Below are 53,721 nucleotides of genomic sequence, written 5' to 3'. Positions count from 1 at the left end.
GGGGTGACGATGCCGGTCGGGAGCGGGTTGACCGGGATGCGCGGTCGGAGCATGGCGGGGTCTCCCTACTTGGTGATCGGGTCGATGAGCGGGGCGAGAGAGCTGTTGGCGAGGAGGTAGCCGCCGATGAGGATCACTGCGACGAGCCACAATGGCGGGCGGATGAGCTTGTAGCCGAGGACGCCGACGACGATCAGGGCGAGCCAGAGCGGTACGTCCATGACGTGGGTCTCCTTTGTGGTCAGCGCGGGTTGCAGCGGTGGGTTCGGGCGGCGAGTTCGGCAGCGGCGCGGGTGAGGTAGTCGGCGGAGAAGTCGCAGCCGGGGGCGGTGCACACGGCGGTGTGCCGGGTGCGGCCTCGGCCGTCGTGATGGGTGCCGACTCGCACCGGGCCGATGCGGATGACGTTGTGGAAGCGGTTCGGGCGCATGGGTCTGTCTCCCTTGCTGTCACGTGAGTTGGACGGCGATGGCGTCCGCCAGCGCGGGCGGGACGCCGAGGCGGCTCCGGAGAGTCGCGGAATCGATCGGGGCCCCCGTCTGTGCGTGGTGGGCGTTTGCGATCTTCTGGGCGTGGTCGAGCAGGGCGGGCGGGACCGGCACAGCGGGCGGGAGCGGAGCGGGTTCCGGCGGTACGGACTGAGGAGCGGGCTCGGCCGGCGGCAGCTCGGGAGCCGGTTCCGGTGCGCGCTCCACGGTCACGTCCTGGACGGGCTCGGCCTGGACGGGCTCGGCCTGGAGCTGCTCCGCGGGTTCCGGTACCGGGGCCGGGGCGGGCGCGTGGGCCAGCAGGGTGCCGCCGAGGAAGGCGAGTGCGGGCCAGCCGGCGACGAGGATGCGTAGCCAGGGCGGGACGTTGTTCAGGTCGAGCAGTCCGGCGGTGGCGATGTTGGCGCCGAGCGATGCGACGAGGGCGATGGCGAACCAGAGCCATGCGTCGCGGTTCTCCGCGTCGGTGCGCATCCGGCGCCATGCGGCGACCAGCAGCAGGTCGACGCTGACCGGGTAGGCCCACGCTTTCCATCCGTCCTGTCCTGCCGCCGCTGCCAGGTCGTGGAGGTGGGCGAAGGACAGGGCACCGGCGATGACGGCCTGGATGAGCACGGCGTCGAGGCGGAGGGTGCGGGACACGGGTCACCTCCTTTCTAGGAGGCCGGAGCCGGGTGTTCTCCGACGCCAGCGGGTTCAGGGGAACGGGTTAGGCGGTGCCGGTGCCGAGGCAGTCCGGGCACAGTCCGGTCTGCGTGGCGGCGATCTCGCGGCGTTTGCGGCCGACCCGTACGGTCGTGGTGGTCTCCCCGGATCCGGCGCAGGTGCCGCAGTTCTCGGCGGCCGGGGCGAGCTTGGGCGAGCGGGCCCGCTGGGTCGGGGGCTGCTTTGCGGTGGTCACGGCTGTTCCTCCGGTTTCGGGCATGGGTCGGGTAGGGACCTGGCGCGAGACGGTCGCGCCGACCGAGGGAGGGAAGTTGCTAGTCCGTTGCCGGGATGGGCTTCGCCAGCGGAAGGGACCCGGGGGCCGGAATCACGGTGGGGATCATCGGCCGGTACGGGGCGAGACCGGGAAGGACCGGGGTCAGGTGCGCGAACTGGGCGCAGATCTCGGCGGCCTCTTCGGCGCTCAGCTCGCGGGTGCGGATACGGGACCAGCCACCGGAGGAATCGCCGGCCACGGCGACACCGGGCTTGTCGGGCGGGATCGTCGTCACGGCCACGACCGCGTCCGGGGCGATGTCGCCCAAGCCCATGTCGGCGGTCTGCTTGTCGTTGACGCGGTGGACCACGCGGCCGGTGAGTTGAGCGCGGAGCGTGGTGGCGCCCTTGCCGAGTTCGGAGCCGAAACGCTGGCCGCAGATCTCCAGGTAGATGCCGGCGGCGCGGGCCATCTGCCCGAGGCGGATCAACTGCATGACCATCCGGTCCCGGCGTTCCTCGTCCCTTTTGACGGCCACGAGGAACAACTCCGCGACCTCGTCCACGAGCAACACGATCGGCACCGGCCGGACCTCGTCGGGCAGGGCCCACAGATCGGCGGCCCCGTAGTCGCTTAGCAGGTCGAAGCGGCTTTCCATCTCATCCACGAGTGCATCCAGCAGGCCGGATGCCTCCTCCGGCGTGACGGCGAGAGCCGACAGTCGCGGCGCGTACCGGCGTTGCTCGACTCCCCGCTTGCAGTCGATCCCGACCAGGGCGACCCGCAGTCGGGCGAGCCCGGCGATCAGGTTGCGCAGGTACATCGACTTGCCTGACTGGTTGGCGCCGAGCGTCAGCGCGTGCGGGACCTTGAGGTAGTCCCGTACGAACGCGGTACCGTCCTCCCGAAGCGCGACCGGGACCACCATGTGTCCGGACGGGCGCCGGCGCGGCATCTTCACCCGGCGAAGTACGTCGTAGCCGGTCATCCGCAGCTCTACGAACCCCGGCTTGGTCTCAACCACGTGGACGGAGTGGACGCCCCAGGCGTGGCGCAGCCGCTCGGAGGCCGCGATCACGTCGGAGGGCTCCAGTCCGGCCGGCAGACGCAGTGTGACCTGCATCCCGGTCGAGGAACCCCGCACTCGCCGGACCTTGGGTGGGACGGGCTGTACATCGCTGCGGCGGGCGACGTTGCGAACCAGGAATGCCCGCAGGCGGGACGGCTGCACGGTCAGCCCACACACGTCCATCGTGGAGCGGTACGTGACCGCGAACCGAACCTGCGCCACCGGCAGCCCCACCAGCGACCAGAAGACGCGCGGTGCGCGAGCCTTCGCATACCCGAGGCCACCGCCCGCACCAGCCAGGGGGAGGCCGACCTCCCATAAGGTCGTCAGGTCGGTCATCGTCAGGCCCCGACCGTGAGGGCGACGGCACGGAATGAGATGCCGTGGCGGCTCTGGCCATTGAACGTGTTCTCCCAGTCCCGGGCCTTGAGACCGATCACCGAGACCGGCATGCCCGGCATGAGCCCCTCGGGAAGGCCGGTTTCCGGCACGGTCACCTGGTAGAGGTTGCCCTCCCCCTCGTCTGAGATCAGCAGTCCCACCGTGGACAGCGCGGCACCGGTCTCGCGGTCCATGGCGCGCTCGCCGGTCTGCTTGCTGACGAGCTTCGGGGCGGGGGCCGTGGCCACGAACACCACGGCGGTCGACGTGTCCACCTTGAACGACGGCATGGTTTCTCCTTCAAGAGATGCCAGCAGGGAGCTAGATGACCAACTTGGCTATCCCGGTTGGTCACATCTCAAAGGTACGAGAGGTGGCTAGCCATGTCAACAACCTGACTGGCATGACTGTCCTGACCTAGGCCGCTCGCCTACCATCGACCCATGACCTTCGTCCCCGAGCCCCTAGACCCAGACGACGACCGAGCGCCTTATGAGCAGGTGGCCAGCAGTCTCAGCGCTGCTATCCGAACGAGGCGCCTGGCTCCTGGTGAGAAGCTCCCCTCTCACAAAGAACTGACGGAGCTGTACGGATTCGCGCGGGCGACGATCCAGCGCGCACTGCGGGACCTCGAAGACGAGGGGCTCGTCATCTCCCGCAAGGGCAGTGGCGTGTACGTCCGGAACCGGACCGAGAGGCCAGCGGGTCTCAGGCCGTATGTCGAGCAGGCCTTCGCCAAGGATCACGTGACCATCGATTTCGCCGGATTCTCCAGCGAGACCCTGCACGGCGCGCTTCAGGAACCGCTCGACAAAATCCGGGTCGGCCGGCTCACGCCGTCAAGCATCACCGTGCGGATACTCGTCCCAGACATGTCCGTACCGCAGGCCGCGCCCGTGCGCATTGAGGACGGGGCGGACGACAAGCGGCTCCGCGACCGCATGCACGACATCATGGTCAGCTACACCCGCAGCATCAGGGACGCCATCACCGAGCTGGAGCACCTTGGCCTTGTCGCCGAGACCCGGATCAACGTCCGCGTTCACAGCGGCACGCAGTTCTTCAAGCTCTACGTGATCAACGACGAGGACGCGTTCTTCGGGTACTACCCGATCCGTCCCAACAAGGTCGTCGCCCAGGGCGAGACGATCGAGATCTATGACCTGGTGGGCAAGGACGCCACGCTCTTCCACCACTCGATCAACGACGGCGAGTCTTCCAGCGGAGCACAGCAGGTCCAGCAGGCCCGAATGTGGTTCGACAGCGTGTGGGAGACCATCGGAAGGGACTTTGACCTTGACGCACGATGACCAGCTCGCGGGGGTTCTTGCGAACGCGCGCGTCGTCTTCTTCGACTTCGACGGTCCCATGTGCGACGTATTCGCCGGGTTGCCTGCACCCAAGGTCGCCGAGCAACTCACGGCCCTGCTCTCGTCTCAGGATGAAGCCGCGGGCGCCAAGGCCGCTGAGACCGACGATCCGATCGAGGTCTTGCGCATCGCCCACGAAACGGACGCCATCATCGGGCAGGAAATAGAGCGCGCGCTGACGGAAGCCGAGGTCGAGGCCGTTGCAGTGGCCGGCCCGCCGACTCCGGGAGCGGTAGAAGCCCTTCAGGCGGCGCGGTCTTCCGGACGGATCGTGGTGGTGGTGAGCAACAACTCTGCCGACTGCGTCGGGCGCTTCGTGGAGGCGCACGGCCTGGGTGAGTACGTCACAGGAATCGTCGGCCGACCCTCCGGGCAGCCCCACCTGATGAAGCCGAACCCGTACCCGCTCATCACGGCGGCCGAGCAAGCGCACATGGACGTCACGCACTGCACGCTGATCGGGGACTCGCTCACGGACATTCAGGCCGCTCAAGCAGCCGGTACGACGGTCATCGGCTACGCCAACAAGCCCCACAAGGCGGCCCTGTTCGCTGAAGCGGGAGCCGACACCGTTACGGATGACATGCAGGCCATCGCCGAGGCGCTCATCACGGCGTAGCCGGAGGAGCAGCGTGGACCTGTTACAGGTTTCTCTACCTCATCAAGCACCCGGCTGCGCTCCGCTCCGCCGGGCGGGCTTCCCGGCTCCGCTCCGCGCGACGCTCCTGCCTTCGGCCCGCTCCGCGCGCGCTGCGCCGACGCCCGCCCCTGCAAGGCGGGATAGGCCCAAGGGCATGAGGCAGTCCCCTACGGGCCCGCGGTGCCATCACTCACCGACATGCCTCCGGCGGGGGCCTCAGGCTCCGGGATGGCGGGGGCGCCATTGGCGGGTGCCGGCCCGTGGGGGTTGAGGCGGGAACTCCCATCCCATCCGCCATCGGCCCAGGACAAGCCGAGCAGACACGGCACCGGGCGTCCAGGTCGTTCGTCCAGTTGGGCGCTCCACCTGGACGCCCGGCACCGCGTCCGCTCCACGTGCGTGTGGGCCGACGGCAGACGGGATGGGAGCGCGGGTGAGTAGCGGGTTGCGCTCGCTGAGCGCCAGAAGGCACAAGATTCCTGCGCCCCGATGAACGTGGATGCCATAATCCACATGTGATGCCGCTAACAGCTGCCAGCCAGTCAGGTTCCCTGCCCGCGGCAGCGGTAGTTGCCGCCTGTGCCCTTGTTTTTACTGTCAGCTCCTTCTGGTGGCTTAACGCCAGGCAGGGAAAACTTCGCTCTTACCCGCCCCACACCTTTGCAGCTGCTGCCACTCTACAAAAGACCCTCATCAGGATCCCGCTCATCCTGTTCAATACAGGCCCCAAGCCGATCGTGATCTTGGATATGCGCCTTGAAGTTTCGGGAGCATCCGCGGCCGCCACCCTTTCGTGGCACAGTACGCGGGATCGCCTTAGACCAGAGAGTGAAGATGGGCTTCGGTTGCCCTCAGTATTCTCAGTAGACGGCAGGACCGCCGAGCAAGTATTTGTGGAATTTTCATCCCCCTTCCCGGGGTTTATTCCGGAGCCCCGCGAATATAGGGCTGAGCTTAAATGTAAATTTGGCCATCGTAGAAAATGGGTCACCGTACTTACATTCCCTCTCCATCTTGAGAACATTGCATCTCCGGGGAGCTATATCGCCTATAGCAATGAGCCCGACACGATCGAGGAAAGTAAACGCATCCCAGCGAAAGAAGAGCTGGCCAGACTGTCCTCAGAGGCAGAGTCTCGCCGACGCTAATCATAAGATATCCCCACAAGTCAGAGGGTGAGAAAATGCCGATTCCTGCACTGCCTCGATTTCTCTACCTGGATGAAAAGTCTCTAAATGAGTACCTCTCGGTCGTAGAGGAAGGCATTTCCGATGAATCTCGGCATCGAACCCAGGATGGCGCAGGGGTGCCCGCCGAGGGTCTGGGGTTCGCGGCGGGAGAGGCCGGTTCTAGTGAGCGGGAACGCGTGATCAGAGAGACTGCAAGTCAGCGCTTCATTCGACTTGTCTCGGCACTCGCTTCTGACGCCGGTCGATGGAACTACCGTGACATTGACAGCTTGCAAGCGGAATTTGAGCAGGTGGGAATTATGGACTTCCTTCACGGTCAATTCGAAGTCGAGGTCCCCCCTATGGTCCAGCTCATGAGTCAGCCGGAGCAACTGAGCGACATGCTGGATCTGCTGGAAGCCTTCCGTCCAATGGCTTCACTAATGGGTCAAGATGTGCACGGGATGCCCGGGCAAGAAGAGACCGCGGCGATGCGAGGATTCGCCAAGGCCATGAAGTCGGACATCGTTATCGTCGGAGATCAAGAAGAGGGCGGGCCGAAAGTCACGGGAAAGTTGACGAAGGAATACGTCAAAGATTCCATCGAGGGTGAAGTTTTCATTCTGGGGAAAGTTGCCAAGAAATGGAAAGAGGGGGAAAGTCATCCCCTGATGGCTCTTCCTGGCGCATCGCTGATGAGCCGTGAGCAGCGTAGGCAGGCCGCGCGAAAGCCTCAAAAGAGCGATGCGGAAACGGTGACGGGGCCAGCACTCACTCTGGACATTCTCGCAATCTACCGGTGAGACGTTGCCTGCTCGCATCGCTTGGCGACAAAGGGACGCCGGCAGACAGGGTGGGTCCAGTCAGTCTCAACGCTCCCAGTTGTTTCGGAGTGTACGGATCGGCATACAGCAGCGCAGTACAGCAACCCCGCGGCCGCACCCGCCTGCAACCGCCTTGCAGGAGGCGCGTCATGGCCGGTATGACCGTCGCTGAGCGGTCTGGCTAGAGCTACGGACCAGAAGGTCACCAACAGCAGGACCCTTGACCAGCGTTTCGGTCAAGGGTCCTGCCGCTGCTGTGACGGACGCACGCCCGGAGAGTGCCTACTCCTCCGCGTCGCCCCCGTCGCCTCCCCTACGGTGGGAGGGCATGACCGCGACGACCGCGGCGGCGACTCCCAAGGCCGTGCCGGCGGCCGGCGCGATCAAGGCGAGTCCGAACGCGACGGTCCCGGCCGCGGCGAGCGCCACCATCTTGCGGGTGGGGCGGCGGCGCCGCTCGCCTTCCGACTGGGTTCGTCGTACTTTCATGGGGACGCCTCCTGGAGTGATGGACGAGGTGTTTCAAGGCGGCCCCCGCTGCAACGGGTGGCCGCCTGCTCCATATGCAGGGGCCGTGGCCGCGTTCTCGATCTAGGCCGTCAAGTGCCCCGCGAGGCCTTAGACGGCAGCCAACAGACTGCTTCGTGCTTGCGGCTGGCCCCCGAACCGCCCTCCCCCCACACCTCCCGGCGAGCCATGTCCGATTTGGATGCGATTTTTACGGGTAGGATTCGCGCATCTGATTCCTGTACCGCGTGAGCAGAGTACACTACGACAAGGCTTAGTAGGGAAGCCATAGACGAAGGCAATAGATGAGGAGAGCTACACATGAAGGAGGTAAACGTCGCGGACCCAGCAAGCTCGATGGCATGGGAGCTCAAACCCGGCGACACGATCGAGCGCAAGCGACTGCACGCCGAGTACGGCGGACGCACGCAGGGGGGCATCGGCCCATCAGCGAAGACGCCGAACGTCATGGTCTTCACGGACCCGATCGCCGGCGAGAAGCACGGCTACTACGACGGCTGGATGCCGGACGGGCTGTTCCACTACAGCGGCGAGGGGCAGTACGGCGACCAGCGGATGCTGTCCGGCAACGCCAGCATCCTGAACCACCGAGCAGAAGGCCGCGCGCTGCGTGTCTTCCAAGGGGCCCGCGGGTTTGTCACCTACCTCGGCGAGTTCGAGGTCGACGGCTGGTATGAGGCCGATGCTCCGGAGACCGGCGACGGGCCCCTCCGCAAAGTGATCGTCTTCAAGCTGCGACCCGTGGACACCACCGCACAGGAGTCGGAAACGAAGCTCGGTCGGGTGCTACGCAGCCAGCCAGAGCCGGTCCTGCACGTAGATATTGAGCAGCAGGACACCGAGACGGCCTTCGTCAACCCGAGCCGCGAACCCTACGAAGCAGAGCGGCGGGAAGCGAAGCTCGTCCTCCAGTTCAGCGACTACCTCAGGTCGAAGGGGCAGCGGGTTCATCGGCACCGGATCCTGCCTGACGGAGAGACCCGCCCCTTGCTGACCGACCTCTACGCGCCGGAACTCGGCTTGCTCGTTGAGGCGAAGGGGAGCGTCACACGCGAGAACGTGCGCATGGCCATCGGACAGCTGGCTGACTACAGCCGCTTCGTACGGCCGGCCACGTGCGCGATCCTCCTACCCTCCGAGCCACGCAAGGACCTGATCGACCTCGCGACAAGCCAAGAGTGCGTGGTGCTCTGGCCCGCCGGTAAGTCGTTCGAAGGCAGCAGCCCAGACGTGCTGCCTAAGTAGAGCGCCTCCGGCTGCCTCGTCCGCGGAATGCTGCATCACTCAGTGATGAAGCATTATTAATGTTGGCGTCCCTCAGGAACCGGCCCAACGCGGCGGCCGGAGGTGCTCAACGTGCCAGACGCATGCCAGATGGGGCGGTAAGCCGCGGGCAACACCGGGCACGCGATAGCGCGAAGACGCTGTCGCCGAGGGCCGTTTGCACTGGTCACAGGGCTTACCGGGTCTTCGGGATCGGTGATTCCCAAGCTCAGAGCGCGGGTTCGATTCCCGTCATCCGCTCCATAACTGAGCCCCAGGTCACTGACTTGGGGCTTGTTTGTTGTCTGGATCTCTCAGCCCTTCACGCGATGGTGGCGATAACGAGAGGACGGTCGCTTCGTAGCGGACGGCACGGCCGTCAGACTCGGGTCGGCATCACCGACGGACACCTGCCGGATCAGCCACTTCTCCGTCTGCCCGGGACGCGGCGCCTGAGCCGGGCCCGAACCCCCTGACGATCAGCCACCCGGCCAGCCCCAGCTCCCAGGCGAACACCGGGAGCGCGGCAGCCGCCCCCGTCACGGAGAGCTGCGCGTAGGCCCCGAACATCACGGCGACGGCCGAGGCGCAGATCAGTGGTCCGCCGACCAGCCCGAGCACGGCGATGAAGCGCGGTACGAGCCGTGCGCGGTACCCCAGGTACGCGAGCAGGACGGTGTTCAGGCCGAGGGCGATGTTGGGCCCGAGGAGGAACGCCCAGTCGTGCAGGGCCACCAGCGCGGCATCGGCGCCGTCCGCCGCCCCCGCGTCCCGCCGCAGGGTGACGAGCGCCAGGACCGCGACGATCCCGAGGGCGATGACGGCCGCCTCCAGCAGCCGCCCGAAGGCGTACCCGAGCGCGAGCCCCTCACCGTGGCGCCGCAGGACGGGGAACAGCGCAGCCCCGGTACCGGCCACCGCCACCACCAGCACCACCTCGCAGAGCACCCCGAGCAGCGCCCGCGTGTCGGCGCCCTGCGCGAGCCGGCCGTCCGCGGCCCCCAGGAGGGGGCGGTACAGGATCGCCCCGGCTATCGCGGCGGCCTCGGTCAGCAGGAACAGCGACCCCGCGGCCACCGCGGTTCTCCGGTCAGGACTCATCTTCTCTGTACCCCTCACTCGGTGGTGGTGTACGCCGTACACCTCGCAAGGATCGTAGGTGTACGGCGTACACTCGTCAAGGAGAGGGCTGTCGATGAGGGAAGGGGCCGAACCGGAATGACCCGGCAGGAAGCCACGCGCACGCAACGGATCCCCCTGAACAGGGACCGCGTCCTGCGCGCCGCCGTCGCGCTCGCCGACACCACGGGCATCGACGCGCTCAGCATGCGCAGGCTCGCGCAGGAGCTGGACGTCGTACCGATGGCCCTCTACAAGCACGTGGCCAACAAGGAGGAGCTGCTCGACGGCATGGCCGACGCCGTCGTCAGCGAGATCGATCCGCCGGCCGCGGGCCGCGACTGGCAGCGTGTGGTCCGCGGGAGGATCCTTTCGGCCCGGCGGGTCCTGCTGCGCCACCCCTGGGCGGTCCGGGTCATCGAGTCGCGGACCGGCCCCACCCCGGCCGTGCTTGCGTACCTGGACTCGATAGCCGGGAGCTTCCGGGACGGCGGCCTCTCCGCCGACCTCACGCACCACGTCATGCACGCGATGGGCAGCCGCCTCCTGGGCTTCAGCCAGGAACTGTTCGACACCTCGGGCCCCTCCGGCCCGCCGGACCCCGGACTGGCGGCTCGCTACCCGAACATCGCGGAACTGGCCGCGACGGCCGCACACGACGGAGGCTCCACGGTCGGTGGCGGCTGCGACGACCAGTTCGAGTTCGAATTCGCCCTGGACCTCCTCCTGGACGGCTTCGAACACCTCCGCCGCCAGGGCTGGACGTCCGCGCGGAAGGCGTAGCGGGTGCGGGGCGGGTGCCCGGTGGCGTGGCCTTCACGATCCCCGCCGTCCACCCGGACGAATGGCTGTGAACAGCATTTTCACCACACGCCCTTAAAGAGCCTTTTGTCCCAGCAGGGTTGTTTGGTATCTCGGCCTGACTTCGGATTGGGTGATCACCCGTGTGAGGATCGTGCTGTATGCGCCTCGCGCGTGACGGCGCAAGGTCGAGTGGGGGTCCTGGAGTGTTCTCGGGGAGAACAGCGCGGCTGGTGGTCAGCAACGATGGCGAGGAGCTGCTGGAGCTGACCGTGGAGCCCTGGGCGGACATCCACCGGCTTCTGCCGAAGGGGACTTGCATTGTTGTCACCCACTCGTCCGCAGGAGACGGCACTTGGGGTGGGACGTCGTATGGTGACGAGCCGTTCGAGGTCGGACATCGGCCCGATTCGGTCACTGTGTGGGCCAACGGCGACTGTTTCCACCTCAGAGACAGGGAGGGCAACCCGATCTACGAGAACGCCTACGGGGGCGGGTGCCCTGCCCAGAACCCGGCCACCTGAAGGAGTTTTGACCTGGTGGATTTGCGGTTCACGGTGCTTCGCGAGTCGAACGCGGTGCTGCGTTGTCATGTGCTCGGGCGTCGCGCCAGTTCGGAGTCGACTCTCGTGCAAGCCTGCGGCTCATGAGGTCGATCATCGCGAGGCGGATCAGCGCTTCGGAGCGGTGTGGGTGGGTTTCGTAGTCGCGGGTGAGGCGGCGGTGGTTCATGAGCCAGCCGAAGGCCCGCTCGACGACACATCGCCGGGGGATGACCTCGAAGCCTTTCTGGCTCGGGTCGCGGCGGGTGACCTCGACGTCGATGCCGAAGCTGGCGCCGTGGTCGATGGCGAAGACGAGCCCGCGGCATCCCGGCGGGTATCTACACCACCCGCGCGATGCCCGCCGGTCTTGGCACGAAGCTGATGCCGAAGGTGCAACAAGCTGACACCGATCTTCGTGGGAAGCGGCATCCGCCGCTGACAAGGTTGTTCTCACCGGCAAACAGCCGGACGAACACCACCGCTCTTCGATCCCACGGAGATACCCATGAGCGTCAAGAAGATCGCCGCAGCACTGGTGCCGACCACGGCTCTCCTGGTCCTGCTGGTACCGGCCGAGGCTTCGGCGGCCACCCCCCGCCCGGCCGCACCGGAAAAGATCTGTTCGATGCCGCTTCCCCTGCCCCTGCCCGACCTCGGGGCGCAGACCGCGCACCGGCCGGCATTGCAGCTGATCGCGAAGCTGGCCTGCGTCAACGGCTGGCAGTGAGAGCGCGATGAGCGAACGGCAACCGCACGAGGTGGCATTGGTCAGGGCCGACCCGGGAGCCGCGCCGGAGGAGACCGCCGTCATCCGGCTCGTCGGCCTGCTGCCAGCGGACTGGACGAGCACGCAGCAGGTGAGAGCGGGCCGGATCAGGATGCTGGTTCGTACGACGGGCGCCCCGGGGGAAAACGCGGCAGATGCGGTCCGGACGTGGCTGGTGGGGGCGCTCGCAGACAACTCGCTGCGTGGCTGGTGCGCGGAGGGACCGTAGTCCGCCGGGAAGACCGCGACTAGATCCAGCCCCGCTCCCTCGCGAGCAACGCGGCATGAGGACGGCTGCTGGCATCCAGGATGCGCAGCACATCGGCGACGTGACGGCGGTAGGTACGGACAGAGATGTCAAGGTTCCGGGCCCCCGTCTCGTCCTTGCCCACCCGGCACATCTCCTCCAGTACCCGTCTTTCGATCTCCGAGAGCACATCCACCGACTCGGATCCGGCATCGATCAGCAAGGACAGATCGACGGATTCGTCCCAGATCTTCTCGAAGAGCGCCAGGATGTTGGACACCAGACCGGCCTGCTGGGTGACCAGCGCGCCGCGTGAGGTGTCCGCCGGGTCGACGGGAACCAGAGCGGTCTGCCGGTCGTAGACGAGAATCCGCTCCGAGAGATCCTCGGCGACCCTGATCGACGCACCCTGGGAGATGAGTTCACGCAGATAGGCGATGGTCGCCGGGTGGTCCAGGACCTCCTTGCGGACGACGTTGCAAATACGGAGGCCGCGGCGCAGACAGCGGGAGTCGAGCGGTCGGGAATGGATGATGTTGTCGGCCGTCAGCGCCGTATAGGGCTCCACCGAGAGGATCTCCTCGCGGGCGAAGAAGGCCAGGTCGTCGATGCGGTTGCGGATCTGGGCCAACACCTCCAGCCGCTCCACTCCGTGAGACATAGGGGACTTGCCGCCCTGCTCGGCCTTCAGGTCCGCTATCAGGTGGCGGGACTGGGTGACCTGCTGCAGCTGTTCATGCAGGTCCCGCAGCCGGAGATCGGTGAGCCGGCCCACGGCGACCTCCGGGTCGGTGGCGCCGAACGCCCACTGATCAGCGTGCAGCAGGCCGAGTTGGGACAGCCTGGCCTGGGCGGCCTCGACCTCTTCCCGGGGGGCGTGCAGGAGGACGTGGATGTCCTCACCCAGCGTTCCCGGGTTGCGCAGGAAGTGGCGGTAGACCCGCTCCTCCGTGACGGTGAGTCCGAGTATGAGCAGGCTGGTGCCGTTCAAGTTGCCCCCGCAGGCCTTCCGATGCATAACCGCACGCCATGAGTCAGACGGCGTGCAGTCTTACGTACTGGAACGAAGGGTAATGCCCAGGTAAAGAACCAGGTCCGGCGTAACCGCTGAAAGTGATATGAATCATGAACCTTCAACGGGGGAAGTTGTTTTGAAGACATTGGCTGAAAATGACCTGATGGATTTCTCCGCGCTCACCGGCCGCGAGGTGGAGGTGCTCCTGCTGCTGGCGTCAGGGGAGCAGAACCGCCGCCTTGCCCGGCACCTCGGCATCGCGGAACGCACGATACGGGCGCACACCGCCAGCATCGTGCGCAAGCTTCACCTCAAGTCGAGGTTCGAGGCCGCGATCGTCTCCCACCTCTACGCGGACGACATCAAGGGCCTCGACATGGCACCCCGCAGTGCCGCCTGACATCCATGAGAGCCCCACCGGCCTTGCCGGTGGGGCTCGTGGGGCTCTCTTGTATGCGGACCGTGCGGACACGCCTGGCTGTAGCCGGCGATCCGTCGGAGCCTCTTGATGTCCACGAGGACCAGTTCGCCAGGGCGGGCACTTAGGGGGTCGCGATGCCCACAGCGTCGACGATCACCATCCACATGGGCTGGCCGCCTGTACCGAAGGCCGAGGCCAGGGCGTATCCGATGGAAGCGTCCACCGGCCGGATGTCGGCGCCCTCCTTCCATTCGGCGAGGACCATCTCGTCGCCGTCGCAGGAGAAATTACCGATGTGCACGCCGTCGCGGGTAAGCCGGCTGCTGGGGACGGAGTCCGGAACCAGTCGGTAGTCCGCTCCCTGGTACTCCACGTCCACACGGTACGAGCGCCTGCTCAGGCCGCCCTTCGCCGGCTTCAACCCAACTTCCACGCCGTCGATCCTCATGGTGAGGTGGGCCGGGTCACGGGTGCCTATGGCGGTTTGCGGATCCACCTCCGACTCGGGGTCGCGCTCCAGGGTCACGCGGGGAATCCCCTCGCCTTCGACCTCAAGACTGTTCTGGCCGTCCTGCCGGACGGTGATCTCGCCGAAGCGCGTGTCCTCGATGGTGTTTCGGTCTGAGTCGTTCATGAGTCAAGTCCTTCAGTGCGGTCAGGACCGGCGGTTCATCACGGATGAACCGCCGGGGCAGAATTTCTGTGAGGGCTGCGGGGGTTTCTCAGCGGGCGGAGGCCAGTTGGGTCGCGGCCAGCTCGCGATAGAGTTCGTTCCTCTCCAGCAGCTCCCGGTGCGGACCGTGGTCGCCCACCCGGCCGTCGTCGAAGAGGATCAGCTGGTCGGCGGACGTCACGGTGGAGAGCCGGTGCGCGATCAGCAGGACCGTGCAGTTCTCGGCCGCCTGCTCGACGGTCTTGCGCATCGCCAGCTCGCTGAGGCCGTCGAGGTGTGCCGTGACCTCGTCCAGCAGCAGCACCTGCGGTTCCCGGAGCAACGCCCGTGCGATGGCCAACCGTTGGCGCTCGCCGCCGGATAGGGCGACACCGCGCGAGCCCACTTCGGTGTCGAGCCCGTCCGGGAGTCCCGCGACGAACTCGTCGAGCAGGGTCTTGCGCAGCACCTCGGCCACGGCCTCGTCGGTGGCGTCGGGCGCCGAGTAGAGAAGATTCTCGCGGAGGGTTCCCGCGAGAATCGGGGAATCCTGTTCGACGTAGGCGATACGGCGCCGGAGGTCGGCCCGGCTCAGGGAGCGGATGTCGGTCCCGTCGAGACGGATGCTGCCGCCGTCCATGTCGTAGAAGCGCTGGATCAGAGAGAACACCGTGGTCTTTCCCGATCCGGAGGAACCGACGATCGCGGTGACTGCGCCGGCCGGCGCGGTGAAACTGGTCCCCTTCAGGGTAGGCGTACGGCCCTGGTAAGCGAACTCCAGGTTGTCCACCACGACTTCCGGCGGCGGACCGGTGGGGCGGGCCGGCGTCACGTCCACGTCGTCCTCGGTCTCCATCTGCCGGACCTCCTCGATGCGGGCGAGTGCGCCGAGGCCCTGCTGGAGGGCGGTGGTCCCGGAGACCAGCGAGAGGATGGGACCGCCCAGGTTGAACAGGTAGAGCAGGAAGCCGATCAGCGCAGCGAGGTTCAGAGCGCCCGTGGCGACCAGCGCCCCGCCGAACCCGATCACCGCGAGGAAGGACGCCTGGACGACCAGCCCGGCGAGCACCGCGATCATCGCCTGGTAGCGGGCACCCGCCAGGCCGGCGCGGTACGCCTGCTCGGCGGCGGCGCCGGCGCGTTCGGTCTCCTTGGCCTCGCCGCCGTTCGCCTTGACCGTACGGGCGGCGCCGAGTGCGCGGTCCAGGGCGGCGCCGATCTCACCGACGGACTCCTGCGCCTGGGTGGTGACCTTGCGGATCCGCGGCAGGACCACGCCCATGGCGACGCCGACCACCAGCAGGACCACCGAGGTGATGCCGAGCAGGGGCAGGCTGGTGACGCCCATCAGCACGACGGTGGCCAGGAGGTGGATCGAGCCGTCGACGATCTGGATGAGTCCGCCGGTCGCGGCATGCTGCACCAGGGTGCTGTCGGACGTCACCCGGGTGGTCAGGCCGCCCGGTTCGATGCGGTCCAGCTCGCTGGTGCGCAGCCGGATCAGCCGGGCGATGAGTCCGCGGCGTACGTGGAGGACCACGCGCTCGGCCGTGCGCTCGCTCAGCCATGCCTGCCCCCACATGAGGGCTATGGACGTGAGGAGCAGGCCTACCAGCAGCAGGAGTTGGTCGCGCAGGCCGTCCCCGGTCATCAGATCGGTCAGGACCGACTGGACGACCATCGGCTGGGCGAGACCGGCGGCGCTGCCGAGCAAGGTCAGCAGCAGCACCAGCAGAAGAACACCGCGGTGCGGCCGCGCGTATGAGAGCAGCGCGCGCAGCGCGGGCCGCTCAGCCTTGGGCTGTTCTACGTCAGAAGTGTTCACACACGTATTTCTAATCCTCTTCCCGCATGGGCGGAATTGGCACTTGCGGCAATGCCATTGCCTGGAGCGGAGTTGGCGGTCTGGGCAATGCCGCATGTGGCAATGGTGCGGTCCCCCGGCGGAAGGTCACTATCGATCTGTCCCCGGCGGACACCGGCCGCCAGACCGGCGGCCCGGGCATTTCATCCGCGCAAGCTGAAGGAGCTTCCCATGCAGAACGTCAACGAGAAGGACCTGTTCGACGGCTACACCGCCTACACCTCGGCGGAGGAGCTCGGCCTGCACGACGGCAACGCCGCCGCTCCGGCCTTCAGCCCCACCATCCCGTGGGCGATCCAGGCCGGCATCATCTCCGCCCGCTCCTCGCAGGCCTGCGCCGCCGCCCTCGGCTCGCTCGCCGCTCGGACCGTCGAGAGCAAGTGCTGATCACCCCGTGACCATCGGGGACCGGCCGGCCCAGGACGCACGGCGTCCACGGTGGCCGGCCGGCCCCGGCACGGACTCGGCACAGCACCACAGCACCACCGGCCGCCTCGGCTATACCGCATTCACCAAGCGAAGTAGGGATCACCATGCAGAACGTCAACGAGAAGGACCTGTTCGACGGCTACACCGCCTACACCTCGGCGGAGGAGCTCGGCCTGCACGACGGCAACGCCGCCGCTCCGGCCTTCAGCCCCACCATCCCGTGGGCGATCCAGGCCGGCATCATTTCCGCCCGCTCCTCGCAGGCCTGCGCCGCCGCCCTCGGCTCGCTCGCCGCTCGGACCGTCGAGAGCAAGTGCTGATCACCCCGTGACCATCGGGGACCGGCCGGCCCAGGACGCACGGCGTCCACGGTGCCCGGCCGGCCCCCGGGCATCGCGTGGATCCCGCATCCGTCCGCACCAGAAACACCCGAGAGGAGGAGTCATGGACGTTCCGGCCAACGGATTCAGGCGGGTGCTCGTCGTCGGAACCGGGGCACTCGGGGTGGCTTTCCTGCCCTTCTGGATCAACTGGTTGAGGAATTCGCTCCCCCAGACGGAGATACGCGTCGCGCTGACCCGCTCAGCCCTGCGGTTCGTCTCCGCGGACGCGGTCGCCGTGCTTTCCGGCAAGGAGGTCTTCATCGACGACTGGAGTGAATTCTCCGGAGTCGACGTGCCGCATGTCGAGCTGGCGCGATGGGCCGATCTCGTCCTGGTACACCCGGCCACGCTGCATTTCGTCGGCCGGTACGCCCTCGGCATCACCGATACTCCTCTACTGCTCGCCCTCCAGTCCACCGCGGCCGTCGTGGGCGTCGCCCCCTCCCTGCCGCCCGCGGCCCACAGGGGTCCCGTCGTACAGGGGCACCTGGACGTACTGCGGGCTCGGCCAGGCGTGGTCGTCGCGCCGACGATCCCCTCCGTCAGCGCGAGTACCGGAGAGCTGGAGGACGGCGGCTCCGCGCCGCTCAACGAGCTGTACGACCTCTGCGTCGCCCACTTCACCGGCAGGAAGGGTGCCAAGCCATGACCGCGGGCACCCCGCCGGTCCCGATTCCCGCGGACCTGCACCGCCTTGAGCTGGTCAGGGAGTACGGGACGGGACTGCAGACCACCCGCGTCCACCGAGCGCAGGACGGCGGATTCCTCTGGTGGCAGGGGCCCGGCGCGCAGGTCGAGCGCCCGCTCACCGCGCCCGCGGCCCACCTGGTCCCCCATCTGTCCGCGGAGACCGGCGCCGCGCTGCTGACCGTCCCGGAGCAGGCCGGTGACGGCCTCCTGCACCGGGTGGCCGGAACGGCCTCCGCCGCCGCCTGGCTAAGGGACTTCCGTCCCCAGGCCCGTGCGCTCGTGGCCCACTCGCTGGCTTCGGCGGCACACGCCCTGCGCGCGCTGCACGCGGTACCCGTACCCGACGAGGTCCCGCTCGGTGCCCCGCCGGGACTGACGCGGCTGCGTGCCTGGGCGTACGGGAGCAGTGAGCTGAAGGACCGGACCCTCGCGATCTGGGGCGAGGGCCGGATGGACCGGCTGCTCGGCTGGGCCACCGACCTCGCGCCGGGCACCGCCCGGGGAGCACCCGGGCCCCGCACCCGGTCGCTGGTCCACGGCTGGGCCTCGCTCGGCGCCCTGATACCGCCCCTGAGCCGGGGCAGGGTGGCGCTGCTGACCGGGGAGGACCTCGCCGCCGGATGCCCCGAGCTGGACCTGGGTTGGCTGCTCGGCGAGCTCGTCGAGCTGGCCTGGGCGGCGCCGCCGCACGACTCCACGGATCTGCGGCGGGTGCTGCTGGAGGCCTACGGGCCCGGCCCGGACCCGGTGCTCATCGGACGGTCCGCCGTCCTCCGGGTCGTCACACACATGCAGGACTTCGCCGTCTACCGGGGGTGGGACGACGAACTCCTGGGCTACATCGCCTTTACCGCCGAGTTGATCGACGAGGAGGGCCGCGGAGCGGTCCCCCAGGGAGTGTCATGACTACAGCGACCTCGACCGAGCAGCAGCCCGCGCTGCTGCGGTACCAGCCCACCGAACTGGACTCCGCTCCCGAGGTGACCGAGCTGCTGCAACAGCTCGGTCTCGGCAGCTTCGTACCGGACGGACTCACCGCGTTCGGCGGGCGCAATGACAACTGGGCGGGTACGACGACCAGCGGCGACCAGGTCTTCGTGAAGACCGTCGTCCGCGCGCCCGACGGCAGCAGCCGCGAGCTCGACCGCACGCTGGCGTACGAGGATCTCGTCGGGCGGCTTCCCGCGGACTCCGCGCTCCGCTCCCCCGCCCACCTCGGCACGCACCGGGCGGCCGCACTGAGCGCCTACCGGCTGCTGTCCGGCGCCCGCTCCGGGTCCGAAGTCGCCCTGGACGGTGACTTCGACGAGGCGCTGTGCCGTGCGGCGGGCCGTGCCGTGGCCACCTTGCACGGGCTGGACACGAGCGGCACCGACGTCGATGCCGGCGAGGCGCCGCTGCCGCCGCTGGGCTGGCTGGAGGCCTTCCCGTGGAGCGCGGTCCAGGAACGCAGCATGGCGCAGATCGCCGCCTGGAAGCTGGTCCAGGACGACGCCGAGGTCGTCTCCGCGCTGCGGCTGCTGCGCGACCGGGAGAAGGCCGCGCCGCGCACCCCCGCCCACTGCGATCTGCGCTTCGACCAGTTCATCCACCACGAGGGAACGCTCTACCTCTGCGACTGGGAGGAGTTCAGGATCGCCGACCCGGCGCGCGACGTCGGCGCCTTCATCGGCGAATGGCTCTTCCAGGCGACGTACTCCGTGTTCGCCCCGACCGGTGACCCGGGCGCGCCCGCGCTGGGCTTGGACCTCACCCACGAGGAGATCGTCGAGCGCGGCTCGGCCAGTCTGCGCCGCCACATCCCCCGCGTCGCCGCCTTCTGGCAGGGCTATCTCGAATGCCGCGTACCCGACGCGGGCCTGGCCGAGCGGGCCGTCGGCTTCGCGGGCTGGCACATGTACGACCGGCTGATCGCCACGGCCCAGGCCCACGCCATCCTCAATCCCGTCGCCCGTGCGGCGGCCGGCATCGGACGCGTACTGCTGCTCAACCCATCCGGAGCCGTCTCCACGCTGCGGCTCGAAGCGCCTTCCGGGAGCTCCTGATGACCCTCACCGACACACTGATCCTGGCCCCGAGGCTGGCGTCCGCCCTCGACCTGGTCTCCGTACGGGGCGACGCCCTCCAGGCCACTGTCGACGGGCGCGAGATCACCGCGGACAGCCCCCGTGACCTGCGCGGGCGCCTCACCAACGCGTTGTACGAGGAGTTCCACGCGGGGAACGGCGCTCAGCGGCGGGACCCCTCCGGCGCGCCCCGGCGCAGTCTGCGCGACGTACATCTGGAGGAGCGGCTGGCGGCGGGCGTCCCACACGCCTGGACACCCACGCCGGGCCGGCTGATCGAGGTACTGCACCGGCCCGGCGGCGACCAGCTCGTCGTACGCCTGCCGGACATCACCGTCCGGGTGCCCGCCGACCGGCTCCTCGACCCCGGGGCGCGACTCCGGCCGGGGGACATCGTGGAACTGGCACTGGAGGCGGCGCGGCCCGCCCTGTCACCCGGTTTCTTCTACGTCATGGGGTCGCGCCCGCTGCCCCGCCCGGCGGGGGCCATCCGCCGGCTCTTCCTGCACGCCCTGGACGCGGACGGCGCGGCGGCATTGTGGGCGGCCGCCCTGGCGGCCCTGGAGCGGATCGGCGCGCTGTACCACGCGAAGGCCCTGTCCGACCCGGACGACTTCCCGCGCCGGGACGGCCTGGTCGTCTATCTTCACGGCGATCACGAGCCGGGTGAGCGCGCCGTGGTCGAGGCGGTGCGGGGCCTGTCCGGGACGGGTGCGGACACCTCGCTGTTCACCGAGCGCCTCGCGCCGGGCGTGGCGGCCGCTTGGGATCCGCAGGACCCGCGGCCGGGCCAGAGCAGCATGAGCTTCGGGCAGCACCGCAGCTTCGCGCTGGCCACGGCCCTGGTCGACCACGCGTCGGCGGCCGGCGGATGGCAGGCGGGCTCGCCGAGGGGCCCCCTGGAAGAGCACATCGCCCGGGAATTCCGGGCGGCGGGGATCGACCCGCTGCACCCCGAGAACAACATCTCCACGACGGAGGGGAACTGACATGAGCGACACGACGACGATGGACGCGACCAGCCTCGGCACGGCCATCACGACGGCCTACAGCGATGCCATCGCCGAGGTGTACGACGACATCTACCCCGGCAGCTCCGAAATCGCCGAGTACCTGCTGACCCTGACCAAGCCGGGCGCGAGCGTCCTGGAAATCGGCGTGGGAACCGGGCGCGTGGCCCTGCCCCTCGCCGACCAGGGCTTCCAGGTCCACGGGGTGGACACCTCCGAGGGCATGCTCGCCCGGCTCGCCGAGAAGGACCCGGAAGGCCGCATCACCCCGGTGCTCGGCGACCTCGCCTCCCTCGATCTGGGGCGGACCTTCGATGTGGTGCTGGCGCCTTTCAACGTGCTGTGCTGCGCGATGGCGATCGACGAGCAGATCGCTCTGATGCACGCGGTGGCCCGGCACACGGCGGCGGACGGTCATGTGGTGATCGAGACGTTCGATCCGAGCGACTATCACGTACAGCGCAAGAGCGAGATCACCACGCGCCCGATCGGTACCCGCGGTGTCGTGATCGAGTCGCTGGACGTGCTCCCCGCGTCGCAGAACATGCTGCTGAACAGCACCCTCTTCCTGGAGGGCGCCGCCCCCAAGTCCTCCTCGACGGTCATGCGTTACCTGTGGCCGAGCGAGCTGGACCTGCTGGCCGCGATCGCCCGCCTGGAACTGGTCGGCCGCTACTCCGGCTGGCAGGAGCAGCCCTTTGACGGCGGTGACAGCCGCAAGATGTGCGTCTCCGTCTTCCGGCCGCTGGCATGAGTCCATACGCCGGCCGACTGCCGAACGGCCTCAGGCTGTCGGTGGAACCGCTGCCGGGTCACGGGAGCGGCCTCGTCTCGGTCGCGCTGACGGTGGCGGTGGGCGGCGACGACGACCCGGCGGGGCAGCACGGCATGGCCCATCTGGTCGAGCACCTGATGTTCCCGCGCAGGGGCGGGGACGACGGTCTGGACAGCCACGTCGCCCGGGTCGAGGGCGCGGGCGGAGTCTGCAACGCGGAGACACACCGCGACCACACCGTCTTCCACACCACCGTGCCGACCGGGATGCTGCCGGACGTCCTGGAGTGGGAGGCGCGGCGGCTGCTCACCTTCGCTCCCGAGGAGGCCGTGCTCCGAACGGAGACCGGCGTGATCGCCGAGGAGATCCGGGGCGCGGCCACCGGTGGCCGGTTCTGGGAGACAGCTCTGGAGGCGCTCCACCCCGGCAGCCGTGACAGCTTCGGTACGCCGGAGGAGCTGGCCGGTGTCACCGCCGCCGACGCGACGGCCTTCTTTCGCCGCCACTACCGGGCGGGTGCGCTGGTGCTGTCGGTGGCGGGGGACGTGGACGCGGACCGGGTGGCGGCCTCGGTGGACTCGTTCTTCGCACCACTACCGGCCGGCACTGTGTCGGCCGACGAACGGGTCGCCGCACCGCATCCGGCGCCCGTTCCCGCTCCCGCTTCGGCTCCCGCTTCGGCATCCACATCCGCATCCACGTCGACCGCGATCCGGACGGCACCGCTGACCTCCCCCGTCAGCGGTGTCGCCATGGGATACCCCCTGCCCGACCCGGTGTCCCGCCGGAGCGCCTACCTGGCCCAGGTCGTACTGGCCGAGGCGCTCAGCCGGAACCGGCTGCCTCGGCACACCCGGCGCGACTCCCGCCTCACCTCCGCCCGGATCACCTGCGGCTACCACGGGCAGTGGCTCGCGTCGGCCGCGCCCGATCTGGCACTGGTACTCCTGGCCCGGGCGCCCGGAGTATCCGCCGCCGAGGCGGTCGACAGCTGGCTGGAGGTCTTGCGCGACGCGGCCGAACGCCCGGCGGGCGCGGACGAGCACCAGCGGGCGGTCAACGCGCTGCTCCTCGCCTGTCACCGCAACGCGGACTCCCTCACCGCCCGCAGCGTCACCCATGGGCGCACGGCACTGCTCTTTCCCGGCAGTGGCGGTCTCTCCGCGCTTCCCGGTGACCTGGCCCGGGTGACCCCGGACGACGTATCCGCCGCAGCCCGCTTCCTGCTGTCCGGGCCCTGCTCGGTGACCGAACTGGGGGAGAACCGGTGAACCGGAAAACCACCGACACGATCCTCGGCAACGGCCTGCGGGTCGTCATCGTCCACGCGCCGGGCGCGCCGCTAGCCGAGCTGCGTCTGGTCCTGCCGTACGCCCGTACTGCGCCTCACCTGACCCCCGCTCGGGAGCTGCTCGCCGGGTGCCTCGGCACCGGCACCACCGTCGGCGACGGCAGCCGCCAGGACATCGCCGACCGGGCGGCCGACCTGGGCGCCGAACTAAGCACCGTCGTCACCGCCGAGTCACTGGTCATGGCGACGAGCGTGCTGTCCGCCGGGCTGCCCGGCGCGCTGGAACTCCTCGCCGACCTGCTGCTGCGCCCGGCCTACCGAGAGCGCGAACTCGCCCTCGTCCAGCTGCGCGCGGCCGCCGTTCCCCGCATCCCGGGCCCCCGGCAGAGGCTGCGGCGGGCTCTGCTGAGCCATGCCTTCGGCAGCCACCCGCTCGTGGACCCGCCGGTCGGACAGAGCGAGCTGGGCACCGGCGACCTGTACGACCTGCACGCACGGGCCGTCGTACCGCAGGGCTCGGTTCTTCTGGTCATGACCTGTGACTCGCCCGACGACGTCACGGCCCTGGTCCAGAAGCGGCTGGCGGACTGGACGGGCGGCCCGTCGGGGCTGGTCCTGCCGCGCTTCGTACGCCGCACGCCGCTCCCCGGCCGGATCACGGTCCCCGCCGGGCCCATACCCGCGGGCGCCGCCGGTCAGGCTCTCGTGCTCACGGCCGGCCCCGCCGTCCCCGCCACCGACCCGGCTCACGCCCCGCTGCACCTCGCCCAGTTGGCCCTCGGCGGGTACGCGTCCTCGCTGCTGGCCCGCCGGGTCCGGGACCGGCACGGGCTCGCGTACGCGACATCCGCGGAGATCCGCGGCAACCGGGCGGGCGACTGGCTGGAGATCCAGTGTGCCGGGGCGCCCGGCACGGCGGACCGGATCGCTCAGGAGATCACCGACTGCCTGCGGGAACTCGCCACAGACGGCCCCACCCCGCAGGAGCTCGACCGGGCCCGCGCCTACGCGACCGGGTTCACGCGGTTCGCACTCGTCACACGGACCGAGGAGGCGAGCGCGCTGGCCGGCTTCGCGGCGGCCGGGCTTCCCCTGGACTGGCTGGCGACGTACCGCCGCGCCCTCGCCGAGGTGACGCACGCACATGTCGCAGAGGCGGCAGCGCGATACCTCCACCCGTCCCGAACCCTGATCGCGACCCTCGACGACGAAAGCGACCGGTAGATCCTGTGAACGCGACGCACCCGGCCGATCCCGCCCCGCACACCCCGGCGGTCCTCTACCCCCTCCAGCCCGACCACCCCGAACTCGTCGCCCCCTTTGCCTCCCTGGTACAGCGCAGCAGCGCCCGCAGGCTGTGGATGTGCCAGTCCTTCAAGGCGGAGACGCACCAGGTTCTGGCACATCTCGCGGGTATGGGCCATACCGTTCCGGTCGGCACGAGCGTGACACTGCTGCCGCTGCGCCACCCCTACGAGGCCGCGCTCCAGGCCCGCTCGCTCGCGCTCATCACCGGTCAGCCGGTAGTGGCAGGCTTCGGAATCGGCAACCCGGACTTCGTGGCGGGTCTCACCGGCAGCCCATTCGCCAGCCCGCGTACCGCGGTCCGTGACTACCTTTCCTCCGTACGCTCCCTCCTCGACGGCGAGACGGTCCGCCACGAGGGCCCGTACCACTACATGCACGGCAGCCTCCTGCCGTTGGACCACGCGCCGCGGGTCGAGGTCGGCGCCGGGGTGCTGCGCCCCGGCATGGCGCGGACCGCCGGGGAGGTCGCCGATGTGGCCGTCACCTGGATGACCCCGCCGTCCTACATCGCGGGGACGCTCCGGCCTGCCCTGCTCCAAGGCGCGCAGGGGCGCGGCGTCCAGCCGAGGATCGCCACCGCCGTCCATGTCGCGGTCGTACGCCCGGGAAGGGATCCCCGCCGCCTCGCCCTGGCCGCGGCGGGCCGGCATCTGAAAGCCCCGCATTACGCCGACATGCTGAGCAAGGCCGGCGTCGCCGTGGACGCGCACGACCCCGTCGGAACGGCCGACGCGCTGCTGGGCGAGCAGGTCGTCGTCGCCGGCACCCCGGAGGAGATCGCCGAGGCTCTCGACGGCTACCGCCGCGCAGGGGTGGACGAGGTGATGCTCAATCCCTCGGGCGTCCTGCTGACCGAAGGCGTGCACGCGGCAGTCGCCGACATGGAGGAGATCCTCGCCGCCTCCGACAGGATGCTGCCGCGCCGCGGCAGCATCCTGCGGGCTGAGCGGCGCCAGGCGGCGAACCCCAACTGCTTTGCTGAGCCGTGCGGATAGAGCATTTCGCTTCCATCGTCCGACAGCCCGAGCAGGAAGAAGAGTCGTGAACAGCAGGGAACACCCGCACCGCGCGGACAGCGCCAGCGTCGCCTTGTCGGGCATCAGCAAGAGATTCGGCGACCACCAGGCGCTGGAGGACGTCTCCTTCGAGCTGAGGCCGGGAAAGGTCACCGGCCTGCTCGGCTGCAACGGCGCCGGCAAGAGCACCCTGCTGCGGATTTTGCTGGGCCTGGCCCGCCCGGACAGCGGCACCGCGCTCGTCCTGGGCACGGAGCCCGGTAGGGCGCCGGAGGGAGCCCGGCGGATCGGCGTCGTCATGGACGCCATCGGCTTCCCTCCGCGCATGACCGTACGGCGGCAGCTGGAGATATCCGCCCGCTCACTCGGTCTGCCCGCATCCCGCATCGACGAGGTGCTCGCGCAGGTGGGTCTGGAGGGCGGCGCGGCCCGCAAGCGGATCCGCACCCTCTCCACCGGCATGCGGCAGCGCCTGGCGCTGGCCGTCGCCCTCCTCCCGGACCCTGAGCTCCTCATCCTCGACGAGCCGCTGAACGGACTCGATCCGGACGGCATCCGCTGGATGCGCCGGCTGGTCGAGCAGGTCGCCTCCGAGGGCAGGACCGTGCTCGTCGCAAGCCACATGCTCTCGGAGGTCGAGCAGAGCGTGGACGACATCGTCGTACTGCGTCGCTCGGTCCTGTTCACCGGATCCCTGCAGGACCTGGTCCGACGGGGCAACGGCCGCTTGGAGGACGCGTACTTCGGGCTGGTCGAAGGTGCTGTCGACAGCCCCTTCAGGGGCTCCCTTTCCCACCGGGAGGCTTCTCGTGCGTAACCCGATACAACGTCACATTGCTACCGAGACGCTCAAGGCCAGCTCCGGCGCTGCCCTTCCCGGGCTGCTCCTGGTCGCGCTGGCGCTCGTCGCGCTCGGCCAGCTCGGTGCGGTCCACGCCGAAGCCGAGCTCCACGCGACCGCGGTGGAGACCTCCCACCGGGTCATCAAGCTCGCGGGCTCCGCGGCCCTGTTCGCCACAATCTTCGGCGCGCTGCTGGTGACGGGTGAATTCAAATCGGGATCGATCGGCCGCAGCGTGCTGTACGCCCCTGGGCGCGGCGCCGTCGTCGGCGCGAAGCTGCTGGTAGCAGGCCTGGTGGGGCTGCTCTTCGGCGTGATCTCGGTGCTGTGCTCGCTGGCGATCGGAGCTGCCGCGTTCTCGGCCAAGGAGGCGTCGCTGGTCCTGGACGGGCGCAGTTGGCAGAGCGCGGCCGCGGTCGTCACGGTCTGCGCTCTGGCAGGTACGTGGGGTGCGGCCGTCGGATTCGTCGTGCGCAGCCAACTGATCGCGGTCATCGGCCTGGTGGTGTGGGGGACGTTCGGCCAGCTGATGGTGCTGGGCCAGTTCCCGAAGGTGGGCCGTTTCCTTCCGGACGGAGCGCAGCTGAGCGTGCTGGGTGACCGTCTGACCTTCCCGAGCGCGCTGGATGCACCGTACGGGCTGCTGGTCCTGGTCGCTTGGGGCGCGGCGCTGGCGCTGCTGGCGCATCGGCTCTTCGCCCGTCGCGATGTGTGACGTTGCGATGCCGCCCTCACGAGCGCTTCGTTCGGGGCGGAGGGTCACGCGTACTGCATCGCTGTACCGGGCGGCACGCCAAGCTGACACCCGCACGACCGGGCATCCTCCCCACCGGCATCACCCTGACCTCACACGAGACTCCGTGCCATAACGTGCCAGTAGGGCGGTAAGCAGCGGTCGGCAAGAGGGCCGCCGAAGCCATAACGAAGGCCCAGGTCAGTGACCTGGGTCTTCGCCGTTGTCCAGCCCTATTCGGGGGTCCCGCATCAGTTGCGCACCACAGCGGCGGCGACTCGGTCCGCCCTCACTCCACCGCGGGCGGAGACAGGAACGCGTACACGGCCTCGCCGTCTGCCCGCGCACCCTCGTCAGCCAGTTGATGCCAGGTGCCATGCCGCGGGTCGTGCAGAGCTTTCACGAAAGAGCTTCTTACGGTAGCCCTTGTCGAGTCGATCTCTGAGGTGCAGTGGATTGGCAGGCAACGAGAGCAAGAACGCCAGATCCCGGTAGTGCCGCTCCCGGCGCGAGGGGACGCGCTCTACTACCGCGCGCTGACGTACGCGACCTGCTGGAAGAGGCGGCCGCGGTAGCCAGTGCCGCCTCGGCGGGAGAGCCGACCACGGCCGAAACCGCGGAAGCGGGCCTGGCGGCGGCGCAGGAGGCGGTGTCCATCGTGCCGCCTGTCGTGCGGCCCGGGGCGCTGACAGACTGGCCGTCGATCCGCCGAAGGAGCCCGCCGTGTCAGTGATCCACCAGTTGCGCCGAGCCGTCCGCCGTACCTACCGGCGCACCGTGGACCTCAGTCACCCGGCCCGCTCACCGCTCGGCACCGCGGTCGTCGACTGCGTCGCCTACGTCGACGGCGTACGGCAGGCGGACGACCGCTCGATCGAGGACATGCTGCGGCGCGTCCGCAAGGCGGGCGACGGGTTCGTCTGGATCGGTCTGCACGAGCCGGAGGAGAAGGAACTCGCGGGGCTGGCCGCGTTGTTCGGTCTGCACCCGCTGGCGGTGGAAGACGCCGTCCACGCCCATCAGCGCCCGAAGGTGGAGCCGTACGACGACGTGCTGTTCGCGGTGTTCAAGACCGTCCGCTACGTCGAGCACGCGGAGCTCACCGCCACCAGTGAGGTGGTCGACACCGGCGAGCTGATGGCCTTCATCGGGCCCGACTTCGTGATCACCATCCGTCACGGTGGGCACGGTTCGCTCGGACCGCTGCGCGAGGCCCTGGAGGCCGTGCCCGAACAGCTGGCCAAGGGGCCGTCGGCCGTCCTGCACGCCATAGCGGACCACGTGGTCGACGACTACCTCGCCGTCGCGGAGGCCGTACAGGACGACATCGAGGCCATCGAGACCGCCGTCTTCTCCCCCCACTCCGGTCGCGGCGACGCCGGCCGGATCTACCAGCTCAAGCGCGAGCTCCTGGAACTCAAGAGGGCCGTGGCGCCGCTGAGCCGGCCCGTGCAGCAGCTCGCCTCCCAGCCCATGCCGCTCATCGGCTCCGACGTCCGCGCCTACTTCCGGGACGTGGCCGACCACCTGGCGCGGGTCACCGAGCAGGTCACGTCCTTCGACGCCCTGCTCGACTCGATCCTCCAGGCCCACCTCGCACAGGTGACGGTCGCCCAGAACGAGGACATGCGCAAGATCACCGCATGGGCCGCGATCATCGCCGTACCGACCATGGTCTGCGGGGTCTACGGCATGAACTTCGACCACATGCCCGAGCTGCGGTGGACCTACGGCTATCCGCTGGTCCTCAGTGTCATCGCCGTCACCTGTCTGACCATCCACCGGGGCTTTCGCCGCAACGGCTGGCTCTGACACGCCACCGGCGCGCCGCACCCCGGTCCGCTGCCCCCGGTCCGCTGTCCGCTGTCCGCTGTCCGCCTGGCGCATCCCGCGTGGTCGCCGGGTGTCGATGGCCCCCGCAGCGGCGGGGAGGGGGGCAGGGAGGGTCCGCCGTCAGCGAACCGGATGGGGGGCAGCGGATCGCGGTGGTTGGGTGGCGGGATGGAGATCTTGATTCTGGGTGGGACGGCATGGGTGGGCCGGGAGCTGGCACGGCAGGCGATCGGGCGCGGTCACCGGGTCACGTGCCTCGCTCGCGGCGAAGCCGGGGAGGTCGCGGACGGGGCGACGCTGGTGGCCGCCGACCGGCGCGATCCTTCGGCGTACGCACCACTGCTCGGCCGCGCCTGGGACGCGGTCATCGAGGTGTCATGGCAGCCGGGCTTCGTTCGCGAGGCGCTCGCCGCGCTGGGTGACACGGCCGGGCACTGGATCTACGTGTCCTCCGTCAGCGCCTACGCCTCACATGACGTCCCGGACGCGGACGAGTCGGCGGCGCTCCTTGCCCCGGCTGACCGGCCCGAGGTCGACCGATCCTTGTACGGCGAGGCGAAGGTCGCCTGCGAGCAGGCGGCGACGGCCGCCGTGGGCGGCCGCCTGCTCATCGCACGCGCCGGCCTCATTGGGGGCCCCGGCGACCACAGCGGACGCTCCGGCTACTGGGTGGCCCGCGCCGCCCGCGATCCGCACGGGCCGATGCTCGTACCCGACGCACCGGCCATGCCGACCCAGGCGGTCGACGTGCGGGACCTCTCCGCATGGCTGCTCGACGCGGCGGAGGCGGGGACCGTCGGCACGTACGACGCCGTCGGCCCGGTCGTCCCCTTCGGCGAGTGGATCGGGCTGTGCCGGGCCGTCGGCGGGCACACCGGCCCGGTGGTCACCGCCGACTCCGTCTGGCTGCTGGCGAACGGCGTGGCCGAGTACATGGGCACCGAGTCGCTGCCCCTGTGGCTGGTCGACCCGGGCTGGCACGCCTTGTCGGCCCGGAGCGGGGCCGCGGCGCGCGCCGCGGGTCTGCGCCATCGGCCCCGGGCGGAGCTGCTGGCCGACACGCTCGCCTGGGAACGCGAGCAAGGCCTGGACCGGGTGAGGCGTGCGGGCCTCAGCGCCGGGCGCGAGCGCGCACTCCTCGACGCGCTGGGCTGACGCGCACGGCTCGATGCGCAGGGCCGAATCGAACGAACCTCCCCCGCCCGCGGCGCCGCGCGCGGGCGCATCAGGTGGCGCGGCGTTGTTCGTGGCTGCCCTGCCGGAGGTGCTCGGTGTGCTGGGCGAGCGCATCGACGCGGTCCGCGAGGTCCGGGTGGGCGGCCGCCAGGTGCGGGCGGGTCGCGGTCAGGGGGCCTACGAGGCTCGCCGCGTCATCGGCGGCGAGAGCCCGGTCGAGGTGGCCGATGGGGGTGCGGGCGGCGGCCGGGAGGTCGGTGAGGGCGGTGATCTGACCGGCGAGCCGACGCAGATCCGCGGCGTTCTCACGGGCCCACGCCATGACGGTGCGGTCGGCGGCCCGCACGTCCCGGGTGGCCTGCACGCGCTGCTCACCGGTGGTTCCCGCCGCCCCCGGACGCAGACGCAGGTACCGCCGCTCGGCGGCCTGGCGGCTGGCGACGCCGAGCGGGTGGGCGAGCTCGGCCCAGCTGGCACCGGCGTCGCGGGCGGTCTCGATGAGGCCGCTCTCCCAGCCGGCGAGCTGCTCGCGGACCTGGCGCAGCAGCAGCAGTGACGCGAGGGCCTGCGCGGGATCGGCGGCGGAAGGCGGCGGCCCGCCGTCCTGGGCATGGTCGGCGGCGAAAGGCGGCGGAGCGCCGTCCTGCGTGGTGTGCGCCGCCCGCAGGGCCTCGTCGATGGCGTCCAGGGCCGCGGCTGCGGCCAGGAAGGAAACCGCGCCCCGGTCAGCGCCGCGCTCGGCGTCGCGCTGAGCGCCGCGGGACGGGGTCGGCCGGTCGGCTGGGGTCACGGTGGCTCCTCTGGTTCGTGTCATCCGCGTGTCATGACACGTGTCATCCGCTTGTTGTTCCGCATGGTCGTCGCGCGCCATCCGCTTGTCATCCGTAAGATGACACCGTGCTTGTCATCGTTTCGATGACATGTTACAAGAGGAGCACGTGAAAGCGCATGGGCAGTTCCCGCCCGAACCGACTGGAGGTGTTTCGCGATGCTGATGCGCACTGACCCCTTCCGTGAGATGGACCGGCTCGTCCAGCAGCTGTCGGGTACGTCCGGCACCTGGTCGAAGCCGTCCGCGATGGCGATGGACGCGTACCGCGAGGGCGACGCGTACGTCATCGCCCTGGACATCCCCGGCGTCACGCCGGACGCGATCGACATCGACGTCGAGCGCAACATGCTGACCGTGAAGGCCGAACGCCGGCCGGCCGCCACGGGCGACGTGCAGGTGGAGCTCTCCGAGCGGCCCCTCGGCGTCTTCTCCCGCCAGGTCATGCTGGCCGACACCCTCGACACCGAGCACATCGAGGCGAACTACGAAGCGGGTGTCCTGACCCTGCGCATCCCGATCGCCGAGCGCGCCAAGCCGCGCAAGATCGCCATCGCCGGCACCGACGGCCGCAAGCAGATCAACAGCTGACCGACACCTTCACGAGAAAGGCCTCGCAGCACCATGTTCGACCAGCCTCGACCGGACCGGTCCCCCTCGGCCATGACGTTCGACCAGATGCTGGAACGCGTGCGGTACGAGGGCGCCTACTCCACGCGAGAGCGCGCGGAGAAGGTCGTCCGCAGCGTGCTCGCCGCACTCGGCCGACAGGTGACGGGCGAGGAGCGCGTGGCCCTCGCACAGCGTCTGCCCGTCGAGGCCGCCCTCGCCTTCACCGCCCAGATCCCCGACACGGAGCGGCTCACCGGCTGGGGATTCGTGAAGGACCTCGCCACGCGCACCGGCGGATCACCGGCCACGGCACGCTGGGACGCCGGCGCGGTCCTCGCCGTCGTGGCCTCGCTCGCCGGGCCCGATCTGCTCGCCCGCATCCTCCAGCAGCTCCCCGGCGGCTACGCGCTGCTCTTCGGCCAGGCCCAGCTCCAGGTCCAGCCGCAGACGCCGCAGCAGCAGCCGCAGCCGCAGCCGCAGGCGCCGACTCAGCTGCGGACTCAGGCGCAGCCGCAGGCGCGGGAACACGCGGCGGCCTAGGCCGCCGCGTAGAAACCGGAGCGTTCGAGGCGGATTGCCTCACCGTCGAACACGAAGAAATCTATGCCCGCGAGAGTAGACATTGGCTGATCGCGTGGCTATGGTTTCTCTCGTAGCCAAGGTTGAAGGGCCCGGCAGAGACGAACTGCCGGGCAGCAGTACCAGCAGTTCGCAGGTCGGTACGGTGGTGGAGTTTCGAAGCCAGGGATGTTGCACGACGGCGACGGGACTGGCGACCGTACCGGGTGGCCCGCAGTGATCAGGGGCCGCCACCAGCATCACCGCAGTACCAGCAGTACCAGCAGTATCAGTTTGGCAAGTGGTCGATCCAGAGGAAGAACGGAGGAAGCAGACGCCATCAGGATCGCCCGGGCGAGAAGTAGCAGCCCGGGTACCGCAAGACCCCGGAATGGAAGGTGGTCCCCGGTCACGCATTCGCGATCCCCGCGCTCCCGTCCTACTTCAGGGCGATGCCGCGGAAACAGAAGGTCGGCGCAGCATTAAGGCCGACGGATGGTGTTGAATTTCCTTCGGGGCCTTGGTGCCGTACGGCACCAAGGCCCCTCGACGCGTTCCCGAGAAGAGGTGCAGATGACAGCGGATAATTCGCTCGGCGGCCGATTGGACGACGATGACTACCCCGCCTACACGATGGGCCGGGCCGCCGAGTTGCTCGGCACCACCCCCGGCTTCCTCCGCGCCATCGGAGAAGCCCGTCTGATCACTCCGCTCCGGTCCGAGGGCGGGCACCGCCGCTACTCGCGCTACCAGCTGCGCATCGCCGCCCGCGCCCGGGAACTGGTCGACCAGGGCACCCCGGTCGAGGCCGCTTGCCGCATCGTCATTCTTGAGGACCAGCTCGAAGAGGCTCAGCGGATCAACGCCGAGTTCCGCCGCGCCGGCTCGGCCCCGCAGGAGAGCTCGCACTGAGCCGGCGCCGCCCTGCGCGGTGATGCCGTACCCATGGCCGGCCGTACCCGTGTTCCCGGTACCCGTCAGCCCGTACGCCCCGCACCAGGTGCGCCCGTACGCCCATACTCCGCACCCGCCACCCCCGGGCCGCCCGCAGCCGCCCGATCGGTCCGTCCCGCCATGGCCGGGAGGCGGGTACAGCACCCGTTCGTGCCGGCCGTCCGCCTCCCGTACCTGACGGCTGTCCGTTCGGAGCCCGGGACAAACCCCGTGGCTCGGCAGCCCCTCCCACCCCCCTGCGGCGCCCCTGCGGCGCCCCTGCGGCGCCCCTGCGGGACGGCCCGCGCGCCGGTTTGCCGCGCGGGTCGGCGGGCAGCCGCTGGGTGGAAACGCGCGGCCAAAGGGAGGTCGAGATGAACGCCCCGGAACGCGACAGCAGTAAGTCCGGCCCCGAGCTGGACGACGTGCGCAAGAAAGAGGTCGAGGGCCAGGTCCGCTCCGGCCACCCGACGCGCGCCGAGGAGTGGCACGACCCGGAGCCGCCCGTCGACGCACCCCCGTACGGGGGGAAGCGCCGGGACCGGCTCACCAAGCCGGCCGAGCGGGCGGCCCGGGCTGAGGGAACGCTCGTCGAAGGCGAAGAAGGGGAGCAGCCGCGCTGACGCAGCCGTACCGGCACCCGTGCACCCGCCTGCATTCCGTCCCGATCTGAATTCCGTCCCGACCCGTCACAGATGGGGGACATCATGGAACTCGGCTTCCTCAAGCCTCTCTTCACCAAACCCGGCCCCTGGGCCTCGGTCTACATCGACACCACGCGGGCGACCGAGGACGCGCAGCGCGTGCAGAAGCTTCGCGAGCGTTCGGTCGCCTCCCAGCTCATCGAGGCGGGTGCCGACCCGTACGTCGTGCGGGCGGTCATGGACACGCTGGCCCACGAGCCGGTCTCAGGGGCTCCTCCCGGCCGGGCGCTGTTCGCCGCCGGCGGCGAGGTCGTGCTCGACATCCCGCTCTCGGTGAGCCCCCCCACCGTCGAGGCCACCTGGTCGATCCTGCCGCACATCGCCCCCCTCGCGCGGCTGCGGGGCGACGAACCGAGCTGCCTGGTCGCCTACATCGACCGTACGGGGGCCGACCTGGAGCTGCGCGACGCCCACCGCCGCGAAGCCGTGGGGCAGGCGCAGGGCAAGGAGTGGCAGGGGCGCGGACACCGCAGCATCCCCGCCGACCGGTACGAGTGGCACTACCGCAACAAGGTCGAGAACACCTGGAACGAGACGGCGGACATCATCGCCTCCGAGCTCGCCCGCCGGTGGCCGGAGAGCGGCGCCGACCTGGTGGTCCTGGCAGGCGACCCGCGCGAGCGCAGGGCCGTCTACAACCGGCTGCCGGAGCCCGTCCAGGCCGTCACCGTCGAAGTCGAGAACGGCAGCAGGTCCGCGGGCGCCTCGCAGAACCTCCTCGACCAGCAGATCGCCCAGGCGCGCGAGAAGTACGCCCGCGACCGGCTCGAAAGCGCCCTGGAGCGCTTCCGTACCGGCCGGGGCAGACCTGGTGAACACCGCGAGTCGACCGTCGACACCGGACCGGGCGAAGCCGCCGAGGGAATGCCGGCCGTCGTGGACGCCGCACGCAACCACCAGGTGGCCACCCTGCTGCTGTCACCGAACGCGTCCGACGCGGGCCGCGAGGTGTGGATCGGCCCCGGCGTCGACCAGGTCGCCGTGCAGCGCGGTCAGGCGCAGGCGATGGGCATCGCCAAGCCCGAGCGGGCGCGCGCGGACGACGCGCTGCTGCGGGCCGCCGCGGCGACCGGTGGCGAGGTCCTCATCGTTCCCGAAGGGATGCCCGGCCCGGCGGGCGGACTGGGGGCGGTGCTGCGCTGGACCATGTGAGCCGCTGACCTACGCCTCCCCGCCCACCGGGATCGACAGCGGTACCGGGTACACGGTGCCGTCGTACGAGGCCGCCAGGAAGCGGTCCGACTCCGGCACGTAGTGGAGGCTGGAGATGCCCGCGGTCGTCGGCTTGTCCACGTACGGCCAGGTCCCGGTGCGGAGGTCGTAGACGGCGACCATGCCCCCGTAGGAGCCGGTGGCCACCAGGGTCCCGTCGGCCGAGGCGGCGACGCACTTGACGGAATGGTCGTGCGGGGTGGGCACGGCCGTCGCCGAGTCCCCGTCCCAGAGCCGCAGCAGCAGGTCCCGGCTGACGCTGGCGAACCGGCCGCCGGGCAGTGGAGCGCAGCCGTTGGCGATGCGGGTGTGCGCCTCCTCGACGCGCGCGGTCTCCAGGAGGGTGCGCGTGCTGAACCAGCTGGCGGAGGCGTCCGCGCACACCGCGAAGATCGTGCCGTCGGAGACGGCCAGCCCCTTCACCGCGTTGGCGAGGAGCGGGAGCGTGGCCACGTGTTCCACCGCCCCGTCCTCCCGTACGGCGAAGACGAGGCCCTCGCCCGTGTAGGCGCCGACGACCACGTGCGGTACCCCGTCCCGCTCGAAGGCCGCGGCGCAGTTCAGCGGGGAGCGGTGCTGGTGGATCGTCTCGCCGGTGTCGGCGTCGAAGACGCGGCCCAGCTGGCCCCCGGTGAGGACCCGGCCGCCGACCGGGACCAGGAAGTTGCACAGGCTGTCGGGGCGCCCCGCGGCCGCCCCGTCGACGTGGACGACGCCCGCGTCGCCGACCGTGTACGTACGCCCGTCGGGGAGGGTGGTGACGGCGTTGACGCAGCGCGTGCCTTCCACGCGGTCCAGGTCCCACCTCCCCGAGACCGTGTCGTACGTGGCGTACGTGGAGCCGAAGGTGGCGAAGGCGAGGGTGCGGTCGTCCAGGAAGGCGCAGGAGCGGGCCCAGATCTCGGCCGGGAACTCTGCGGTGTGCAGCGGGCGCAGTCCGTCGGTGGTGTCCCAGATCCGCAGCGAGCGGTCGTAGCTGAGGCTGACCAGGGCGCCCGTGGCGGGGTTGAGGACGAGCCGCTTGATGCCGGCGTCGTGCGCCGGGAAGTGCTCGGCCACGCCGTTCTCGATACGGATGACGGCGCCGTCGTCGTTGCCGGCCCAGACGACCCCGCCGCGCGTGATGGCGATGGTGTCCGTCTCGACGCCGCCCAGGTCGATGTCGTCCGTCATCTCACCGGTGGCGAGCGACCACCGCTTGATCGTCCCGTCGTCACTGGAGGAGATCAGCTCGCCGGTCGCGGGCAGCCACACGACGGAGATCACATCGGCGGTGTGGCCCTCGAAGCGGCGGACCACGGCGCCGGAGAAGTCGAAGACCCGGACCGTGTGATCGCGGGAGGCGGTGGCGACCAGCTCCTGCTCCGGGTGGAAGACGGACATCTCCACGTCGTCCTTGTGGTCCGCGAGGACGGTACGCAGTCTCAGGTCGGGGAGCGACCACAGGCGGGCGGTGTAGTCGCTGGACGAGGTGACGAGCAGGGATCCGTCCGGGCTGAAGGCGACCTGGTTGACGAGGTGGTCGTGCAGGCCGCGGGCCAGCGGCGCATGCCGGGCCGCGTCCCAGAGGATGACCTGGTTGTCGTAGCCGGCGGTGGCCACGTAACGGTCACCGAAGGTGGCCACCCCACTGATCGGGCCCTGATGCTTGATCACGCGACTTCTCCTTGCGGTCGATGGTGTGCGGTGTGTCGGGTGCGGCGGGACGCGCGTCAAGCACCCGCCGGGCCGGGCGGGTACTCCCGCGCATCATCACGACGTGCTCAGGAGTGGCGCGGACCGGCCACCGCGAATTCCGGCGCCCCGAATTCCCCGGGGCCACGGCCGGAGACGGCCGGTGCGGTGGCGAGAGCGGCGCTGTCCACCAACTGCCTGCGCGAGGTTCCCGACACGAGCACGTTTCCGGCCACGCTCCGGCTCCCTTCCGTCCGTCGGCCTCGCGCTTCTCGGGCGGGCGGCCTGGTGATGGCGTCAGATTGCCGCCGCCGGACGGTGGCCGGTTACCGACGCATTCATGCTTGATCAAGTCGGGTCGGTGGCGGTGCGCTGCCAAGAGCCGGGTGAGCAGCCCTTTCCATTTGAATCCTGCCTAATTCCTGGAGAAAATCTGTCATGATGAGAGTAGACATTTACTCCCATCAGGGTTAGCGTCTCTGGGGTGACCTCTGAGAAGTCCCCGCTCGCCGACAGCCTCGATGACGACGACTACCCCGCCTACACGATGGGCCGGGCCGCCGAGATGCTCGGCACCACCCCCGCCTTCCTCCGCGCCATCGGCGAGGCCCGCCTCATCACGCCGCTGCGCTCCGCGGGCGGCCACCGCCGCTACTCCCGCTACCAGCTGCGGATCGCCGCCCGTGCCCGCGAGCTCGTCGACGCCGGCACCTCCCTGGACGCGGCCTGCCGCATCATCGCCCTGGAGGACCAGCTCGAAGAGGCCCTGCGCCTGAACGAGGAGATGAGCCGTCGGCAGGACCGCCGGCAGGAGGGCTCCTGAGGGGCCGGGCCAGCATTCATATGACATACGGACACGTATATCTGTTACTGCAAGTGCAGAATTAGTGCGAGGCTCCAGGAGATTTCGCGACACGCCCCGCCGGGTCGAGAAGACCTCCCCGCCCGTCCGGCCCTCCTGTGCTACTGTGATGTCAGTTGCAGTTGTGGTTCCCAAAAACTTACAAGTGCTCTCACCCGTTTTCTTGGTGGGCGCACTTTTTATTTGCCGGTGCATTTTCCGGTCGGGGCAATCATCGCGGCGACTCCGGATCCGCACAGTGCGGATCCAGGCATTGCCCCAAAAGGAGAATTCATATGGCATCTGGCACCGTGAAGTGGTTCAACGCGGAAAAGGGTTTTGGCTTCATCGAGCAGGAGGGTGGCGGCGCTGACGTGTTCGCCCACTACTCGAACATCGCCTCCTCTGGCTTCCGTGAGCTTCAGGAAGGCCAGAAGGTTACCTTCGACGTCACGCAGGGCCAGAAGGGCCCGCAGGCCGAGAACATCGTTCCCGCCTAATCGCTGACGCGTAAACGCAGCTGGGGCCCGCACCTTGGGGTGCGGGCCCCAGCTCGTTGCATTTCCTGCGCTCCCCGCCCACGCCCGTCGCTTCCGACGGTCGCGCGTGAGCGCAGCGGCGGGTGACGGCGCCAGCCGCCGGCCCGCTTCATCGTCCGGCCGGGCGTACTGCGCCTCGCCCCCTGCCCGCACCGCGTCCGCAGCCGTTTCCGGCTCTTCGGCGCACCGCGCGGCGCACTCTCCATGGCAAGCCGACCGGTATTCCGGCACGGCTCTGCCTCTCTGCCTTCGGCTCGTTCTCGCGAATCCCCCTGCGGCCGCATCCGTACCGCGACGGGAATTCCTCGATACGTGCCGCATCGAGGAAGGTTCCGCATGAACCGCACCACTCGCTCGAATGACCGCAACTCCCGCACCCGTACGGGCGCCTCCGGCGGCTCCGGCGGCTACGGCTCCAGCCGCGGCAGCCGGTTCGGCTCTTCGTCCTCGGCCCCGAGCCGTTCCGGTAACCCCGGCCGCTCCGGTGCCCCGGCCCGCTCGGGTGGCTACGGCCGTCGGCCGGCCGCGCTGCAGGGCGAATTCGCCCTCCCCGAGACGATCACTCCCGCGCTGCCCGCGGTCGAGGCGTTCGCCGATCTGGACATGCCCGCGCCGCTGCTCGCCACGCTGGGCACCGAGGGCGTCAGCGTGCCCTTCCCGATCCAGGGCGCGACGCTGCCCAACTCCCTCGCGGGCCGCGATGTCCTGGGCCGCGGACGCACCGGCTCCGGCAAGACCCTCGCCTTCGGCCTGGCCCTGCTGGCCCGCACCGCCGGCCAGCGCGCCGAAGCCAGGCAGCCGCTGGCCCTGGTCCTGGTCCCCACCCGCGAACTGGCCGTCCAGGTCACCGACGCGCTGACCCCCTACGCCCGCGCGCTGAAGCTGCGCATGGCCACCGTCGTCGGCGGTATGCCGATCGGCCGGCAGGCCAGCGCGCTGCGCGGCGGCGCCGAGGTCGTCGTCGCCACCCCCGGACGCCTCAAGGACCTCATCGAACGCGGCGACTGCCGGCTGAACCAGGTCGGCATCACCGTCCTGGACGAAGCCGACCAGATGGCCGACATGGGCTTCATGCCGCAGGTCACCGCCCTGCTCGACCAGGTGCGCCCGGAAGGCCAGCGGATGCTGTTCTCCGCGACCCTGGACCGCAACGTCGACCTGCTGGTCCGCCGCTACCTGACCGACCCGGTCGTCCACTCCGTGGACCCCTCGGCCGGCGCGGTCACCACGATGGAGCACCACGTGCTCCACGTGCACAGCACCGACAAGCATGCGGCCACCACCGAGATCGCCGCCCGCGACGGCCGGGTGATCATGTTCCTGGACACCAAGCACGCGGTCGACCAGCTCACCACGCACCTGCTCAACAGCGGCGTCCGGGCCGCGGCCCTGCACGGCGGCAAGTCCCAGCCCCAGCGCAACCGCACCCTGACCCAGTTCAAGACCGGGCACGTGACGGTGCTGGTGGCCACCAATGTCGCCGCACGCGGCATCCACGTCGACAACCTCGACCTCGTCGTCAACGTCGACCCGCCGAGCGACCACAAGGACTACCTCCACCGCGGCGGGCGCACCGCGCGCGCCGGCGAGTCCGGCAGCGTCGTGACCCTGGTCATGCCCGGCCAGCGCCGCGACATGGTCCGCCTCATGGCCGCGGCCGGCATCGTCCCGCAGACCACCCAGGTCCGCTCCGGCGAAGAGGCCCTGAACCGCATCACCGGCGCCCAGGCCCCCTCGGGCGTCCCGGTCACCATCACGGCGCCCGTCTCCGACCGGCCCAAGCGCAGCAACAACTCCACCCGCGGACGGCGCAGCCGCCCCGCCCAGGAGCGCCGTCGTTCCATGGGCATGGCCGCCTGACCGAACCGGACGGCCGTCCCCCGCGGCTCGTGAGCCGCGGGGGACGGCCGGCGCCGCGTTCGCGCCGCTCGCGCCGTTCGCGCCGTTCTTCGAGGGTCTTTTCTTCCCGCCTTCCCCTCCCAGTCTGTGAGGCATCATGCGCTTCGTCATCGCCCGATACCCCTTCGACCTCGAAAAGACCGAGGTGGAGCAGAAGATGAAGGGGATCAAGGCCGAGCCCATCACGGGAGCGTCCGTGATCATCAGCCGTCGCTCCTACCCCGTCAAGCAGGTCGGGGAGGTCATCACTCGGCAGGACCGCCGCGACTTCACGGCCGCCGAGGTCACCCGGGCCCTCTCGCGCCTCGGTTTCACCTGCCGCGACCTCGCGGCGCCCGCACCGGCGACGCCCCTCACGCCGCTGCAGACGGCCTCCGCCCTCCTGGGATCGCCGACCGGCGCCTGAGCGCACTTGCTAGAGTCGGTGTCCATGTCGATCCCTGATGACCTGCTCATCGATCTCGCAGCCATGGTCGAGTCGGAGCAAACCAATCAGATGTCCCTCACCGTCGTGGTTCACGGCGCGGTCATCACAGGCCGCCTGGCTCCTGAGCGCGTCTGGCGCCAGCGCGTGGCCGAGGTCCTCGAAGATTCCGCGCGGCTCGGCCCGTTCGCCGGCGTCTTCCGGGAGTCCGAACAGACCGGCCGCGACCGGCTGGCCTCCGGACCCCCCTCCCACCTGCACTTCCATGTCGCCAGGATCCTCCAGGGCACCCTGGGCATCCCGGAAACCGGCGGGATGTACCGGATCGCCCTCAAGGACGTCAGCGCCTGGACGGTCGGGGACTTCAGCTACTCCGACAAGTGAACGACTCCGGCATCGCACCACTCCGCCACGGCGGCATCACCCACGGGTGAGCACCGCCGACGACTGGGCGCCGTCCTCGACCGGCCGCCGCCTCACGAGCCCCTCGTACGTCCGCCTGCCGGCGGTGCGGACGGGGGGCTCCGTCGTGGTGCCGCCTCCCCGGATGGCCCACGACGAGGTGGTATCTGATTCGTGGGGTACGTAGCGTTTTGTACGGGTATATCCCCTGAGTCAGCGCGACGACGACCCCTGTCCATCGGGACCACTCCGTCGGAGGAGCGCAGCCACATGCACCGTACAGACCTCACAGACGTCGCAACCCACGAGGCCAGGGCCTTGTCCGTGTCCCTCTTCCGGAGACTGGCCGAGCTGGAGGAGGGCAGCGCCGAGTACTCGTACGTCCGCAACACCCTGGTCGAGCTCAATCTGAGCCTGGTGAAGTACGCGGCCCGGCGCTTCCGGGGCCGCAGCGAGCCGATGGAGGACATCGTCCAGGTCGGCACGATCGGCCTGATCAAGGCCATCAACCGGTTCGACCCGGACCGCAAGGTGGAATTCACCTCGTTCGCGATGCCGACGATCGTCGGCGAGATCAAGCGCTTCTTCCGGGACACCAGCTGGGCCGTCAAGGTCCCGCGCAGGCTCCAGGAGCTGCGGATCGACGCCGCCAAGGCCCACGACGCCCTGGAGCAGGATCTGGGGCGTGAGCCCACGGACAGCGAGCTCGCCGGGCACCTGCACGTCTCCCCCGAGGAGCTCGTGGAGGGCCGCAAGGCCGCGCACGCGTATTCCGCACGCTCCCTGGACGCGCCCGTACAGGAGGACAGCGACCGCGACCCGTACGCCGGACGGCCGGCGCTCGGGGAGGAGGAGGAAGCGTACGACCGCATCGAGTGCCTGGAATCCCTCAAGCCGATCCTGGCGGAACTGCCCGAACGGGAGCGCACACTGCTGGCGCTGCGGTTCGGGCAGGAGCTCACCCAGTCCGAGATCGGCGACCGGCTGGGGCTGTCGCAGATGCACGTGTCCCGGCTGCTGACCCGCACCCTCGCACGGCTGCGCACCGGGCTCCTCAGCGACGAGGTCCCCGAGCTTCCGGATTCCACCCGGCAGGCGAACCGGCAGGCGGCCCCGGAGCGGCTGCGGGAGCCTGTCCGCGAGTCGGCTCAAGGCCCGGCCCGCGAGTCGGCTCAGGAGCCGGTCCCGGAGGGCGCTCCGGCAGCCGCCGCCCCGGAGCCGCAACCTCCAGCCAGACCGTCTTGCCGGGCCGCCCGCCCCCGGACGGCACCGAGCCCCAGCTCCGCGAGAGCCGTTCCAGCACGATCAGCCCGTGCCCTCCCGGCTGCGTACGGTCGCCGGGCGGGCGGCGGCGCGGAGGCTCCGGACTGTCGTCGCTGACCTCCACGCGCAGTCGCTCGGCGGAGTGCCGCAGGACCAGTTCACGGGGGCCGCCCGCGTGCAGGCAGGCGTTGGTCACCACTTCGGAGACCAGGAGGAGCACGTCCTCCATGGCCTCCGGCGCCCGCAGCCACTGCCAGTCGGTCAACGCCTGCCGGGTGAAGTCCCGGCACCGCGTCACCACTCCGGCCGTGGCGCCGCCCAGGACCAGCCTCCGCGTCTGCTCGGCCACAGGGCCTCCTGTCTCCGCGCTGCACTTACCCCTGCCGAGGATGCAATCCTAGGCTCGCCAGTTCCCAGCCTTCCCTGGTCCCGGCCTGACATCCCCCGGCCTATTATTTCGCAATCCGGAAGTTCCATTCCAGGAAGTGAAATATCAGGATCCACACGCTCCGATCACCGTTCCCCACTCCCTGAGCCGCCGGCTCCGGGCGTCCGCATGCTGGACAACTACGCTCGGCACATGAACGCAGCAGCCGACACACCCGCCGCCCTGGAAGACGCCTCGAAAGAGACCGTGAAAGACGCCGACCGGAAACATGTCTTCCATTCCTGGTCGGCGCAGGAGCTCATCGACCCGCTCGCCGTCGCCGGCGCCGAGGGCTCGTACTTCTGGGACTACGACGGAAACCGGTACCTCGACTTCTCCAGCGCCTTGGTCTACACCAACATCGGGTACCAGCACCCGAAGGTCACCGCGGCCATCCAGGAGCAGGCGGCCAGGCTGTGCACGGTCGCGCCCGGCTTCGCCGTCGACGTGCGCTCCGAGGCCGCCCGGCTGATCGCCGAACGCACCCCGGGTGACCTGGACAAGATCTTCTTCACGAACGCCGGGGCCGAGGCGGTCGAGAACGCGGTCCGCATGGCCCGGCTGCACACCGGCCGGCCCAAGGTGCTGTCCGCCTACCGCTCGTACCACGGTGCCACCTCCACCGCGATCAACCTGACCGGCGATGCCCGCCGCTTCGGCAACGACACCGCGACCGCGGGCGTCGTGCACTTCTGGGGGCCCTTCGCCTACCGCTCCCCCTTCTACGCCACCACCGCGGAGCAGGAGTGCGAGCGGGCGCTGCGCCACCTGGAGGACACCATCGTCTTCGAGGGCCCGCAGTCCATCGCCGCGATCATCCTGGAGACGGTCGGCGGCGCCCCCGGCGTGCTGGTGCACCCCGACGGCTACCTGGCGGGCGTGCGCGAGCTCTGCGACCGCCACGGCATCGTCTTCATCCTGGACGAGGTCATGGTCGGCTTCGGGCGCACCGGCGCCTGGTTCGCGGCCGACCACTGGGGCGTCACGCCCGACCTGCTCTGCTTCGCCAAGGGCGTGAACAGCGGCTACGTGCCGCTGGGCGGCGTCGCGATCTCGGCCGCTATCGCCGAGACCTTCGCCCGCCGGCCCTACCCGGGCGGACTCACGTACTCCGGGCACGTGCTGGCGTGTGCGGCCGCCGTCGCCACGATCAACGTCATGGAGGAGGAGGGCATCGTCGAGCAGTCCGCCCGCACCGGCGCCGAGCTCCTCGGGCCGGGCCTGCGCGCGCTCGCCGAGCGCCACCCCTCGGTCGGGGAGGTCCGGGGGCTGGGCACCTTCTGGGCGCTGGACCTCGTCCGGGACCGGCGGACGCGCGAGCCGCTCGTCCCGTACAACGCCGCGGGCGCCGCCAACGCGCCCATGGCCGAGTTCGCGGCGGCCTGCAAGAAGGGCGGGCTGTGGCCGCTCACCGCGGGGAACCGCATCCACATCGCGCCCGCCTGCAATATCGCGGAGCAGGACGTCGCCAAGGGCCTGCGGATCCTCGACGAGGCGCTGTCGGTGGCGGACGCGCATACGGCCTGACCTGCGGGTCTGTGCGGTCGCCCAAGCCGTGGGTGCTGGTGTTCGGAGGATTCGTGCGGTGGCTGACACCCCGTCCGCGTGCTGCAATCCGTGCAGGCCGCGACATCACCGGCCAGGCACCTACGGACCGGGATGCACGTCAGTCCCGGGGCGGTCCTTCGGGACCGAACGGCGGGGAGCGGGCCGACCGCTGGACGCCGGGCGTACGGGATCCAGACGACCGGACTCCGTGTTCCCGAGTACCCGAAGGAAGACAGCATGAGCAAGCACGTCCTGGCGCAGAACCAGTACGGCAAGGCCGAGAACCGCATCGTCAAGGTCACCCGCAAGGGCAATGACGGCTCCTGGCACGAGATCCGCGACCTCAACGTCTCGGTCGCGCTCCGCGGCGAGTTCCGCGACGTCCACCTGACCGGCGACAACGCCAACTGCCTGCCGACCGACACCACGAAGAACACGGTGTACGCCTTCGGCAAGGAGCACGGCATCGCCTCCCCCGAGGCCTTCGGCATCCTGCTCGCCAAGCACTTCGTCTCCTCGCAGTCGCCGATCCGCGAGGCGCAGATCCGCATCGAGGAGTACGCCTGGGAGCGGATCCCGGTCCCCACGCGCAAGGAGCAGCACTCCTTCGTCCGCAAGGGGCAGGAGGTCCGCACCGCGCAGATCACCTACAGCGAGACCACCGGGCTGCAGGTCCTCTCGGGTCTGAAGGACCTGACGGTGATGAACTCGACCAACTCCGAGTTCCACGGCTACATCAAGGACAAGTACACGACGCTGCAAGAGGCCTACGACCGCATCCTGGCGACCAAGGTCACCGCGCGCTGGGCTCACTCGGCGCTCGCCGCCGACGACGCCTCGTACGACTGGGACCGGTCGTACAAGAAGGTCCGCAAGCACATGCTCGAAGCCTTCGCGGAGACGTACTCGTACTCCCTGCAGCAGACCCTGAACCAGATGGCCGAGCGCGTGCTCGACAACTGCCCCAAGGTCAACGAGGTGCGCCTCAACCTGCCCAACAAGCACCACTTCCTCGTGGACCTGGAGCCCTTCGGCCTCAAGAACGACAACGAGGTCTACTTCGCGGCGGACCGGATGTACGGCCTGATCGAGGGCACCGTCCACCGCGACGGAGTCCAGCCGGTGATCGCCACGTCCGACTGGATCGTCGCCTGAGCGGCACGGCGCTCGCCCAGCTCAACAAGGGGGAGACCGCGCCGTCGCCCTGCCAGATGTACTACGGCGGCTCGTACACCAAGTGCGGTATCACCAGCACCCGTTGGGTCAAGGTCACCAAGCACGGCGTCACCGGTTACGTGGTCGGCACCTGCGTGAAGCAGCCAGCCTGACCCGGGGCGCCGACCGGCAAGCTTTCCGGGGGGCGGGGTCGCGCAGCGCCCCCCGGCCTCGCGGACTCCGCTGTGGGCGAGTTTCGGCCTGGCTCCGCTCTTCTAGCCGAGCAGGCCCTTGTGCCGGCCCCCGCGCCGAAGGAGGCTGTGCTGCCGATGAAGTCGACGACGAGGGGGGCCGGTAGTCCATGCCGAGGGCGATCTGGGAATGGCGGGGCTGGACGGGCGCGGCCCCGTTCTGGCTGAACACGTGCCTGCTGCTCCTGGCCCCCTTCACCGCCGTCACCCTGCTCGCGCAGATCGGCGTCATCACGGCCCTGGCCGCTCTGGGCGGCCTGGCCCGGCACCTGTGGTTCGGTGACTACGGCCACCCGGCCATCCACCTCGCCGCCGCCCTGATGGGCGCGGCGGCGGCCACGCTCGTAGTGGTGTGAGCCAGTGAGCTTCCTCCGGCCCACGGCTTCCACGGACCCGGTCCGGGAGCGCCACAGCCACTGACCTCCGCGCACCCGCGCGTTCCGCGTAGCCCGTGTTCTCCTCGTGGCCCTGCGGCCGGCTGTCAGCCGTGCGGGGTGTCTTCCTCCGCCGGTCGGGGGCATCTTCGGGCCCATCCGAGAGCCGCCCGGCGTGTCGGGGCACACCGGACGCATGAGCGGGACACGGCGCGACCGGACGGTCCGGGCCGCATGGACGATCCGTGCGGTACGGACGCTGAGAACAGCACTGACCAGAGCCCTGACGGCTGCCTGCGTCGTACTGCTGTGCGTGTTCGGCGCCGGCCCGGCCGCCGCGATGGCCGCCGACCACCGTCCCGCCTCCGGCGCCCCCCTGGAACCCGTCGAGGGCCAGTCCGATCCGGCCGCCGAGCCGGAGACACGCGCCGCCGTCCGGACGTTCGCGCGCTGGAGCCCAGGCGTACGGCAGCTGCCGCTGCGGACGTTTCACGTGAAACATGGCGCCCGACCGCCGTCCGCGCACGGATCGGAAACCTCCGGACCGGCGCTGCCTTCGCGGGCGGCTCGGGGCGTGGTCCTGCGCTGCTGAGGGGACCGAGCAGTGGCACGCGACCCCCCACAGACCCTTGAACACACGTGAGGTTCCACCATGCCCATCGACCCCTACACCGCCCTGAACGCCATGATCCGCGCCGAGGCCGTCCGCTACACACCGCCGGCCCGCCAGTCCGAGCCCGCGGCGCCGAAAACCCCGTCCGCGGCCGCCGAGTCGGAGAGTGAACCCAAGCAGGTGAGCGCCGCCGCCGACTCGGCCGCGTAGGAGCTCCGCCCGGAAAGGGTGAGGCGCCGGTTCCGCTGCCCTCGGCACCGAAGGTGACCGGGTGGGCTTCGACCACGGGCAGGGGAACCGGCGCCCCTGCCCGGCCCCGCCGGCTCACGCCCGCCACGGCCGCGGGTAAGGGAGCGCGGGGCGGAAAGCACGCTGTCCGCGGGCTACTTCCGGTTGTACAGCCGCATCGTGACAGGGCCGAAGACCAGGACCAGAAGTCCCGCCCACCCCAGCGACCAGGCGATCGCGGCGGCCGGCCACTCCCCCGCCATCAGGCCGCGCACGGCGGTCGTCAGGTGGGTGACCGGGCTGTTGTTGACGAAGGCCTGAAGCCATCCCGGCATCGTCCTGGGGTCCACGAAGATGTTGCTCAGGAAGGTGAGCGGGAACAGCACCATCATGCTGACGCCCATGACGGACTTCTCACTGCGCAGCAGCAGCCCGAACATGGTCCACACCCACGAGAAGGCGAACGAGAAGACGATCAGCAGCGCCACCCCGGCCACCACCCCGGCGACCCCGCCCGCCGGACGGAAACCGAGGATCAGACCGACGGCCAGCATCACCGCCGAGGCGATCGTGTAGCGCAGCATGTCACCGAGCAGGTAGCCGACCATCGTGGAGGGCCGCCAGACCGGGAGCGAGCGGAAGCGGTCGAAGACGCCCTTCTCGATGTCGGTGTTGACGGAGACACCGGTGTACATCGTGATCATCACGATGGACATGACGAGGATACCGGGCAGCAGGGTCTGGACGTAGATCCCGGGCGAACCGGCCAGCGCACCGCCGAAGAGGTACGTGTACAGCAGCACCATCATGATCGGGAAGGCCGTCACGTCGAAGAGCTGCTCGGGCACGTGCTTGATCTTCAGGACGGCCCGCCAGCCGAAGGTCAGGGAGGTGGACAACGCGCTCGGGCGGGGCAGGCGCTCACCGGCGACCAGGAGGGCGGCGAGCTGGTCGGCGCGCGGGGCCACGAATTCCAGCTCGGTGGCGGCCGTGGCGGCCGTGTTGCCGTTGCGGTCGCTTTCGGGGGAGCCGGTCTGCTCGGTGTTGACGCTCATGTCGTGCCCTTGTCGTCGGTGAGCGCGAGGAAGACCTCGTCAAGGGTGGGCTGGCCGAGCGCGAAGGTGTCGACCACGATCCCGGCCCGGGCCAGCTCGGCCAGTGCGTCGGCGGCGGACCGGGCGTCGTCCACACGGGCGGTCAGCGCGACGGGATCCGGGGCCGGCTGAACGGGCTCGTGCAGTACCTCGGCCAGCCGGCGCACGGCTTCGTGCCGCTGGGCTGGATCCCGGAGGCGGACGTGCACGCTGCCGGAGCCGACGGAGGCCTTCAGCTCCCCCTTGGTGCCCTCGGCGATGACCTTGCCGTTGTCGATGACGGCGATCCGGGAGGCCAGCTGGTCGGCTTCATCCAGGTACTGGGTCGTCAGCAGGACGGTGGTGCCCTGGCCCACGACCGCCCGGACGATCTCCCAGACCTGGTTGCGGCTGCGCGGGTCGAGACCGGTGGTGGGCTCGTCCAGGAAGAGCAGGTCGGGAGTGTTGACGATGGAGGCGGCGATGTCGATGCGGCGCCGCATGCCGCCGGAGTAGTGCTTGACCTGGCGGCCCGCCGCCGCCGAGAGCCCGAACGCCTCCAGGAGCTGGGCGGCACGCTCGCGCGCCGCGGGCCGTGAATGCCCCAGCAGCCGGGCCAGCAGCACCAGGTTCTCGGTGCCGGTGAGGTCCTCGTCCACGGAGGCGTACTGGCCGGTGAGGCTGATCCGGCTGCGGACCGCGTCCGGCTCCCGGGTGACGTCCTTGCCGAAGACGCGGGCCTCCCCGCCGTCCGGGCGCAGCAGGGTGGCCAGCATCTTCACCACGGTGGTCTTGCCCGCGCCGTTGGGGCCGAGCACGCCGTAAACGGTCCCCTCCGGTACGCGGAGGTCGACCCCGTCGACGGCCCTCGTCTCTCCGAAGACCTTGACGAGGCCGGCGGTCTCGATCGCGTGGCCGGCGGAGGTCGTGGGACTCAGTCCTCGTGTGCGCAGGAGCGGTAGGCGGGTGCCGCGTGAGGCATGAGGGTGGGTGCCGCGTGTGGCATGAGGGGATCCTCTCTCCCACCCTCCAGGGCACACCCGCTTCCACCGCCGGGCAAGTGGATCAGCCGGTCCGTCCGGTCAGGGCGTGCGGACCGCCACCGCGTCGATCTCGGGGAGCATCACGGGCAGGGCGAGGGCGGCGACGCCAGCCGACACGCCGGGCCCGCCACCCGGCCGCAGCAACAGCGCTCGCGCCGCGCGGCGGCCCCGCTTTCCCTGGTGACGTGCGCACCATCCTGTCGGCGGTACTCATCACGCTCGTGGCCCTGCTCGTGCCCGCGAGCGCCGTGGCGTACTGGGCCGACCACGAGCTGGGCGACGCCGACCGCTACACCGCCGCCATGTCCCCGCTGGCCGTGGACCCCGCCGTACAGGGCGTCGTCGTCGACCAGGCCACCCGCGCCCTCGCCGGCCAGATCGACGCCGGCCCGTTCCAGGAGGGCGTCGACGCCCTCCTCGGCGAGGCGCTGAGCTCCTTCACCGAGACCCCGGCCTACCGGACCGCCTGGGACGCCGCCAACCGCGCCGCCCACGCCGCCTTCCTCCAGGCGCTCACCACCGGCCACGGCGACGCCGTCACCATCGAGCTCGGACCCGCCATCGACCAGGTCAAGGGGGAGCTCGTCGCCGACAGCGTGCCCTTCGCCGACCGCATCCCGGAGACCCGCCTCTCGGTGAAGGTCATGGAGTACGACGACCTCGGCGCGCTCCGGAAGGGCTTTCGCATGCTGCAGATCGCCGGTGTCTGGCTGCCCGTGCTGACGCTGGTGCTGGCCGCGTCGGCCATCGCCTTCGCCGTCCACCGGCGGCGCGCGGTGATGGCCACCGGGCTGGGGCTCGCCATCGGGGCAGGGCTGCTGTGGACCGCCGTGGTGCTGGGCCGGCGGCTGACCCTGGACGATCTGCCCGCCGACATCGACCGGTCGGCCGCCGGGGCGGTGTACGACGCCCTCACCGCGTTCCTGCGCACCACCACCTGGGTGGTCCTGGGCGTCGGACTCGCCGCCGCGCTGGCGGCCTGGCTCATCGGCCGGCTGCGCCGCACCCCATAAGCTCGGAAGGTACCCACACGTAGGCAGAGCGCCCGACAAGCACGCAGACCGTGTACAACCGGGCCGAGGCCGGCAGCTGGGGCGTGCGCGGGCCATGACTGGGAGCAGCGCCCGGCCCGGCGTCCCGGCCGGCGCGCGAGAACCGATCCACCAGCGGGCCACGGAAGCGGGAATGAGCACCGAACCCACCGACCAGATACCGCCCGGGAGAGCCCGACAGCATCCGCTGGCGCCGCCCGCCTGGCTGCTCAACGGACTGCGGCCGAGCAGCGCGCCCATCCCCTGGGCCGCCGTCGTGCGCGCGGCGATCGCCCTGGCCGCCCCGCTCGCCGCCGGATTCGCCCTGGACGAGCCCGAATACGGCGCGCTCGTCTCCATGGGCGCCCTGGCCGGGGTCATCGGCGACACCGCCGACGCCTACCGGATGCGCATCCTGAACATCGCCGTCCCGCAGCTCTTCGGCGCCGTCGGGGTGGCGCTGGGCACCCTCGTCTTCGGTCGCGGCTGGCTGGCGGTCGGCGCCCTCACCCTGATCGCCCTGGTCTCCGGGATGATCTCCTCGATCGGCACGGTCGCCTCGGTCTCCGGGCTGCTGCTCCTGCTCAACGCGGTGGTCGGCGCCGGACTCCCCATGCCCGAGCCTTGGTGGACGGCTCCACTGCTGCTCACCACGGGCGGGCTGTTCGTCCTCGCACTGACCTTGCTGGGCTGGCCCCTGCGCGGCCGCAGACCCGAGCGGGCCGCCGTCGCGGCCACCTACCGGGCCCTCGCCGCGACGCTCGAAGCCGCGGGCGGGCCGGAGTACGAGGAGCACCGCCGGGAGGTCACCCAGGCCCTGAACCACGCCTACGACCTGATCCTCGGGCGGCGGGGACGGGTCCACGGCCGCAGCCCCTCCCTGGTGCGGATGCTGGCCCAGCTCAACGTGGTCATCCCGCTGGTGGAGGCCGCGCCCGCCGCGCACCTGCGCGGGCGCCCGCTGCCGCCCGAGATCCCGGCGGCCGTACGGGAACTGGCCGCGGCCGTCGAGGAGGGCCGCACCGGGACTCCCATCCTCACCGTGCCCACGCCGCACGGCCCGTCCGAGCGGGCCCTCGACGCGGCCCTGCGGCACGCCGCGACCATCGTGCACCTCGCCGAACCGGACCCGTACAACGTCGACGACCGCCTGGGCCGGCCCGCCGCCCTGCGCGTCCGGGCCCGGCGGGCGGTGCGGGACATGATGCTCTCCGGGGCCTCCTGGCGGTACGGGCTGCGGCTGGCGCTGTGCATCGGGCTCGCGCAGTCGCTGGTGTCGCTCATCGAGGTCGAGCGGTCCTACTGGGTCGCGCTGACCGTCACCTTCGTCCTCAAGCCGGACTTCGGCTCGGTCTTCTCCCGGGCCGTGCTGCGCGCGCTCGGTACGGCGGCCGGCCTGGTCATCGCGGCGGCCGTCCTCGCCGAGGTGCCGCGCGGCTGGTGGGACGTGCCGGTGATGGTGGGGCTCGCCGCGCTGATCCCCGCCTTCTCCGTCAAGGGGTACGCCTTCCAGACCGCCGCGATCACCCCCGTGATCCTGCTGCTCTCCGACCTGCTGAACCACCAGGGCTTCGACCTGATCAGGCCGCGGCTGCTGGACAGCCTGATCGGCTGCGCGATCGTTCTGGTCTTCGGGTACCTGCTGTGGCCGGAGAGCTGGCACTCCAGGCTCGGCGACCGTCTCGCCGACACGGTGGAGGACGCCGCCCGGTACGTCGAGCGGGCCTTCGGCGCCCCGCAGGATGCCGGGGACGCCGACGCCGAGGCCCGGGTGCGCGCCGCCCGCACCGCCCGGTTGCAGGCCCGGCGGCGGATCTACCGGGACCTGTCGGGCGTGCGGAGCGAATTCCAGCGGGCGCTGACCGAGCCGCCGCCGACCGGGGCGCGGGCCGCCGCCTGGTGGCCGCTGGTGGTCGCCGTCGAGCGGATCGTCGACGCGACCACCGCCGCGCGGGTCCGGGTCAACCACGGGGCGCCACCGCCCGCGGCTCCCGAGGTGGAGTCGATCACCCGGCAGCTGCGGGCGCTGGCGGAGCTGGTGCGCAGCAGCCCGACGCCGGAAGGGGCGGAGGTGGAGCCGCGGGGTGGGGAGTCCAGCGTGCTGGACCCGGTCCGCCAGGAGATCGCGGCGGCCCTCGCCATCGCCTCCCCGACCGCACCGGGCCCGCCCGGCAGTTGATCCGCTTCCCGGCGCCCGAGCGGTTCCCGGCGCCCGAGCCGGTTCCGCTCGGGCCGCGACGGTGCACCGGACCGGACACCGGCGGGCTCCTCGGTGCTCACCCGTACGGCTCACCGCCCGGGCCCGGCGGGCCCCGGCGGGAGAGCATCGGTACATGCGCCACCTTCCGAGCGCCCTGGTCATCCCCGTCCTGGCCGCCACCTTGGCGGCCGCGGCCGGGTGCGCCGACGTGGAGGGTGTGCAGAGTCACGGCGACCGCGGCACGGCGCACGCCCCGCTGAGCCTGTGGGAGGACATCCACCCCGCCCCGCCGGGCCCCGGGGAGCAGCCGGGGGCGGCCGCCGTGGTGCCCGGTCTGCCCAAGACGGAGGGCCCGACCATGCGGGGCGTGGACGCGCTCGCCGTCGTACGCGCCGACATCACCTCCCAGACGGACGAGGACGGCGGCACCGGCCGCCTGGTCGACCCGCGGGCGGTGCGGCGGATCGCGCTCTGTACACAGGCTGTGGACGGCGGTCCCGACTGCCCGGTGCGGCCCGGGGTCCTCCACGATCTGACGGGCGACGGCAAGGAGGAGCTGATCACCGCCCTGGACATCGACGGCCGGCTCAGCGAGCTGCGCGTCTACACCGTCCGGGACGACCGGTCCGTAGCCCGGATCCTGTCCCGGCGCGCGGTCCTGGAGGGGGTGGAAGTGGCCGCCGAGCATCTGGCGGTGCGCGAGCCGACCTCCAATCCGGCGTACGTCTCCATCTCCGACTACGTGTGGGATCCGGCGGCCGGAATCATGAACCTGTCCCAGCTCACCCTGGACGAGTGCCCCGGTCTCAGGGAGGGCTCCGCCCTCTGCTCTCCGTCGAGGGCCGCCTGAACGGGAGCGGGACGCGATGCGCGCCTTCAGCAGTCTGCGGTGGAAGATCGCCCTGACCACCACGGCCGTGTGCTGCGCGGTGGCGGCGGTGCTGGGCGTCCTGGTGCACAACGTGGTCGCCCGGCAGATCGTCGGGGAGGTGCGCAAGGACGCGGACCGGGACCTCGAACACGCGCTGGGGCACTACCAGTACGGCACCTCGCACGGCGATGTGAACACCGGCCTGGACCCGCCGGGGCTGCCCCGGCGGCTGCGCGAGCTGGTCGCGCGGGGAGAGACGGGCACCATGGTCGGTGAGCACGCGGGCAAGCCCGTCATGTGGGCCGCCGCCCCCGCCGACGGCAAAGCCCTCGCCGTCTGGCTCCCGTACGAGACCACCCGCCACCGGCTGCGGGACATAGACGCCGCGATCCTCGCCTCCTCCGCGCTCGCGGCCGGAGTGGTGGCGCTGGCCGGGCTGTTCCTGGCCGGCCGGATCAGCCGGCGGCTCGCGACCACGGCCGAGGTGGCCCGCCGGATCAGCGGCGGGGACCTGGACGCCCGGGTGAACTTCCCGGCCGACGGTGACGGGCAGGAGCCACCCCACTCCCGGGACGAGGTACGGGACGTGGCGCGGGCACTGGACTCGATGGCCGCCTCGCTCCAGGGCCGGCTGGAAGCGGAGAGGCGCTTCACGGCTGACGTCGCGCACGAGCTGCGCACCCCGCTCACCGGCTCGCTGGCGGCGGCCTCCCTGCTGCCGGAGGGCCGGCCGAAGGAGATGATCAACGACCGGCTTCAGGCGCTGCACCGGCTCACCGAGGACCTGTTGGAGATCTCCCGCCTCGACTCGGGGATCGAGCGGGCCGATCTGGCCCGGGTCGAGCTCGGGCACGCCGTGGAACGGGCCGTGACGGGCACCCGGCTGCCCGCGACGGTACGCGTCCTCCGTGACGCCGTGGTCCTCACCGACCGGCGGCGCCTGGACCGGATCCTGGCCAACCTGCTGGTCAACGCGCACCACCACGGCCGGCCGCCGGTCGAGGTGACCGTGGACGGTCCGGTGGTGAGGATCCGCGACCACGGGCCCGGTTACCCGGCGGAGTTGATCGAGCAGGGCCCGCAGCGGTTCCGGACCGGCGACCCGGGCCGTGGGCGCGGCCACGGGCTCGGCCTGACGATCGCGGCGGGCCAGGCCGCCGTACTGGACATCGCGCTGACCTTCGCCAACGCCCCGGACGGCGGCGCGGTGACCACGCTCCGGCTTCCCGTCGGGCGCCTTCCCAACGGAAGTTGACCCCCTTCGAGGCCGCTTGTTTCACGTGAAACATGCGTGGGCGGGGGCGGGGGTGAGGTGGAGCCAGGGGGCGCCCCCCCGGCGCCCCCCCGGCCACCGGGGCCGGGAGCCACCCAGCTTTGGACCC

61 protein-coding genes and 2 pseudogenes (1 of these 63 only partly in view) are annotated in these 53,721 nt (G+C 70.3%); 44 read left to right on the top strand and 19 right to left on the bottom strand.

From position 1 onward, the window contains the following. The 7 genes from ACWDX7_RS25025 to ACWDX7_RS24995 form a co-directional block, all read right to left on the bottom strand. Positions 1-53 carry the 5' portion of a SpdD-like protein gene (locus ACWDX7_RS25025; protein WP_451492547.1) on the bottom strand. Its footprint begins 289 nt before the window's first position, so 53 of the gene's 342 nt are visible here — the first part of the coding sequence; it begins with the start codon at positions 51-53; the stop codon falls past the left edge of the window. A gap of 12 nt (positions 54-65) precedes the next feature. Continuing rightward, on the bottom strand, positions 66-221 hold the full coding sequence (locus ACWDX7_RS25020) for a hypothetical protein (protein WP_451492546.1): 156 nt from the start codon (positions 219-221) through the stop codon (positions 66-68). 20 nt (positions 222-241) lie between these two features. Continuing rightward, on the bottom strand, positions 242-430 hold the full coding sequence (locus ACWDX7_RS25015) for a mobile element transfer protein (RefSeq protein WP_189812239.1): 189 nt from the start codon (positions 428-430) through the stop codon (positions 242-244). A 19-nt stretch (positions 431-449) separates the two neighbouring features. Continuing rightward, complete coding sequence (locus ACWDX7_RS25010) at positions 450-1,130, bottom strand: DUF2637 domain-containing protein (protein ID WP_451492545.1); 681 nt, start codon at positions 1,128-1,130, stop codon at positions 450-452. Between the two features lie 67 nt (positions 1,131-1,197). Then, positions 1,198-1,389, bottom strand: coding sequence for a hypothetical protein (locus tag ACWDX7_RS25005; RefSeq protein WP_451492544.1), 192 nt, complete (start codon positions 1,387-1,389; stop codon positions 1,198-1,200). 79 nt (positions 1,390-1,468) lie between these two features. Further along, positions 1,469-2,818, bottom strand: coding sequence for an FtsK/SpoIIIE domain-containing protein (locus ACWDX7_RS25000; RefSeq protein ID WP_451492543.1), 1,350 nt, complete (start codon positions 2,816-2,818; stop codon positions 1,469-1,471). Positions 2,819-2,820: 2 nt separating this feature from the next. After that, entirely contained in the window at positions 2,821-3,150 is a 330-nt protein-coding gene (locus ACWDX7_RS24995; protein ID WP_451492542.1) for an SCO3933 family regulatory protein, read from the bottom strand. A 153-nt stretch (positions 3,151-3,303) separates the two neighbouring features. Between ACWDX7_RS24995 and ACWDX7_RS24990 the strand changes: the two genes are divergently transcribed. The 3 genes from ACWDX7_RS24990 (at position 3,304) to ACWDX7_RS24980 (ending at position 6,842) form a co-directional block, all read left to right on the top strand. Beyond that, on the top strand, positions 3,304-4,170 hold the full coding sequence (locus ACWDX7_RS24990) for a GntR family transcriptional regulator (RefSeq protein WP_451492541.1): 867 nt from the start codon (positions 3,304-3,306) through the stop codon (positions 4,168-4,170). Beyond that, on the top strand, positions 4,157-4,849 hold the full coding sequence (locus ACWDX7_RS24985; RefSeq protein ID WP_451492540.1) for an HAD family hydrolase: 693 nt from the start codon (positions 4,157-4,159) through the stop codon (positions 4,847-4,849). The genes ACWDX7_RS24990 and ACWDX7_RS24985 overlap by 14 nt, the downstream gene beginning before the upstream one ends. 1,204 nt (positions 4,850-6,053) lie before the next feature. Beyond that, the gene (locus ACWDX7_RS24980; protein WP_451492539.1) at positions 6,054-6,842 is read left to right on the top strand and encodes a DUF6414 family protein; all 789 of its coding nucleotides are present in this window, start codon (positions 6,054-6,056) and stop codon (positions 6,840-6,842) included. A gap of 303 nt (positions 6,843-7,145) precedes the next feature. On the opposite strand, the gene ACWDX7_RS24975 is transcribed toward ACWDX7_RS24980, so the two are convergent. Then, complete coding sequence (locus tag ACWDX7_RS24975) at positions 7,146-7,352, bottom strand: hypothetical protein (protein ID WP_451492538.1); 207 nt, start codon at positions 7,350-7,352, stop codon at positions 7,146-7,148. Positions 7,353-7,691: 339 nt separating this feature from the next. On the opposite strand from ACWDX7_RS24975, the gene ACWDX7_RS24970 reads away from it, so the two are divergent. Beyond that, positions 7,692-8,636: a restriction endonuclease gene (locus ACWDX7_RS24970; protein WP_451492537.1), complete on the top strand. Its 945-nt coding sequence runs from the start codon at positions 7,692-7,694 to the stop codon at positions 8,634-8,636. 414 nt (positions 8,637-9,050) lie between these two features. Here ACWDX7_RS24970 and ACWDX7_RS24965 read toward each other — a convergent pair whose 3' ends face one another. After that, positions 9,051-9,755: a DUF4386 domain-containing protein gene (locus tag ACWDX7_RS24965; RefSeq protein ID WP_451492536.1), complete on the bottom strand. Its 705-nt coding sequence runs from the start codon at positions 9,753-9,755 to the stop codon at positions 9,051-9,053. A gap of 117 nt (positions 9,756-9,872) precedes the next feature. On the opposite strand from ACWDX7_RS24965, the gene ACWDX7_RS24960 reads away from it, so the two are divergent. Continuing rightward, positions 9,873-10,556, top strand: coding sequence for a TetR/AcrR family transcriptional regulator C-terminal domain-containing protein (locus tag ACWDX7_RS24960; protein WP_451492535.1), 684 nt, complete (start codon positions 9,873-9,875; stop codon positions 10,554-10,556). 251 nt (positions 10,557-10,807) lie between these two features. Then, complete coding sequence (locus ACWDX7_RS24955) at positions 10,808-11,098, top strand: hypothetical protein (RefSeq protein WP_451751686.1); 291 nt, start codon at positions 10,808-10,810, stop codon at positions 11,096-11,098. Between the two features lie 28 nt (positions 11,099-11,126). Here ACWDX7_RS24955 and ACWDX7_RS24950 read toward each other — a convergent pair. Continuing rightward, a pseudogene (locus ACWDX7_RS24950) lies at positions 11,127-11,423 on the bottom strand (transposase); the annotation flags it as partial. Positions 11,424-11,624: 201 nt separating this feature from the next. Between ACWDX7_RS24950 and ACWDX7_RS24945 the strand changes: the two are divergent. Together ACWDX7_RS24945 and ACWDX7_RS24940 are read left to right on the top strand one after the other, a co-directional pair. Beyond that, on the top strand, positions 11,625-11,846 hold the full coding sequence (locus ACWDX7_RS24945) for a hypothetical protein (RefSeq protein ID WP_451492534.1): 222 nt from the start codon (positions 11,625-11,627) through the stop codon (positions 11,844-11,846). Positions 11,847-11,853: 7 nt separating this feature from the next. Next, on the top strand, positions 11,854-12,114 hold the full coding sequence (locus ACWDX7_RS24940) for a hypothetical protein (RefSeq protein ID WP_451492533.1): 261 nt from the start codon (positions 11,854-11,856) through the stop codon (positions 12,112-12,114). Positions 12,115-12,133: 19 nt separating this feature from the next. Here ACWDX7_RS24940 and ACWDX7_RS24935 read toward each other — a convergent pair whose 3' ends face one another. Then, positions 12,134-13,123 carry a helix-turn-helix transcriptional regulator gene (locus tag ACWDX7_RS24935; RefSeq protein ID WP_451492532.1) on the bottom strand — a complete coding sequence of 330 codons (990 nt, stop codon included), beginning with the start codon at positions 13,121-13,123 and terminating at the stop codon, positions 12,134-12,136. A gap of 187 nt (positions 13,124-13,310) precedes the next feature. Here ACWDX7_RS24935 and ACWDX7_RS24930 point away from each other — a divergent pair, with 187 nt between their 5' ends. Further along, positions 13,311-13,547, top strand: a complete 237-nt coding sequence (locus tag ACWDX7_RS24930; protein WP_326588957.1) for a helix-turn-helix domain-containing protein — start codon at positions 13,311-13,313, stop codon at positions 13,545-13,547. A 142-nt stretch (positions 13,548-13,689) separates the two neighbouring features. Here ACWDX7_RS24930 and ACWDX7_RS24925 read toward each other — a convergent pair whose 3' ends face one another. Next, positions 13,690-14,202, bottom strand: a complete 513-nt coding sequence (locus tag ACWDX7_RS24925; protein WP_451492531.1) for a hypothetical protein — start codon at positions 14,200-14,202, stop codon at positions 13,690-13,692. A gap of 88 nt (positions 14,203-14,290) precedes the next feature. Next, a complete protein-coding gene (locus ACWDX7_RS24920) occupies positions 14,291-16,045 on the bottom strand; it encodes an ABC transporter ATP-binding protein (protein WP_451492530.1) in 1,755 nt (584 codons plus the stop codon). 210 nt (positions 16,046-16,255) lie between these two features. Here ACWDX7_RS24920 and lxmA (ACWDX7_RS24915) point away from each other — a divergent pair, with 210 nt between their 5' ends. From lxmA (ACWDX7_RS24915) to ACWDX7_RS24850, 14 genes are all read left to right on the top strand, one after another. Beyond that, positions 16,256-16,471 carry a lexapeptide family class V lantibiotic gene (gene lxmA / locus ACWDX7_RS24915; RefSeq protein WP_326588960.1) on the top strand — a complete coding sequence of 72 codons (216 nt, stop codon included), beginning with the start codon at positions 16,256-16,258 and terminating at the stop codon, positions 16,469-16,471. A 146-nt stretch (positions 16,472-16,617) separates the two neighbouring features. Next, entirely contained in the window at positions 16,618-16,833 is a 216-nt protein-coding gene (lxmA, locus tag ACWDX7_RS24910; protein ID WP_326588960.1) for a lexapeptide family class V lantibiotic, read from the top strand. A 124-nt stretch (positions 16,834-16,957) separates the two neighbouring features. After that, positions 16,958-17,545 (top strand): peptide terminal cysteine decarboxylase LxmD, encoded by a 588-nt coding sequence (lxmD, locus tag ACWDX7_RS24905; protein WP_451492529.1) that lies wholly within the window; start codon positions 16,958-16,960, stop codon positions 17,543-17,545. Further along, the gene (locus ACWDX7_RS24900) at positions 17,542-18,492 is read left to right on the top strand and encodes a hypothetical protein (RefSeq protein ID WP_451492528.1); all 951 of its coding nucleotides are present in this window, start codon (positions 17,542-17,544) and stop codon (positions 18,490-18,492) included. Before lxmD ends, ACWDX7_RS24900 begins: the two co-directional genes overlap by 4 nt. Then, positions 18,489-19,631: a class V lanthionine synthetase subunit LxmK gene (lxmK, locus tag ACWDX7_RS24895; RefSeq protein WP_451492527.1), complete on the top strand. Its 1,143-nt coding sequence runs from the start codon at positions 18,489-18,491 to the stop codon at positions 19,629-19,631. Before ACWDX7_RS24900 ends, lxmK begins: the two co-directional genes overlap by 4 nt. Beyond that, positions 19,631-20,641 carry a T3SS effector HopA1 family protein gene (locus ACWDX7_RS24890; protein WP_451492526.1) on the top strand — a complete coding sequence of 337 codons (1,011 nt, stop codon included), beginning with the start codon at positions 19,631-19,633 and terminating at the stop codon, positions 20,639-20,641. Before lxmK ends, ACWDX7_RS24890 begins: the two co-directional genes overlap by 1 nt. Before the next feature lies 1 nt (position 20,642). Next, on the top strand, positions 20,643-21,416 hold the full coding sequence (locus ACWDX7_RS24885) for a class I SAM-dependent methyltransferase (protein WP_451492525.1): 774 nt from the start codon (positions 20,643-20,645) through the stop codon (positions 21,414-21,416). Further along, on the top strand, positions 21,413-22,708 hold the full coding sequence (locus ACWDX7_RS24880) for a M16 family metallopeptidase (protein WP_451492524.1): 1,296 nt from the start codon (positions 21,413-21,415) through the stop codon (positions 22,706-22,708). Before ACWDX7_RS24885 ends, ACWDX7_RS24880 begins: the two co-directional genes overlap by 4 nt. Continuing rightward, entirely contained in the window at positions 22,705-23,952 is a 1,248-nt protein-coding gene (locus tag ACWDX7_RS24875; RefSeq protein WP_451492523.1) for a M16 family metallopeptidase, read from the top strand. Before ACWDX7_RS24880 ends, ACWDX7_RS24875 begins: the two co-directional genes overlap by 4 nt. Positions 23,953-23,957: 5 nt before the next feature. Next, on the top strand, positions 23,958-25,031 hold the full coding sequence (gene lxmJ, locus ACWDX7_RS24870; RefSeq protein WP_451492522.1) for a F420-dependent peptide dehydroalanine reductase LxmJ: 1,074 nt from the start codon (positions 23,958-23,960) through the stop codon (positions 25,029-25,031). Between the two features lie 46 nt (positions 25,032-25,077). Further along, positions 25,078-25,869: an ABC transporter ATP-binding protein gene (locus tag ACWDX7_RS24865; protein ID WP_451492521.1), complete on the top strand. Its 792-nt coding sequence runs from the start codon at positions 25,078-25,080 to the stop codon at positions 25,867-25,869. Continuing rightward, entirely contained in the window at positions 25,862-26,608 is a 747-nt protein-coding gene (locus ACWDX7_RS24860) for an ABC transporter permease (protein ID WP_451492520.1), read from the top strand. Before ACWDX7_RS24865 ends, ACWDX7_RS24860 begins: the two co-directional genes overlap by 8 nt. A 747-nt stretch (positions 26,609-27,355) precedes the next feature. Next, a complete protein-coding gene (corA, locus tag ACWDX7_RS24855; protein ID WP_451492559.1) occupies positions 27,356-28,438 on the top strand; it encodes a magnesium/cobalt transporter CorA in 1,083 nt (360 codons plus the stop codon). Positions 28,439-28,627: 189 nt separating this feature from the next. Next, positions 28,628-29,614, top strand: coding sequence for an NAD-dependent epimerase/dehydratase family protein (locus tag ACWDX7_RS24850; protein WP_451492519.1), 987 nt, complete (start codon positions 28,628-28,630; stop codon positions 29,612-29,614). 70 nt (positions 29,615-29,684) lie between these two features. On the opposite strand, the gene ACWDX7_RS24845 is transcribed toward ACWDX7_RS24850, so the two are convergent. Then, positions 29,685-30,425: a type III effector protein gene (locus ACWDX7_RS24845; RefSeq protein WP_451492518.1), complete on the bottom strand. Its 741-nt coding sequence runs from the start codon at positions 30,423-30,425 to the stop codon at positions 29,685-29,687. 198 nt (positions 30,426-30,623) lie between these two features. Between ACWDX7_RS24845 and ACWDX7_RS24840 the strand changes: the two genes are divergently transcribed. The 5 genes from ACWDX7_RS24840 (at position 30,624) to ACWDX7_RS24820 (ending at position 34,423) form a co-directional block, all read left to right on the top strand. After that, positions 30,624-31,055: an Hsp20/alpha crystallin family protein gene (locus ACWDX7_RS24840; RefSeq protein ID WP_451492517.1), complete on the top strand. Its 432-nt coding sequence runs from the start codon at positions 30,624-30,626 to the stop codon at positions 31,053-31,055. A 33-nt stretch (positions 31,056-31,088) separates the two neighbouring features. Continuing rightward, positions 31,089-31,616 (top strand): DUF2267 domain-containing protein, encoded by a 528-nt coding sequence (locus ACWDX7_RS24835; protein WP_451492516.1) that lies wholly within the window; start codon positions 31,089-31,091, stop codon positions 31,614-31,616. Positions 31,617-32,207: 591 nt separating this feature from the next. Beyond that, positions 32,208-32,546: a MerR family transcriptional regulator gene (locus ACWDX7_RS24830; RefSeq protein ID WP_451492515.1), complete on the top strand. Its 339-nt coding sequence runs from the start codon at positions 32,208-32,210 to the stop codon at positions 32,544-32,546. 395 nt (positions 32,547-32,941) lie between these two features. Continuing rightward, positions 32,942-33,190 carry a hypothetical protein gene (locus ACWDX7_RS24825; protein ID WP_451492514.1) on the top strand — a complete coding sequence of 83 codons (249 nt, stop codon included), beginning with the start codon at positions 32,942-32,944 and terminating at the stop codon, positions 33,188-33,190. 72 nt (positions 33,191-33,262) lie between these two features. Next, positions 33,263-34,423 carry a baeRF2 domain-containing protein gene (locus tag ACWDX7_RS24820; protein ID WP_451492513.1) on the top strand — a complete coding sequence of 387 codons (1,161 nt, stop codon included), beginning with the start codon at positions 33,263-33,265 and terminating at the stop codon, positions 34,421-34,423. 9 nt (positions 34,424-34,432) lie between these two features. Here ACWDX7_RS24820 and ACWDX7_RS24815 read toward each other — a convergent pair whose 3' ends face one another. Continuing rightward, complete coding sequence (locus ACWDX7_RS24815; protein WP_451492512.1) at positions 34,433-36,139, bottom strand: WD40 repeat domain-containing protein; 1,707 nt, start codon at positions 36,137-36,139, stop codon at positions 34,433-34,435. A 107-nt stretch (positions 36,140-36,246) separates the two neighbouring features. Beyond that, a complete protein-coding gene (locus tag ACWDX7_RS24810; RefSeq protein WP_451492511.1) occupies positions 36,247-36,393 on the bottom strand; it encodes a hypothetical protein in 147 nt (48 codons plus the stop codon). Positions 36,394-36,704: 311 nt separating this feature from the next. Here ACWDX7_RS24810 and ACWDX7_RS24805 point away from each other — a divergent pair, with 311 nt between their 5' ends. The 7 genes and pseudogenes from ACWDX7_RS24805 to ACWDX7_RS24775 all read left to right on the top strand — a co-directional run. Continuing rightward, a complete protein-coding gene (locus ACWDX7_RS24805) occupies positions 36,705-36,980 on the top strand; it encodes a helix-turn-helix domain-containing protein (RefSeq protein WP_451492558.1) in 276 nt (91 codons plus the stop codon). Between the two features lie 314 nt (positions 36,981-37,294). Continuing rightward, positions 37,295-37,498, top strand: a complete 204-nt coding sequence (locus ACWDX7_RS24800) for a cold-shock protein (RefSeq protein WP_030011983.1) — start codon at positions 37,295-37,297, stop codon at positions 37,496-37,498. Between the two features lie 375 nt (positions 37,499-37,873). After that, a complete protein-coding gene (locus ACWDX7_RS24795; RefSeq protein ID WP_451492510.1) occupies positions 37,874-39,397 on the top strand; it encodes a DEAD/DEAH box helicase in 1,524 nt (507 codons plus the stop codon). Between the two features lie 136 nt (positions 39,398-39,533). Then, positions 39,534-39,842, top strand: coding sequence for an SCO5918 family protein (locus ACWDX7_RS24790; protein ID WP_451492509.1), 309 nt, complete (start codon positions 39,534-39,536; stop codon positions 39,840-39,842). 24 nt (positions 39,843-39,866) lie between these two features. Beyond that, on the top strand, positions 39,867-40,244 hold the full coding sequence (locus ACWDX7_RS24785) for a hypothetical protein (protein WP_451492508.1): 378 nt from the start codon (positions 39,867-39,869) through the stop codon (positions 40,242-40,244). Positions 40,245-40,290: 46 nt separating this feature from the next. Next, positions 40,291-40,449: a hypothetical protein gene (locus tag ACWDX7_RS24780; RefSeq protein WP_451492561.1), complete on the top strand. Its 159-nt coding sequence runs from the start codon at positions 40,291-40,293 to the stop codon at positions 40,447-40,449. Positions 40,450-40,499: 50 nt separating this feature from the next. Continuing rightward, positions 40,500-41,327, top strand: a pseudogene (locus ACWDX7_RS24775) (SigB/SigF/SigG family RNA polymerase sigma factor); the annotation flags it as partial. Here ACWDX7_RS24775 and ACWDX7_RS24770 read toward each other — a convergent pair. Further along, positions 41,317-41,754, bottom strand: a complete 438-nt coding sequence (locus tag ACWDX7_RS24770; RefSeq protein WP_451492557.1) for an ATP-binding protein — start codon at positions 41,752-41,754, stop codon at positions 41,317-41,319. The pseudogene ACWDX7_RS24775 and the gene ACWDX7_RS24770 sit on opposite strands and share 11 nt — an antisense overlap. A 351-nt stretch (positions 41,755-42,105) precedes the next feature. Between ACWDX7_RS24770 and ACWDX7_RS24765 the strand changes: the two genes are divergently transcribed. From ACWDX7_RS24765 to ACWDX7_RS24745, 5 genes are all read left to right on the top strand, one after another. Next, complete coding sequence (locus ACWDX7_RS24765) at positions 42,106-43,479, top strand: aminotransferase class III-fold pyridoxal phosphate-dependent enzyme (protein WP_451492507.1); 1,374 nt, start codon at positions 42,106-42,108, stop codon at positions 43,477-43,479. 258 nt (positions 43,480-43,737) lie between these two features. Continuing rightward, positions 43,738-44,655 carry a factor-independent urate hydroxylase gene (gene pucL, locus ACWDX7_RS24760; protein ID WP_451492506.1) on the top strand — a complete coding sequence of 306 codons (918 nt, stop codon included), beginning with the start codon at positions 43,738-43,740 and terminating at the stop codon, positions 44,653-44,655. Between the two features lie 361 nt (positions 44,656-45,016). Then, positions 45,017-45,262, top strand: coding sequence for a hypothetical protein (locus tag ACWDX7_RS24755; RefSeq protein WP_451492505.1), 246 nt, complete (start codon positions 45,017-45,019; stop codon positions 45,260-45,262). Between the two features lie 214 nt (positions 45,263-45,476). Beyond that, positions 45,477-45,872 carry a hypothetical protein gene (locus ACWDX7_RS24750; RefSeq protein WP_451492504.1) on the top strand — a complete coding sequence of 132 codons (396 nt, stop codon included), beginning with the start codon at positions 45,477-45,479 and terminating at the stop codon, positions 45,870-45,872. Between the two features lie 60 nt (positions 45,873-45,932). Further along, a complete protein-coding gene (locus ACWDX7_RS24745; RefSeq protein WP_451492503.1) occupies positions 45,933-46,103 on the top strand; it encodes a hypothetical protein in 171 nt (56 codons plus the stop codon). 173 nt (positions 46,104-46,276) lie between these two features. On the opposite strand, the gene ACWDX7_RS24740 is transcribed toward ACWDX7_RS24745, so the two are convergent. Together ACWDX7_RS24740 and ACWDX7_RS24735 are read right to left on the bottom strand one after the other, a co-directional pair. Next, positions 46,277-47,176, bottom strand: coding sequence for an ABC transporter permease (locus tag ACWDX7_RS24740; RefSeq protein ID WP_451492502.1), 900 nt, complete (start codon positions 47,174-47,176; stop codon positions 46,277-46,279). Continuing rightward, entirely contained in the window at positions 47,173-48,132 is a 960-nt protein-coding gene (locus ACWDX7_RS24735) for an ATP-binding cassette domain-containing protein (protein WP_451492556.1), read from the bottom strand. Before ACWDX7_RS24735 ends, ACWDX7_RS24740 begins: the two co-directional genes overlap by 4 nt. Before the next feature lie 290 nt (positions 48,133-48,422). On the opposite strand from ACWDX7_RS24735, the gene ACWDX7_RS24730 reads away from it, so the two are divergent. The 4 genes from ACWDX7_RS24730 to ACWDX7_RS24715 all read left to right on the top strand — a co-directional run bounded on the left by ACWDX7_RS24730 (position 48,423) and on the right by ACWDX7_RS24715 (position 53,594). Further along, a complete protein-coding gene (locus tag ACWDX7_RS24730) occupies positions 48,423-49,250 on the top strand; it encodes a hypothetical protein (protein WP_451492501.1) in 828 nt (275 codons plus the stop codon). Positions 49,251-49,422: 172 nt separating this feature from the next. Then, positions 49,423-51,447 carry an FUSC family protein gene (locus ACWDX7_RS24725; RefSeq protein WP_451492500.1) on the top strand — a complete coding sequence of 675 codons (2,025 nt, stop codon included), beginning with the start codon at positions 49,423-49,425 and terminating at the stop codon, positions 51,445-51,447. A 154-nt stretch (positions 51,448-51,601) separates the two neighbouring features. Then, complete coding sequence (locus tag ACWDX7_RS24720) at positions 51,602-52,318, top strand: hypothetical protein (RefSeq protein ID WP_451492499.1); 717 nt, start codon at positions 51,602-51,604, stop codon at positions 52,316-52,318. A gap of 16 nt (positions 52,319-52,334) precedes the next feature. Next, positions 52,335-53,594 (top strand): sensor histidine kinase, encoded by a 1,260-nt coding sequence (locus tag ACWDX7_RS24715; RefSeq protein ID WP_451492498.1) that lies wholly within the window; start codon positions 52,335-52,337, stop codon positions 53,592-53,594. Positions 53,595-53,721: the final 127 nt, after the last annotated feature.

Source organism: Streptomyces sp. NPDC003034, from assembly GCF_053591375.1.
The sequence above is the reverse complement of the archived record's forward strand: the minus strand, read 5'-3'. Positions and strand labels throughout refer to the sequence as shown.

What these genes read in the sequence shown, in the direction of transcription:
- ACWDX7_RS24740 (WP_451492502.1), bottom strand. Translation starts at nt 47,176, where the DNA reads ATGAGCGTCAACACCGAGCAGACCGGCTCCCCCGAAAGCGACCGCAAC.
- ACWDX7_RS24960 (WP_451492535.1), top strand. Translation starts at nt 9,873, where the DNA reads ATGACCCGGCAGGAAGCCACGCGCACGCAACGGATCCCCCTGAACAGG.
- ACWDX7_RS24990 (WP_451492541.1), top strand. Translation starts at nt 3,304, where the DNA reads ATGACCTTCGTCCCCGAGCCCCTAGACCCAGACGACGACCGAGCGCCT.
- lxmK (WP_451492527.1), top strand. Translation starts at nt 18,489, where the DNA reads ATGACTACAGCGACCTCGACCGAGCAGCAGCCCGCGCTGCTGCGGTAC.
- ACWDX7_RS24840 (WP_451492517.1), top strand. Translation starts at nt 30,624, where the DNA reads ATGCTGATGCGCACTGACCCCTTCCGTGAGATGGACCGGCTCGTCCAG.
- ACWDX7_RS24750 (WP_451492504.1), top strand. Translation starts at nt 45,477, where the DNA reads ATGAGCGGGACACGGCGCGACCGGACGGTCCGGGCCGCATGGACGATC.
- ACWDX7_RS24725 (WP_451492500.1), top strand. Translation starts at nt 49,423, where the DNA reads ATGAGCACCGAACCCACCGACCAGATACCGCCCGGGAGAGCCCGACAG.
- ACWDX7_RS24790 (WP_451492509.1), top strand. Translation starts at nt 39,534, where the DNA reads ATGCGCTTCGTCATCGCCCGATACCCCTTCGACCTCGAAAAGACCGAG.
- ACWDX7_RS24885 (WP_451492525.1), top strand. Translation starts at nt 20,643, where the DNA reads ATGAGCGACACGACGACGATGGACGCGACCAGCCTCGGCACGGCCATC.
- ACWDX7_RS24745 (WP_451492503.1), top strand. Translation starts at nt 45,933, where the DNA reads ATGCCCATCGACCCCTACACCGCCCTGAACGCCATGATCCGCGCCGAG.
- ACWDX7_RS25000 (WP_451492543.1), bottom strand. Translation starts at nt 2,818, where the DNA reads ATGACCGACCTGACGACCTTATGGGAGGTCGGCCTCCCCCTGGCTGGT.
- ACWDX7_RS24980 (WP_451492539.1), top strand. Translation starts at nt 6,054, where the DNA reads ATGCCGATTCCTGCACTGCCTCGATTTCTCTACCTGGATGAAAAGTCT.
- ACWDX7_RS24965 (WP_451492536.1), bottom strand. Translation starts at nt 9,755, where the DNA reads ATGAGTCCTGACCGGAGAACCGCGGTGGCCGCGGGGTCGCTGTTCCTG.
- ACWDX7_RS24715 (WP_451492498.1), top strand. Translation starts at nt 52,335, where the DNA reads ATGCGCGCCTTCAGCAGTCTGCGGTGGAAGATCGCCCTGACCACCACG.
- pucL (WP_451492506.1), top strand. Translation starts at nt 43,738, where the DNA reads ATGAGCAAGCACGTCCTGGCGCAGAACCAGTACGGCAAGGCCGAGAAC.
- ACWDX7_RS24940 (WP_451492533.1), top strand. Translation starts at nt 11,854, where the DNA reads ATGAGCGAACGGCAACCGCACGAGGTGGCATTGGTCAGGGCCGACCCG.
- ACWDX7_RS24925 (WP_451492531.1), bottom strand. Translation starts at nt 14,202, where the DNA reads ATGAACGACTCAGACCGAAACACCATCGAGGACACGCGCTTCGGCGAG.
- ACWDX7_RS24850 (WP_451492519.1), top strand. Translation starts at nt 28,628, where the DNA reads ATGGAGATCTTGATTCTGGGTGGGACGGCATGGGTGGGCCGGGAGCTG.
- ACWDX7_RS24970 (WP_451492537.1), top strand. Translation starts at nt 7,692, where the DNA reads ATGAAGGAGGTAAACGTCGCGGACCCAGCAAGCTCGATGGCATGGGAG.
- ACWDX7_RS24770 (WP_451492557.1), bottom strand. Translation starts at nt 41,754, where the DNA reads ATGGAGGACGTGCTCCTCCTGGTCTCCGAAGTGGTGACCAACGCCTGC.
- ACWDX7_RS24805 (WP_451492558.1), top strand. Translation starts at nt 36,705, where the DNA reads ATGGGCCGGGCCGCCGAGATGCTCGGCACCACCCCCGCCTTCCTCCGC.
- ACWDX7_RS24830 (WP_451492515.1), top strand. Translation starts at nt 32,208, where the DNA reads ATGACAGCGGATAATTCGCTCGGCGGCCGATTGGACGACGATGACTAC.
- ACWDX7_RS24900 (WP_451492528.1), top strand. Translation starts at nt 17,542, where the DNA reads ATGACCGCGGGCACCCCGCCGGTCCCGATTCCCGCGGACCTGCACCGC.
- ACWDX7_RS24880 (WP_451492524.1), top strand. Translation starts at nt 21,413, where the DNA reads ATGAGTCCATACGCCGGCCGACTGCCGAACGGCCTCAGGCTGTCGGTG.
- ACWDX7_RS24755 (WP_451492505.1), top strand. Translation starts at nt 45,017, where the DNA reads ATGCCGAGGGCGATCTGGGAATGGCGGGGCTGGACGGGCGCGGCCCCG.
- ACWDX7_RS24975 (WP_451492538.1), bottom strand. Translation starts at nt 7,352, where the DNA reads ATGAAAGTACGACGAACCCAGTCGGAAGGCGAGCGGCGCCGCCGCCCC.
- ACWDX7_RS24765 (WP_451492507.1), top strand. Translation starts at nt 42,106, where the DNA reads ATGAACGCAGCAGCCGACACACCCGCCGCCCTGGAAGACGCCTCGAAA.
- ACWDX7_RS25015 (WP_189812239.1), bottom strand. Translation starts at nt 430, where the DNA reads ATGCGCCCGAACCGCTTCCACAACGTCATCCGCATCGGCCCGGTGCGA.
- ACWDX7_RS24720 (WP_451492499.1), top strand. Translation starts at nt 51,602, where the DNA reads ATGCGCCACCTTCCGAGCGCCCTGGTCATCCCCGTCCTGGCCGCCACC.
- ACWDX7_RS25020 (WP_451492546.1), bottom strand. Translation starts at nt 221, where the DNA reads ATGGACGTACCGCTCTGGCTCGCCCTGATCGTCGTCGGCGTCCTCGGC.
- ACWDX7_RS24800 (WP_030011983.1), top strand. Translation starts at nt 37,295, where the DNA reads ATGGCATCTGGCACCGTGAAGTGGTTCAACGCGGAAAAGGGTTTTGGC.
- lxmD (WP_451492529.1), top strand. Translation starts at nt 16,958, where the DNA reads ATGGACGTTCCGGCCAACGGATTCAGGCGGGTGCTCGTCGTCGGAACC.
- ACWDX7_RS24995 (WP_451492542.1), bottom strand. Translation starts at nt 3,150, where the DNA reads ATGCCGTCGTTCAAGGTGGACACGTCGACCGCCGTGGTGTTCGTGGCC.
- ACWDX7_RS24795 (WP_451492510.1), top strand. Translation starts at nt 37,874, where the DNA reads ATGAACCGCACCACTCGCTCGAATGACCGCAACTCCCGCACCCGTACG.
- ACWDX7_RS24785 (WP_451492508.1), top strand. Translation starts at nt 39,867, where the DNA reads ATGTCGATCCCTGATGACCTGCTCATCGATCTCGCAGCCATGGTCGAG.
- ACWDX7_RS24825 (WP_451492514.1), top strand. Translation starts at nt 32,942, where the DNA reads ATGAACGCCCCGGAACGCGACAGCAGTAAGTCCGGCCCCGAGCTGGAC.
- lxmA (WP_326588960.1), top strand. Translation starts at nt 16,256, where the DNA reads ATGCAGAACGTCAACGAGAAGGACCTGTTCGACGGCTACACCGCCTAC.
- lxmA (WP_326588960.1), top strand. Translation starts at nt 16,618, where the DNA reads ATGCAGAACGTCAACGAGAAGGACCTGTTCGACGGCTACACCGCCTAC.
- ACWDX7_RS24945 (WP_451492534.1), top strand. Translation starts at nt 11,625, where the DNA reads ATGAGCGTCAAGAAGATCGCCGCAGCACTGGTGCCGACCACGGCTCTC.
- ACWDX7_RS24820 (WP_451492513.1), top strand. Translation starts at nt 33,263, where the DNA reads ATGGGGGACATCATGGAACTCGGCTTCCTCAAGCCTCTCTTCACCAAA.
- ACWDX7_RS24835 (WP_451492516.1), top strand. Translation starts at nt 31,089, where the DNA reads ATGTTCGACCAGCCTCGACCGGACCGGTCCCCCTCGGCCATGACGTTC.
- ACWDX7_RS24890 (WP_451492526.1), top strand. Translation starts at nt 19,631, where the DNA reads ATGACCCTCACCGACACACTGATCCTGGCCCCGAGGCTGGCGTCCGCC.
- ACWDX7_RS24930 (WP_326588957.1), top strand. Translation starts at nt 13,311, where the DNA reads ATGGATTTCTCCGCGCTCACCGGCCGCGAGGTGGAGGTGCTCCTGCTG.